The organism is Candidatus Hodarchaeum mangrovi, from assembly GCF_975850365.1.
On sequence record NZ_CDLCQJ010000101.1, the window covers coordinates 1 to 57,671 of the forward strand.

General features: G+C 32.0%; 53 protein-coding genes and 1 pseudogene. 26 read left to right on the forward strand and 28 right to left on the reverse strand.

All coding sequences use genetic code 11. The annotated features are described in order from the left end of the window. Together ACWVCY_RS10175 and ACWVCY_RS10180 are read right to left on the reverse strand one after the other, a co-directional pair. The coding region (locus tag ACWVCY_RS10175) for a beta-N-acetylhexosaminidase (protein ID WP_455142664.1) at nucleotides 1–1,418 on the reverse strand (1,418 nt) is incomplete at its 3' end. 641 nt (nucleotides 1,419–2,059) lie between these two features. Continuing rightward, nucleotides 2,060–2,482: a hypothetical protein gene (locus ACWVCY_RS10180; RefSeq protein ID WP_455142666.1), complete on the reverse strand. Its 423-nt coding sequence runs from the start codon at nucleotides 2,480–2,482 to the stop codon at nucleotides 2,060–2,062. A gap of 183 nt (nucleotides 2,483–2,665) precedes the next feature. Here ACWVCY_RS10180 and ACWVCY_RS10185 point away from each other — a divergent pair, with 183 nt between their 5' ends. The 5 genes from ACWVCY_RS10185 to ACWVCY_RS10205 all read left to right on the forward strand — a co-directional run bounded on the left by ACWVCY_RS10185 (nucleotide 2,666) and on the right by ACWVCY_RS10205 (nucleotide 7,775). Next, nucleotides 2,666–3,679 (forward strand): radical SAM protein, encoded by a 1,014-nt coding sequence (locus tag ACWVCY_RS10185; RefSeq protein ID WP_455142770.1) that lies wholly within the window; start codon nucleotides 2,666–2,668, stop codon nucleotides 3,677–3,679. 28 nt (nucleotides 3,680–3,707) lie between these two features. Beyond that, the gene (locus ACWVCY_RS10190) at nucleotides 3,708–5,009 is read left to right on the forward strand and encodes a class I SAM-dependent methyltransferase (protein WP_455142668.1); all 1,302 of its coding nucleotides are present in this window, start codon (nucleotides 3,708–3,710) and stop codon (nucleotides 5,007–5,009) included. Between the two features lie 26 nt (nucleotides 5,010–5,035). Next, nucleotides 5,036–5,227 (forward strand): nuclear transport factor 2 family protein, encoded by a 192-nt coding sequence (locus ACWVCY_RS10195; RefSeq protein ID WP_455142670.1) that lies wholly within the window; start codon nucleotides 5,036–5,038, stop codon nucleotides 5,225–5,227. 274 nt (nucleotides 5,228–5,501) lie between these two features. Further along, on the forward strand, nucleotides 5,502–6,092 hold the full coding sequence (locus tag ACWVCY_RS10200) for an MBL fold metallo-hydrolase (protein WP_455142672.1): 591 nt from the start codon (nucleotides 5,502–5,504) through the stop codon (nucleotides 6,090–6,092). Nucleotides 6,093–6,662: 570 nt separating this feature from the next. Further along, on the forward strand, nucleotides 6,663–7,775 hold the full coding sequence (locus tag ACWVCY_RS10205; RefSeq protein WP_455142674.1) for a DUF917 domain-containing protein: 1,113 nt from the start codon (nucleotides 6,663–6,665) through the stop codon (nucleotides 7,773–7,775). Nucleotides 7,776–8,008: 233 nt separating this feature from the next. Here the strand turns inward: ACWVCY_RS10205 and ACWVCY_RS10210 are convergent, their stop codons facing one another. Continuing rightward, nucleotides 8,009–9,289 (reverse strand): MFS transporter, encoded by a 1,281-nt coding sequence (locus tag ACWVCY_RS10210; protein WP_455142676.1) that lies wholly within the window; start codon nucleotides 9,287–9,289, stop codon nucleotides 8,009–8,011. A 76-nt stretch (nucleotides 9,290–9,365) separates the two neighbouring features. Here ACWVCY_RS10210 and ACWVCY_RS10215 point away from each other — a divergent pair, with 76 nt between their 5' ends. The 7 genes from ACWVCY_RS10215 to ACWVCY_RS10245 all read left to right on the forward strand — a co-directional run bounded on the left by ACWVCY_RS10215 (nucleotide 9,366) and on the right by ACWVCY_RS10245 (nucleotide 16,493). Next, nucleotides 9,366–10,235, forward strand: a complete 870-nt coding sequence (locus ACWVCY_RS10215; RefSeq protein ID WP_455142678.1) for a hypothetical protein — start codon at nucleotides 9,366–9,368, stop codon at nucleotides 10,233–10,235. Nucleotides 10,236–10,282: 47 nt separating this feature from the next. Then, nucleotides 10,283–11,455 carry a tetratricopeptide repeat protein gene (locus ACWVCY_RS10220; RefSeq protein WP_455142680.1) on the forward strand — a complete coding sequence of 391 codons (1,173 nt, stop codon included), beginning with the start codon at nucleotides 10,283–10,285 and terminating at the stop codon, nucleotides 11,453–11,455. Nucleotides 11,456–11,555: 100 nt separating this feature from the next. Beyond that, entirely contained in the window at nucleotides 11,556–12,515 is a 960-nt protein-coding gene (locus ACWVCY_RS10225; protein ID WP_455142682.1) for an ADP-ribosylation factor-like protein, read from the forward strand. A 44-nt stretch (nucleotides 12,516–12,559) separates the two neighbouring features. Beyond that, nucleotides 12,560–12,766, forward strand: a complete 207-nt coding sequence (locus tag ACWVCY_RS10230) for a hypothetical protein (RefSeq protein ID WP_455142684.1) — start codon at nucleotides 12,560–12,562, stop codon at nucleotides 12,764–12,766. A 178-nt stretch (nucleotides 12,767–12,944) separates the two neighbouring features. Next, entirely contained in the window at nucleotides 12,945–13,316 is a 372-nt protein-coding gene (locus ACWVCY_RS10235) for a response regulator (protein WP_455142686.1), read from the forward strand. A gap of 534 nt (nucleotides 13,317–13,850) precedes the next feature. After that, the gene (locus tag ACWVCY_RS10240; RefSeq protein WP_455142688.1) at nucleotides 13,851–14,798 is read left to right on the forward strand and encodes an RIO1 family regulatory kinase/ATPase domain-containing protein; all 948 of its coding nucleotides are present in this window, start codon (nucleotides 13,851–13,853) and stop codon (nucleotides 14,796–14,798) included. 648 nt (nucleotides 14,799–15,446) lie between these two features. Next, the gene (locus ACWVCY_RS10245) at nucleotides 15,447–16,493 is read left to right on the forward strand and encodes a hypothetical protein (RefSeq protein WP_455142690.1); all 1,047 of its coding nucleotides are present in this window, start codon (nucleotides 15,447–15,449) and stop codon (nucleotides 16,491–16,493) included. Nucleotides 16,494–16,579: 86 nt separating this feature from the next. On the opposite strand, the gene ACWVCY_RS10250 is transcribed toward ACWVCY_RS10245, so the two are convergent. The 10 genes from ACWVCY_RS10250 to ACWVCY_RS10295 all read right to left on the reverse strand — a co-directional run bounded on the left by ACWVCY_RS10250 (nucleotide 16,580) and on the right by ACWVCY_RS10295 (nucleotide 26,239). Then, nucleotides 16,580–16,912, reverse strand: coding sequence for a winged helix-turn-helix domain-containing protein (locus ACWVCY_RS10250; protein WP_455142692.1), 333 nt, complete (start codon nucleotides 16,910–16,912; stop codon nucleotides 16,580–16,582). Nucleotides 16,913–17,109: 197 nt separating this feature from the next. Next, complete coding sequence (locus ACWVCY_RS10255; RefSeq protein ID WP_455142694.1) at nucleotides 17,110–18,627, reverse strand: alpha/beta hydrolase; 1,518 nt, start codon at nucleotides 18,625–18,627, stop codon at nucleotides 17,110–17,112. A 270-nt stretch (nucleotides 18,628–18,897) separates the two neighbouring features. After that, on the reverse strand, nucleotides 18,898–19,386 hold the full coding sequence (locus ACWVCY_RS10260; RefSeq protein WP_455142696.1) for a DinB family protein: 489 nt from the start codon (nucleotides 19,384–19,386) through the stop codon (nucleotides 18,898–18,900). A 199-nt stretch (nucleotides 19,387–19,585) separates the two neighbouring features. Further along, entirely contained in the window at nucleotides 19,586–20,938 is a 1,353-nt protein-coding gene (locus ACWVCY_RS10265; protein ID WP_455142698.1) for a class I SAM-dependent methyltransferase, read from the reverse strand. Nucleotides 20,939–20,998: 60 nt separating this feature from the next. Further along, nucleotides 20,999–21,847 carry a M55 family metallopeptidase gene (locus tag ACWVCY_RS10270; RefSeq protein WP_455142700.1) on the reverse strand — a complete coding sequence of 283 codons (849 nt, stop codon included), beginning with the start codon at nucleotides 21,845–21,847 and terminating at the stop codon, nucleotides 20,999–21,001. 130 nt (nucleotides 21,848–21,977) lie between these two features. After that, a complete protein-coding gene (locus tag ACWVCY_RS10275) occupies nucleotides 21,978–22,670 on the reverse strand; it encodes an HAD family hydrolase (protein WP_455142701.1) in 693 nt (230 codons plus the stop codon). Nucleotides 22,671–22,746: 76 nt separating this feature from the next. After that, nucleotides 22,747–24,105: a Na+/H+ antiporter NhaA gene (gene nhaA, locus ACWVCY_RS10280; RefSeq protein WP_455142703.1), complete on the reverse strand. Its 1,359-nt coding sequence runs from the start codon at nucleotides 24,103–24,105 to the stop codon at nucleotides 22,747–22,749. A gap of 73 nt (nucleotides 24,106–24,178) precedes the next feature. Continuing rightward, entirely contained in the window at nucleotides 24,179–24,865 is a 687-nt protein-coding gene (locus tag ACWVCY_RS10285; RefSeq protein ID WP_455142705.1) for a cyclase family protein, read from the reverse strand. Nucleotides 24,866–24,958: 93 nt separating this feature from the next. Then, nucleotides 24,959–25,123: a hypothetical protein gene (locus ACWVCY_RS10290; RefSeq protein ID WP_455142707.1), complete on the reverse strand. Its 165-nt coding sequence runs from the start codon at nucleotides 25,121–25,123 to the stop codon at nucleotides 24,959–24,961. Nucleotides 25,124–25,189: 66 nt separating this feature from the next. Continuing rightward, nucleotides 25,190–26,239, reverse strand: coding sequence for a threonine aldolase family protein (locus ACWVCY_RS10295; RefSeq protein ID WP_455142709.1), 1,050 nt, complete (start codon nucleotides 26,237–26,239; stop codon nucleotides 25,190–25,192). A gap of 122 nt (nucleotides 26,240–26,361) precedes the next feature. Between ACWVCY_RS10295 and ACWVCY_RS10300 the strand changes: the two genes are divergently transcribed. Continuing rightward, nucleotides 26,362–26,964, forward strand: a complete 603-nt coding sequence (locus tag ACWVCY_RS10300; protein WP_455142711.1) for a histidine phosphatase family protein — start codon at nucleotides 26,362–26,364, stop codon at nucleotides 26,962–26,964. A gap of 10 nt (nucleotides 26,965–26,974) precedes the next feature. Here ACWVCY_RS10300 and ACWVCY_RS10305 read toward each other — a convergent pair whose 3' ends face one another. After that, nucleotides 26,975–27,436 (reverse strand): ferritin-like domain-containing protein, encoded by a 462-nt coding sequence (locus ACWVCY_RS10305; RefSeq protein ID WP_455142713.1) that lies wholly within the window; start codon nucleotides 27,434–27,436, stop codon nucleotides 26,975–26,977. A gap of 317 nt (nucleotides 27,437–27,753) precedes the next feature. Between ACWVCY_RS10305 and ACWVCY_RS10310 the strand changes: the two genes are divergently transcribed. The 3 genes from ACWVCY_RS10310 (at nucleotide 27,754) to ACWVCY_RS10320 (ending at nucleotide 29,703) form a co-directional block, all read left to right on the forward strand. Then, on the forward strand, nucleotides 27,754–28,515 hold the full coding sequence (locus ACWVCY_RS10310) for a hypothetical protein (protein ID WP_455142715.1): 762 nt from the start codon (nucleotides 27,754–27,756) through the stop codon (nucleotides 28,513–28,515). Between the two features lie 80 nt (nucleotides 28,516–28,595). Further along, nucleotides 28,596–29,186: a hypothetical protein gene (locus ACWVCY_RS10315; protein ID WP_455142717.1), complete on the forward strand. Its 591-nt coding sequence runs from the start codon at nucleotides 28,596–28,598 to the stop codon at nucleotides 29,184–29,186. Nucleotides 29,187–29,229: 43 nt separating this feature from the next. Then, entirely contained in the window at nucleotides 29,230–29,703 is a 474-nt protein-coding gene (locus tag ACWVCY_RS10320) for a pyridoxamine 5'-phosphate oxidase family protein (RefSeq protein ID WP_455142719.1), read from the forward strand. 11 nt (nucleotides 29,704–29,714) lie between these two features. Here the strand turns inward: ACWVCY_RS10320 and ACWVCY_RS10325 are convergent, their stop codons facing one another. Then, entirely contained in the window at nucleotides 29,715–30,284 is a 570-nt protein-coding gene (locus tag ACWVCY_RS10325) for a hypothetical protein (protein ID WP_455142721.1), read from the reverse strand. A 282-nt stretch (nucleotides 30,285–30,566) separates the two neighbouring features. Here ACWVCY_RS10325 and ACWVCY_RS10330 point away from each other — a divergent pair, with 282 nt between their 5' ends. Genes ACWVCY_RS10330 through ACWVCY_RS10345 form a run of 4 tightly spaced genes read left to right on the forward strand, consistent with a single transcriptional unit; the run spans nucleotide 30,567 to nucleotide 36,808 of the window. Further along, a complete protein-coding gene (locus ACWVCY_RS10330; protein WP_455142723.1) occupies nucleotides 30,567–35,396 on the forward strand; it encodes a hypothetical protein in 4,830 nt (1,609 codons plus the stop codon). Between the two features lie 4 nt (nucleotides 35,397–35,400). Next, on the forward strand, nucleotides 35,401–35,976 hold the full coding sequence (locus tag ACWVCY_RS10335; protein WP_455142725.1) for a Rab family GTPase: 576 nt from the start codon (nucleotides 35,401–35,403) through the stop codon (nucleotides 35,974–35,976). Nucleotides 35,977–36,027: 51 nt separating this feature from the next. Continuing rightward, nucleotides 36,028–36,225: a hypothetical protein gene (locus ACWVCY_RS10340; protein ID WP_455142727.1), complete on the forward strand. Its 198-nt coding sequence runs from the start codon at nucleotides 36,028–36,030 to the stop codon at nucleotides 36,223–36,225. 25 nt (nucleotides 36,226–36,250) lie between these two features. Then, nucleotides 36,251–36,808 carry a Rab family GTPase gene (locus ACWVCY_RS10345; RefSeq protein WP_455142729.1) on the forward strand — a complete coding sequence of 186 codons (558 nt, stop codon included), beginning with the start codon at nucleotides 36,251–36,253 and terminating at the stop codon, nucleotides 36,806–36,808. Here the strand turns inward: ACWVCY_RS10345 and ACWVCY_RS10350 are convergent. The 7 genes from ACWVCY_RS10350 to ACWVCY_RS10380 all read right to left on the reverse strand — a co-directional run bounded on the left by ACWVCY_RS10350 (nucleotide 36,805) and on the right by ACWVCY_RS10380 (nucleotide 45,768). After that, a complete protein-coding gene (locus tag ACWVCY_RS10350) occupies nucleotides 36,805–38,652 on the reverse strand; it encodes a PAS domain-containing sensor histidine kinase (RefSeq protein ID WP_455142731.1) in 1,848 nt (615 codons plus the stop codon). The genes ACWVCY_RS10345 and ACWVCY_RS10350 overlap by 4 nt on opposite strands. Before the next feature lie 271 nt (nucleotides 38,653–38,923). Then, on the reverse strand, nucleotides 38,924–40,165 hold the full coding sequence (locus ACWVCY_RS10355) for a 2-hydroxyacyl-CoA dehydratase subunit D (protein ID WP_455142733.1): 1,242 nt from the start codon (nucleotides 40,163–40,165) through the stop codon (nucleotides 38,924–38,926). A gap of 10 nt (nucleotides 40,166–40,175) precedes the next feature. Further along, on the reverse strand, nucleotides 40,176–41,285 hold the full coding sequence (locus ACWVCY_RS10360; protein WP_455142735.1) for a 2-hydroxyacyl-CoA dehydratase subunit D: 1,110 nt from the start codon (nucleotides 41,283–41,285) through the stop codon (nucleotides 40,176–40,178). A gap of 8 nt (nucleotides 41,286–41,293) precedes the next feature. Next, the gene (locus ACWVCY_RS10365; protein WP_455142737.1) at nucleotides 41,294–42,091 is read right to left on the reverse strand and encodes an SDR family NAD(P)-dependent oxidoreductase; all 798 of its coding nucleotides are present in this window, start codon (nucleotides 42,089–42,091) and stop codon (nucleotides 41,294–41,296) included. Continuing rightward, on the reverse strand, nucleotides 42,088–42,870 hold the full coding sequence (locus ACWVCY_RS10370) for an SDR family NAD(P)-dependent oxidoreductase (protein ID WP_455142739.1): 783 nt from the start codon (nucleotides 42,868–42,870) through the stop codon (nucleotides 42,088–42,090). Before ACWVCY_RS10370 ends, ACWVCY_RS10365 begins: the two co-directional genes overlap by 4 nt. A 136-nt stretch (nucleotides 42,871–43,006) precedes the next feature. Further along, on the reverse strand, nucleotides 43,007–44,104 hold the full coding sequence (locus ACWVCY_RS10375; RefSeq protein WP_455142741.1) for a hypothetical protein: 1,098 nt from the start codon (nucleotides 44,102–44,104) through the stop codon (nucleotides 43,007–43,009). Nucleotides 44,105–44,355: 251 nt separating this feature from the next. Then, nucleotides 44,356–45,768: a hypothetical protein gene (locus tag ACWVCY_RS10380; protein WP_455142743.1), complete on the reverse strand. Its 1,413-nt coding sequence runs from the start codon at nucleotides 45,766–45,768 to the stop codon at nucleotides 44,356–44,358. Between the two features lie 142 nt (nucleotides 45,769–45,910). Between ACWVCY_RS10380 and ACWVCY_RS10385 the strand changes: the two genes are divergently transcribed. The 3 genes from ACWVCY_RS10385 (at nucleotide 45,911) to ACWVCY_RS10395 (ending at nucleotide 49,092) form a co-directional block, all read left to right on the forward strand. Next, a complete protein-coding gene (locus ACWVCY_RS10385) occupies nucleotides 45,911–46,732 on the forward strand; it encodes a ZIP family metal transporter (protein WP_455142744.1) in 822 nt (273 codons plus the stop codon). 220 nt (nucleotides 46,733–46,952) lie between these two features. After that, nucleotides 46,953–47,909 (forward strand): UbiA family prenyltransferase, encoded by a 957-nt coding sequence (locus ACWVCY_RS10390; protein WP_455142746.1) that lies wholly within the window; start codon nucleotides 46,953–46,955, stop codon nucleotides 47,907–47,909. A gap of 274 nt (nucleotides 47,910–48,183) precedes the next feature. Then, nucleotides 48,184–49,092 (forward strand): hypothetical protein, encoded by a 909-nt coding sequence (locus tag ACWVCY_RS10395; protein WP_455142748.1) that lies wholly within the window; start codon nucleotides 48,184–48,186, stop codon nucleotides 49,090–49,092. On the opposite strand, the pseudogene ACWVCY_RS10400 reads toward ACWVCY_RS10395, so the two are convergent. From ACWVCY_RS10400 to ACWVCY_RS10420, 5 genes and pseudogenes are all read right to left on the reverse strand, one after another. After that, nucleotides 49,082–50,239: pseudogene (locus tag ACWVCY_RS10400) on the reverse strand (DNA methyltransferase); the annotation flags it as partial. The gene ACWVCY_RS10395 and the pseudogene ACWVCY_RS10400 sit on opposite strands and share 11 nt — an antisense overlap. Before the next feature lie 74 nt (nucleotides 50,240–50,313). Then, nucleotides 50,314–50,808 (reverse strand): hypothetical protein, encoded by a 495-nt coding sequence (locus ACWVCY_RS10405; RefSeq protein WP_455142750.1) that lies wholly within the window; start codon nucleotides 50,806–50,808, stop codon nucleotides 50,314–50,316. A 9-nt stretch (nucleotides 50,809–50,817) separates the two neighbouring features. Next, on the reverse strand, nucleotides 50,818–51,378 hold the full coding sequence (locus tag ACWVCY_RS10410; RefSeq protein WP_455142752.1) for a Rab family GTPase: 561 nt from the start codon (nucleotides 51,376–51,378) through the stop codon (nucleotides 50,818–50,820). Nucleotides 51,379–51,630: 252 nt separating this feature from the next. Further along, nucleotides 51,631–51,867 (reverse strand): hypothetical protein, encoded by a 237-nt coding sequence (locus ACWVCY_RS10415; RefSeq protein WP_455142754.1) that lies wholly within the window; start codon nucleotides 51,865–51,867, stop codon nucleotides 51,631–51,633. A gap of 77 nt (nucleotides 51,868–51,944) precedes the next feature. Beyond that, nucleotides 51,945–52,421, reverse strand: a complete 477-nt coding sequence (locus tag ACWVCY_RS10420; protein WP_455142756.1) for a hypothetical protein — start codon at nucleotides 52,419–52,421, stop codon at nucleotides 51,945–51,947. A 225-nt stretch (nucleotides 52,422–52,646) separates the two neighbouring features. Between ACWVCY_RS10420 and ACWVCY_RS10425 the strand changes: the two genes are divergently transcribed. Genes ACWVCY_RS10425 through ACWVCY_RS10435 form a run of 3 tightly spaced genes read left to right on the forward strand, consistent with a single transcriptional unit; the run spans nucleotide 52,647 to nucleotide 56,390 of the window. Continuing rightward, nucleotides 52,647–54,350, forward strand: coding sequence for an ABC transporter ATP-binding protein (locus tag ACWVCY_RS10425; protein ID WP_455142771.1), 1,704 nt, complete (start codon nucleotides 52,647–52,649; stop codon nucleotides 54,348–54,350). Then, nucleotides 54,351–56,201 carry an ABC transporter ATP-binding protein gene (locus tag ACWVCY_RS10430; protein WP_455142758.1) on the forward strand — a complete coding sequence of 617 codons (1,851 nt, stop codon included), beginning with the start codon at nucleotides 54,351–54,353 and terminating at the stop codon, nucleotides 56,199–56,201. A 3-nt stretch (nucleotides 56,202–56,204) separates the two neighbouring features. Continuing rightward, on the forward strand, nucleotides 56,205–56,390 hold the full coding sequence (locus tag ACWVCY_RS10435; RefSeq protein WP_455142760.1) for a hypothetical protein: 186 nt from the start codon (nucleotides 56,205–56,207) through the stop codon (nucleotides 56,388–56,390). A gap of 22 nt (nucleotides 56,391–56,412) precedes the next feature. On the opposite strand, the gene ACWVCY_RS10440 is transcribed toward ACWVCY_RS10435, so the two are convergent. Next, on the reverse strand, nucleotides 56,413–57,045 hold the full coding sequence (locus ACWVCY_RS10440) for a hypothetical protein (protein ID WP_455142761.1): 633 nt from the start codon (nucleotides 57,043–57,045) through the stop codon (nucleotides 56,413–56,415). Between the last annotated feature and the right edge of the window lie 626 nt (nucleotides 57,046–57,671).

Sequence of the window (57,671 nt, forward strand, 5' to 3'; positions counted from 1 at the left end):
GTCCATGCAGTTTCTGCAATTGCAGTCAATCTAGGAAAAACTTGCCAATCGAAACGATCTAAGTTAGGAACCCATTCAGTCCATAATGGTGCTTCAATACCTAGGACATTATTATGAAATTCTTTGGAAAGATTAGAGGGGATAGGGTCAAAGTGATATACTTTCCGTAATGGGGTCATGTAATATGGATAATCAAGGTAAGTATGAAAGAATTTTGAGACTATGAATTTTCTTCCTTTCTGGAGATGAGCTAATGTCAAATCATCTTTTCGTAGCCAATGTTGACCAATAATTTCTTGGTTAAGGTCTTCAAATCTTTCAGTTATAATTTCATTCCAACCAATAGGAATTTTACCTTTTTCCAACAAAAAACTTCCAATTCGATTGGTAAAATATTTTTGTAATGCTTCTTCATTCGCTAAATGCTCATCGATTAATCGTTTTTGACAATCTGGGCACTCTTTCCACCGATCTTTAGGTACTTCATCGCCTCCAAAATGAAAATACCTACTAGGGAACAGTTTTAATAATTCATTAAAAATTTGCTCGAGAAATTGAAAAGTAGATTCTTTACCCACACATAAGACATCTTTCTTAATTCCCCAAGTCGTAGCGACTTCAAATGGCCCACCAGTACAGCTATATTCAGGATAAGAGGCTAGGATTGCTGTTGAATGACCAGGTAGGTCAATCTCAGGAATAACATCTATAAAAAGTTGTGAGGCATAATCAACAATTTCGTGTATGTCTTCTTGGGTATAAAAACCTTGATGAGGAGGCCCCTTCTTTTTACCACGTATAAAACTGCGGTAACCTCCAATTTGAGACGATTTACGAAAAGATCCAATTTCGGTCAGCTTTGGGAATTTATTAATTTGAATGCGCCAGCCTTGATCCTCTGATAGATGCCAATGAAATTTATTTAGCTTGTGGAGAGCCATAAGATCAAGCATTCGCTTGACAGTAGTTTTCCCTTGGAAATGTCTCCCCTCATCTAACATAAAGCCTCGCCATCGAAAACGAGGGTAATCGACAATCTCAATCCCTTGAATTGGCCATACAGCAGTTTCTATTGGAGAAAGAGGGATAAGTTGCCTTAAAGTTTGGATAGCATAGTATAATCCCCTTTCATGGGCTCCCTGAATCAGAATTTTTTCTGTGTCAATTATTAAAGAGTACCCCTCTTTTCCTAAATTACTAAGCTTATCATTTAGCCTTAAATTTATACAATTAGAAGAATAAGTCTCTTTAGAAATCCTACATTCTAGCCCAATATCATCAACCAAAACTTTTTGGAGAATATTACCTGAAGCTTGTAATCTGGGGGAAATATCAATAAAGGTTTCCTTTGAAAGGAAAAAATTACCCTTATTAAGGGTGATCTTCACTGGATGAGGAATTACTGGGGGAATTTTCAATCTTATCATATCATATAATGGATTATATCCTATGCTTTGGATTTCCTCTAACTTTATTTAAAAAAAGATATAATTGGAATAGCTACTATTACGAGTTCTTAGCGGAATAAATTCTAGAATTTAATTCTTACTCTTTTCATTCATCTTTTTTTTCTATTCAAAAAATCAATAGAAATTTTTTGAGTATCTCTTGCATCAAATACACCATACTTTATACCAGATTGGTAAATTTTGGGAAGAGATGCATAATAAATGTAAAAAAGAAAAATAAATATTGAGAAATTAACGAAAAAAACTAAGATTCTTAGTCTTTTACTCAAGCCTGACCGTTTCTCCCCAGTAATTGAATAAATCGCGTTAATGATGTGAACAGAAAGAGGAATAGGTGCAAGAAATATAGCTATAGTCTCGCTTTCAAACGGATAAGTAGCGTTTCGTTTTTGAATGGCAATACTAACACTGTAGAATAAGGAAATTAAGAAGATTAAAGCTTGGCTTACCCAGTAGATTGGATTTAGTTTAGAGAGTCTTTCTCTTCTCTTAGAAGTTTTTATGTTAGAAATATCTGTCTGATTTAAACCAACTGACTTGGTTAAAAATTCAAGTTTTTTATCCTCTAAATTTTACACAATCCTATGATTTCACTTTCCTAATTCATTAGAATAAACTCCATACGCTACTGGAGGACCCTGATAAGGGACATAGATAATATTAAAAAAATGACCAACAGTGTAACCAATAAAAAATCCAAAAATGAATATAAGAAATGTAATAACAAGCAATCTAAGTAATAATTTGGGTTTATCTAATTTTGAAAAAATAATGGAATTGCAAAAGAGGATAGCTGATCCAAATGGATAATCAGGGTTCACTTCAATTATTCTATCTGGAACTATAGCATATCCACTCAAGAATGAAGAAACACCTATGATTGATTCAACTAATAAAAATGAATTTCTTGATATTTTTTTCCTTTTTTTCGCGTTCTGAATTTCATTGACATCATTGAGTGTCAAGCCAACATTATTTGCTATTTTTATCAATTCAGAATCAGATTTAGCCACAATATCATCCAGAGCTGTTTTTCTATAAGTTTTGTTGAAGAGTATTATTATATAATAGGATAATTATTTTTAAAATCTTGTATCTAAGAGAAGGATAATTTAAAAAAATACAAAGAAGTGTAAAACTAGAATATTCAAGTATTAAGTCAAAAATGATCATCTAGGGTTAAAGGAGAATTAAAACTGCAATCACTTCAATGTGCAGTATGGGAAATAACTCTTGAATGTAATCTGAAATGCTCTCATTGTGGATCCTCAGCAGGAAAAAAACGGAAAGGTGAGCTAACAACACTTGAAAGTATTGAGATATGCGAACAATTAGCCAATTTAAACTGTTCTACTATTGCTCTGATGGGAGGAGAACCTTTTTTAAAAGATGATTGGGAAAAAATCGCTCAATGTATAGTAGACCTAGGCATGAAACTGACTATAGTTTCCAATGGATTTATACTGAACCATTACCTGAATGAATTAATAAGATTACGACCAACAGTAGTAGGTATTAGTTTGGATGGACTCCGAAAAACCCATGATAAAATACGAGGCAAAAATGGATCTTTTGATCAGGCTGTAAAATCTATAAATCTACTAAGAAAAAATAATATCCAAACAACCATTATTACAACGGTCAGCAAAATAAATTTTAAAGAGCTTCCTAAAATACAGAAATTGATCTATAATAAGGGAGTTAATTGGCAAATTCAACTAGCATCTCCATTTGGAAACTTTGACAAGATTGATATGCTTTCCTATGAAGAATTTTATGCAGTTGGTTTATTAATCGCATCGTGGAGAGCAAAACATCATTTTCTGAATATGCCAGTAATAGGAACTCATTGTATTGGGTACCATTCAAAAATAATGGAGAATTTCATTTGGGATGGATGCACAGCAGGAAGAACGACAATGGGTATTACTTGTCAAGGTGATGTGGTAGGTTGTTTAGCAATGGGAAATGATCGTTTCATTGAAGGAAATCTGCGCGAAAAGAGTTTAGAAGAAATATGGCAAAACAAAAACGCATTTTCCTATAATAGGAAGTTTACAATGAATAAGTTAGGAGAATATTGCTCGAACTGTAGATTTGGAGAAAGTTGTAAAGGGGGTTGTAACTCAGTATCATTTAGTACAACAAATAAATGCCATAACGATCCATTTTGTTTTCATAGAATTGAAAAAGAGATCATAAATAAATAATGTAAGTTATCATATGAGTAGTGGAAAAATGGTTAATGAAGTTAATTTACATATTGGATGTGGAGAAAACTATTTTCCAAAGTCCCTAAACATTGACATAAATGAGAAATCAATTGCTGATATGGTTGCTCATGCTATTTTTCTACCAATAAAGGATGATAGTGTGGCTTCAATAAAATCGTACCATTTAATAGAACATTTTGACTGGGTAGATATACAATATTTGTTTAATGAATGGTACAGAGTATTAAAAGGGGGAGGAAAAGTAATTATTGAAGTTCCAGATATAGAAAAAGGGATAAAAGATCTTAAACAAAATAAAATATTGAAAAACCAAGTAAAGTGTATTCAATGGATGTTTGGAATAGATTCACTTGGGATGCATCACAAAGCTGGATTAACTTTTGATGTAATAAGGAATATACTTCAAGAGTTAGGATTCGAAGATATCATTAAAGAAAAACCAAAAACACATCTATATGGGAAAGGATTAAGGATATGTTGTATTAAGCCAGAAGAAGAGATTTTAGATCAAAAAATAATTCATCGATACTATAAAACTAGAATTTTTAGATTTATGTTGTTTAACCCCTCAAAAGAAAAAACTCTGTTAGAATTAAATCATTTAAATAAAATTTATGAATTGTTAAGATCTCTGGACAAGATAAAAGCTGAAAACCAATTAATAGAGGCAATTTTGGATTTATCAATTGCTAATCCAACCTTGGGACTAGAATTATTAGATGTATTAACAAATAGGGACATGATATCTCCAGAAAATATAAAAAAATGCGAAAATCTATTAATATACTTAGAAAAAATATCTTTTCAAAAGAAAATCATTAATTTATGGAAAAAAAAAGGAAAACAGCCAGGAAAATTCAATGAGGAGTTTCAAAGGTTCATTCAAAAGATTAAAAATAAATTAATTATAAATTTAAGAAATAACAATAATATTGAGAAAAATTTCTCTTATATATCGAAATTAGAAAACTCTAATCTACTATTTTTTGACAAATACTTTATTTTACAATCTGCAGTGGTAAATTTTAACTTAGGACTCCGTTATTTCACCAAAAAGGATTATACATTAGCTTTAATTAAATTAAGAGAGAGCTTACGATATAGTAAAGATAGTTTTCTGGTATATTGGAATATAGCACGATTATTGGCTATAAAGGATGATCCTCAAGTTGAAAAATTTTATAAAACTGCATATCATTTAATACAGGATAAAGGGAGGAAAATACTCCTTCTGAATGAAATGAAAGAAGTATTAATAGAGAAGAATGTTTTAAAATATAGAGATCCATATATGATAACTGATTAAAGCTAAACTATGGAAAGAATGAAAGATTGAACACCCGCGATCCTAAACTTACTGTTTTGTTGTTTAATGAAGCTATTAATAATCGTAACATTCAGGCTTTAGCAAATCTAATGACAGATGATCACAAATTTATTGATCGTAAGAATGAAGTAACCAGTCCTAAACAGGCAATGGTTCAAGGTTGGAAATATTTTTTCAAAAATTTCCCTGGATATTAGAACTATTTTTCAAGAATTGAATCTCAAAGTGAGACTGTAATAATTCCTGGATATGCTATATGGGAAAAGGGAGGAAAAAAAGATTATGCAATCTGGGTTGCAAAGGTTCAAAACGATTGTATAGCTGAATGGCGTATATATGAAGATAATGAAGAGATTCGTAAAAAATTTAATATCAAATAGTTTCGATTTCTATTAAACTAATAAAATCATTACTAAAAAAGATAATATGAAAAAACTTAGAAAAAATGCAAGAGAAAAAAGGGATTTTAAGATGGAAAAAATAGGGCAGGAAGCATATGTTCTCGACACAAGTGCTCACTCAGCTCTACTTACTTCCTCACGTTTAATTTTGGTTGATTCAGGAAGTGAGAATACTAAATTACAATTAAGAAGAGAAATAATGAAATGTGGCTATAAAGTTTCTGACATTCAACATATTATAATCACTCATGTCCATCAAGATCATATTGGGGGTTTGGCAATGATAAAAGAGGAAAGTGGAGCACGAACTGCCTCTCACATTCTAGAAGCTGAATCTATAACTAAAAAAACGCAGATTAAAATTAAAGATCGACTTGTTGATAGCCAAATTTATCAGGGCCTCCTTGTAATCCATACTCCAGGACATACAAAGGGTAATATTGCACTCTTAGACCAGGAAAACGGATTACTTGTTGCAGGAGATAGCTTTCGTTCTCAAGATAATCAATTTCTTCCAATGCCTGACCACTATAACCTTGATACAGAAGAACATAAGAAATCAATGAAGAAATTACTTGATTATTCATTTGATCATGTGATTGTCGGTCATGGACACCCTATACATTTCGAGGCTCATAAAATCCTTTTTAACTCGTTATAATGCTCCTTTACCTGAAAAATCGAAATCCTATTACCTATCTGTTACAATTTAGTCATTCGTTTAATGAATTCATGATTTAAGAATAAAAAGAAATTGAGGACAATAAGTCTTTATTTTCCACGCACATAAAAGACTTTATGAATAGTATTATCGTTAAAAGATTTTAAGGGCTTTTTGATGCAGGTAAATACGCGAATTTCTATGTTTCAGGAGGTCAGCATCTATGGGGGGAGGTTTTTGTACATCCAAAATATCCTAATTATATTAATTATTCTGCTTTTTTTACCTCAATTCTTTTTATTATATTTTTCTTGGCAATTAGCATATATTCTAGGAGGAATAATTAATTTAACCTTCATATTCGCAATTATTATAGACCTAATTGCGATTTCTCTGATTTGTATTAGTTATGGAGCTATTTTTTATTATTCTGAGGAAATAATTTATTCTAAATTTAATTAATTTAGAATTAAATTAATTAAAAGATTAATTAATTAAAAGATATACTACATAATGATTATGCTTAAAGAATGATATTTGTTTTTGATCTTTTAACTGTAGTGAAGACAAATGATAAGAGAGTTAACGAAACGAGAGGCGTATGATCTAGTAATTGGCGCAAAAATATTGGCAAATGGTGGAGGGGGTAACGAAAAACAGGCCCTAAATCTAATTGACGAGATATATAACATGCAGAGGAGTTTTAAGCTTGCATCGTTATCCTCCTTGAAAAAAAACGATTTATTGTGCATTATCGGATTAGTTGGAGGAGGAGTCTGTAAGGAGGAAAAAAATGTTGTAAAGGATTTACAAAGCATAATAAGAAATCCAATGACAACTGCAGTAAATATACTAGAAGATTATATAGGAACACATTTTACTGGATTTGTAGCTACTGAATTGGGCCCCAATAATTCCATAATTCCCCTTTATGTTGCTGCTTTAATGAACAGAATAGTTGTTGATGGTGATTGTTGTGGAAGGAGTAAACCGAAAATTTCTATTAGTACAACAACTGTAAAGGATATTCCAATTTTTCCTTTCAGTATTTGCAGTGAATTTGGTGATAAGATTATTGTGGAGGAGACTATTGATGACTCACGTGGTGAATTCATTGCGAGACTCATTTCACGATTTTCTAACGGCTCTATTGGAGTTGCACGATGTTCAATGACGGTACAGCAAGCTGAAGAAGCGATAATATCCTTTACATTATCTAAAGCGATTCAGCTTGGTAAAATTGTACGTGAAAGTCCACAAGACAAAAAAGATCCCATTCAAGCTATTTTAAAAACTATACCCGAGTCATTTCTAGTTTTTAAAGGAAAAATTATAAATTTTAAAAGAAATGAAGAGGGAGGATTCACATCTGGAATCATTGAATTAGAGAATGAAAATAATCATAGTTTCAAAGTTTTCTATCAAAATGAATACCTACTCACATGGTTTGATAAGGAACAGTTTATTTCATGTCCTGATAGTATACTGATTGTTGATAAAAAAACAGGTTTCGGATTGACTCCTTGGGAAGATGATTTTAAAATAAATCGAGAAGTAGTGGTGTTAGCTATAGATGCACCAAAGATATGGCAAACAAAAAGAGGATTGGAGATTTTTGGCCCACAGAATTTTCAAAAAGATTGGAAATTTTATAAACCAGCAAGCAAATTAGTCTCTAAATGATATTCATTAGATTAAATATCAATATTTTTAATCTAGTTAAGAATTCTTTGAACTATGATGAATCCAATTGTTACAACAATAAAAATTTGAATATAATTCAAAAAAAAATAACGAATATTTAAAAGATTTACAAAATAAATGTTTTTAGGATAATATCTGACAAAAATCATGAGTTCGAAAACTAAAAACGAGGTCAAACTAATTGTAAATGTTTTATCCATGATAAAAAAGATCTATTCTCTCAAGAATTTTCTATGTGTCTTTGGAGAAAAATCATAATAAAAGTTGAATACAATCTTAAAAAGCAAAATTAAGCTAAAACATAGAAATGCAACGATTGCTAAAAAAATAAATCCTTCTTTAAAACTAAAATTATCCACAAACCAACCAAAAATAGTAGGGGAAAGCGCTCCAGTAAGTGTTGCCCCAGTAAATAATGCCCCAAAAGCTTGCCCCATATCTATCCCACTTGTTACTTCTGAAATAATGGTAGGAAGTATGGATGCCCCTAAAAAGAAAAAAAAGGTCAGGTTAAAGTAAATAACTAGAACAGAAACTGGATCTGTTCGAAACAAAGCCAGTAATAGTAATAAGGAACTTGCAAGCCCAGTTGAGAGTAACATCATATTAATTCGTATAGCGACTCGTTCTTTCTTTAGGCAATTTCTCCTTTGAATACGTAAATTATTGATATACCCAGCTAAAAACGAAGCAAAGGATCCAAGCCCGAGAGCAATTGCAGTTAGAATTGAAGCATGTACTTTCTCAAAAGCGAATGCATCAGCAAAGATAACATTTGTAAAATAAGATAGGGTTCGAAAGACTGGGGCACGAGCAGCGGAAATGATAACTAAGACTATAACTAAAAATATCAATTGGGTTTTAATAAACTGTTTATCTGCGGTTAATTCTTTAGATTTATGGTTATTGATAAAATCATCTGTCATTTTATTGGAAGGGTAAAATTTGGCTAATGTCAAGCCTGAAAAAAATTGAATAAGTCCAAATGCTAAAAATGCTACTCTCCATCCCCCGAAATTAACTGCAATGAGCATCGCAACTAATGGTGTCAATGCAGATCCAAAATTTCCCGCTACTGCGTTAATACCCATATTTTTATCTTTATTAGGCATGCTATTTATAAGAGAGAAAGCTAATGGATGATATGTTGAAAGAGCGATCCCCAGAAGGATTGTCCCAATGGCTAGTTCTATGAAACTTTGAGCTATGCTCATTATAAATGCAAAAATAGCAATACCGATCAGTCCGAGCCAGATCATTGACTTACGCCATGTAGGCTTACGGTCACCGAGATAACCAACAACCGTGGATAAAAAGATCATCATAAACAAGGGAATTGTTCCAAGTAGTCCCTGTTCAGTATAAGTCAGAAGTATGTCACTTTGAAGGTAAATAAGAAGGTTAGGAGTTAGATAATTCCCTACATGATTCATAAAATGACCTATTGAGATCCAAAAGATGATATTTCGTTCTATCGCTGAATCTATTTCCATACCGAGTCAATGTGTTTTTTTCTTATTGCGTTTATATGCCATAGCATATAATGGTTTTGGGGATATGAAATAGCTTGTGGCAAAACTGTTTTTTAATAGTAAGTGTTTTAGTTGTAAAGCAGAAATTCTACACGAATTATTAGTCAGAGGACTCTATGTGATTATTCGGGAATTTTTAGCCATTCATGAATCGGGAATAGTACTTTTTCATAGAAAGTATGTTTCTTCAAAAAGCAAAACATCTACTGAACAACTACTTCTTCGATCTGGCTTGATCTCTGCACTTTATAATTACACGAGTGAAGTTGAACACGACGCTTTAGACTTTATTAAGATGGAAAAGGTCACATTATTTTTTAAAAAACGATTTCAATTATTATTCGTTCTGTTTCTAGAATCTTCTTTTCCAACTGTCTGGTGTGAAGCTGAGTTTGATGAATTACTTTCGAAATTCTTTGAACTATTTCCAGGAATCATTTTGAACCAAGATGTCATTGATGTTCGTTTATTTGAGGGATTTTTGCCTCATGCGGATTTGATTATTACTAATCTTTCCAAGAAACTTGAATTATTGATGTTTCTCATTGAAGATGAATTAATGACAGAGGATGAATATTCTCAAACTGAAAATCTTAATATTCTTGGAAATAAGGTGGGGATCCGCCTTTTAAATCGGAATCATGACATTTTTCAACATATTTTACTTCAAGGAGATGAAGCAATTCTAGAACATCTTGACCACATCATCGCTATGTTATTGGGGGACCATCATATTTCCCGAGAGAACACAACATTCTCTCTTGAATGTACTAAGTGTTTTTTGTGTCCTAAAGGTAATGTTTTGCAAGATTGTTTCTTCTCAGGACTTTTAAATACGATTATCAATCAGCTGGATAAAGATTTTCGTGTTCAAGTTCTAACATCTTCTGTTCTTGGAAAATTCTAAGTAAATCGAAAGAATAAGTTTATTTGTAGCAATACGAAGGGTCACTTATGGAAGCCTTCTCAGAATTAAGAGTACCAGAGCTCGATGTACATCTACCTCGTCTTTCACTTGCTCTTCATAAAGACCTTTTAGGTTGGTCCCTTCAACAGGCTTGGGAAACTCTGAACTTTCAGGAACTTGCCAACAGTTTAGAAGAATTCATTACTTCACACACACACTTTGACTCCGAACTTCCAGAATTATATTACATTCAAGCCAAACTATTGTTTATGGCAGGGGACTTATTGAAGTTAAATGAACTCTATTTCTTGACTATTAATAATGCCCCTCATTTAGGTGTAATATTATTTTATGCATTAGGCCTAGCCTTCCAAGGCCATACTAACGAAGCGTTAGAAATTATAAATAAAACAAATTTAAAAAGTCATTCCAATGATTTTATGCTTTTTGCTGAAGGCATGGGTCTCATTCTTTATATTTATTCTATTAAAAGGGATTATGCTCATATTAGCGTTATAAAAAACAAACTATTAAAATATTTAAATAAGAATAAAGTACCTGATGAAATTAAAGCCTATATTTTACCTTGGGCGGATATTCGTCATGCTTATTCATTACGTGCGAGTGGCCAGATCCAAAAGGCTCAAAGAATGCTTATTCATACTCTGGATGAATTGGAATTCTTCCCACACCGTTTTTTTCAAACAATGGCACTAACTGTGCTTGGTCAATGCTATCATAATAGGGGACGTATTTCCACCGCCTTGGATTATTATGATCAAGCTATCGACATAGCACAAACGACCAAAGCACAAACCCAATTATCAATTCTGTATAATCGGATTGGAATAGCATTTGTTTCCAAAAAGGAATATACTCTAGCAAACGATTATTTTAAAATAGCAATCAATTACGCTAATGAATCGGGAGCCCGTTGGTTGTTAATTGGACCATTAGTAAACAGAGTCCAATACAAATTAGCTCAAGGAAAGATTCAAGACGCTATATCAGATTACCATATGTTTGTAGAAGTAGCAGAAGGAACAGGTGATGACCAAGAACTTTGTTTTGCCCTTATGGCTCTTGCAGAACTTTACCAACAAATCGATGATTTACCAAAATATAAATTTTATTTAGAAAAAGGGGTTCAGCTAGGGCTTAAACTAGGTATTTTTCAACTCGCTCATAACGACAATTCCGATTTAGATGAATATAACTAATTATATAGCTCTTATTTTTTGTATTATTCCTATAATGACTTTCATGTGAAAGAAAAAAGATTTATGAAAACTCAATATTATCCCAAATTAGATGAAGAAGGTGAGTTTACAATCGTCTAAGCGAAGGATCCCAATCGCTATAGTAGGCCTTGAGAATGCCGGAAAAACTTCTTTTACCATCCGCCTAAAAACTGGAAAATTCCGATCAACCGTTATTCCTACACGAGGCATTGATATAGAAACATGGGAAGATGAAGAAGGAGCAGGATATTTCAATCTATTCGACTTGGGAGGCCACACTCATTTTCGAGAAATGTTTTGGAAAACTTATGTCCAACTTTCTAATGGGATCATCTTTATTATCGATTCTAGTGATAAAAATCGTCTAAAAGAATCTGCTAAATGGTTTTGGAATTGTATCGATTGGAATAAGACCGCTCCTTTGCTCATATTAGTAAATAAAGTCGATTTAATTCCCCATGCGGATATCTCGGAAATAATGGAAGTTTTTCAATTAGGTAATCTTAGTCAAAATCCAAATCGTCCTTATCAAATATTTGAGACCTCTATTAAAACTGGGATTAACTTAGATGATGCAATTGAATGGTTCTTTCAAAAAATTACTACTGAAATTAGTACAAAGCGGATTAAGCTTAAAGGAATGTATATTTATCTGCCAACAGGACTTTTAATTGCGTCTCATAGATTCAAGAGATTTGATGATGAGCTAGATGATGATTTAGTTCCTGGCTTTCTCGTTGCAGTCGATAATATCGCCTCTGGGGTAATTGGAACCCGAGATAGCCTTCAATCTATTAACTCAGCAAATAATTCTATCCTTATGGTTAAACGTTATGGATTACTATGTGCCATAGTGTCTGAAAAAGGCTCTGATCCCAAAATAACCCGTATTATTGCAGAATCTTTTTTAAACTATTTACAGGGTCAATTTAATACTGAAATAAAGCAATTTAAAGTTGATGGGAAAATTCACCTTCCTCAAGATTTCATCGTAAATTATTTAATGAAGGAATTTGCAGAAAACATAATCTTTGAATAAGAGCTCTTAAAGTTTATCAAATATATTCTAACGAGGTAATATTTTTGGAAAAACGCTGGATGATGATAATTGTCTTTTCAACTACAATTGTCCTAGGTTTAATGGTTTTTTTAGCTTTTTCGCTTGTTTTAAATAATGAAAATGGTATCATAGATTCCTCACCTGATTATCCCATTATTTCAGTATTTATACTATTTCTATTAATTATTTTTGCCGTTCTTATTCCTATTATGCGGTTTTTTCGGCGATAATAATAGGCAATAGGATATTTAATGGAGTAAATTCCCTTTTTAAATTATTAGATATTCCTGTGATTTGAGACATATCAAAAAAGTGATTGATCGAATTAGTCTGCCAATTTGAAAAGTTTTTTATTTTTAATATCTATTATCAACCTGAACTCTTTTCTATTAATATCTGGGACTTTTTATGGTTAACGTTTTCATAATTGATGATGATGAAAGCATTGTTTTTCTATTTCAAGAATTCCTTGGATTAAATGGACATAAAGTAATTGCAAAGGCCTTTGATGGAGAAGAAGCGATTCAAGTTTTTAAAAATCTATTAATTACATCCTTTTATCCGGATATTATATTAATAGATTACCGAATGCCAAAAAAAGATGGATTAGAGGTTACTAAAGAACTCCTTTCCCTTAAATCAGATCTGAAAATCATCTTCGTGAGTGCTGATAGTAGTATTAAAGAAAAGGCATTCAAAGCAGGTATTATTTCTTTTTTAGAGAAACCAACTGACTTAGAATTTTTAAACAATACAATAAAACAAGCTGTCTCAAAGTAGTTCTAGATACCATTATAAATAGACTTTTAATCATAGTCCAGTGGATTTTTTTAAGGTATTTATCTAGGTTTTAGCGCTTTGTAAGCAATTATAAAACTATGACAAGCTCAAAAGGAGGTGTAATTCATCAATGCTGGATTATAAAGATAATAGAAGAACAAAACGATGGACTTTGGTTTACATTGGTAGTTACACCTTAAATCAATTATTTTAAGCATTAAGTTAAACATCCTGTTTCTACCTTTTTGAAACCATAAAAGACTTCGCGTTGAAATTTCAGAGAATTTGTCTCTAGACTGATGATGTGAGCTTGTTTATGACATTTATCTCACAGTCTCTGCTATTTGGATAATAATACATGTTTTAGCACTGGAGACTCTATATAATTAACTAAGAACGATTCAAACCAAAAAATTTTTAAATTAAAGCATTAATTTTGTATTAAATTAAGATTATAATTGTATAATTCTTTAAAAATGTTATTAATGCACAAATTAACAGGTAGAAAGAATATAAAGGAAATTTAGATTAAAATTGAGTATTGATAAAAACCAGCGATTGGGTTATGATCGGTTCGGAAAACGAGAAAAGGACCGCGAAGAAGAAAAATTTCACAAGATAACGAAAAAACGTGAAATTCGTGAGATACGAATCGTTGAAGCCAAACAACAACTCTTAGCTATCCCAGAGATTTCTAAAATCCGCTCTATTATAGGAGCGGGAAAAGAAGCTACGGTTTTACTTGCAATTGATACACAGGAACAGTTTGTTTGCGCAAAAGTTTTTAGATTCTTCACTAGTACTATCAAAAAACGTTTAAAAGGAACAATTCATCTTTTTCCTGAAGATATGGCATCAATCGCAGCAAAACAAGAATATTGGAACCTTAAAGAAATGTATGAGAAAGGAATTCCTGTCCCGCAACCAATAAAGCTGAAAGATAATATCTTACTTATGAAATTCATTTCTGATAAAATTAATGAAGAAAAACCAGCCCCTCTAATACGGGATATTACTATAGCTGACCCTACAGAGACACTATATGATGCTGTGGATATTTTAGCAGATCTTTTTCTTAAAGCTCAATTTATTCATGGAGATTATAGTGAACATAATTTAATGGTCGGAGAGCAGTTGATTACGATGGATGTCTCCCAATCGGTTCAGTACAATCAAAAAACATTTATTAATACCCCAATTCGCATTAGAATAGACCGAGCAGTAGACCTTCTTAAAACAGACCTGATAAACCTTAATAAATATTTTCAAAGAAGGTATAAAGTATTTTTTAATACTGAAGAGGTCTTAGAATCCATAGTAAAAGAATTACCACCAAGACTCAAGAATTTTCTGGAAGAAAAAACTATGGAAATTTACCCAGGAGAAATGCTTTCTACTGAGGTTCTTAATGGAAAACAATCCTATCGTGATATGATGGTTTTTCAAAGGTCTAGAAGATCAAGACAAAAGCCAAAACACTAGGGGTGATCTTAACTCAATCAAAATAAAATAAATAATCTTCAATATTTACTTGAAAAACAAAATATGACTCCTCTTTTAAATGAGAACTCTCCTTATAACAATGATTATGCAGATATAACCAAATACATTAATAATGTTAATTTTAGGAGGATTATCATTCATACTCCTTTGTATTGGATTATTTTCTCTTTCCTTTTAATGCTATTCTTCCCCAGCTCTAGTAAAACCTTCCACTTATCTACATATATTCATATCTAGTGGTACGATTTTATTTTTATTATGTATTCTTTTATTTTTCATTGATTTTGGAACTTGGGGAAATTTTTTTATAGTAAAACAGATAGTAGTACCCCTTCAATTACTAAGTAATCTTTCTTTAACAATTTTTTTTGTTCATCCTGTTATTTTTGTTCTAAATCCTACTCTCGTTCCTTCAAAAAGTCTTTTTTTAATACTTGCTACATTTTATGCACTTTTATTTATCCCAATCTCTCTTTTATGGCAAAAATTTAATTATCGATTTAGTCTCGAATGGTTTATACGACAATATTCATAAGATTATTTCACTTTTATTATCATAAACATTTATATCCTCACTATGAGATAATAATTGAATAAAACTAAAGAAAAAGACACCGAGGTAGATTTGTGAAAGCTATTCAATTACCTATTAAAACTTTAAATTGGTTATTAGAAGAGAATAATCCTCCTATAAGAAATTTGACGAAAAAATTCATACAAGATAAGTCCCTTTCAAAGAATGAGATTGATGAAGTAAACGAATATCCACCTATCAAAAAGCTAATCTCATTGATTAAACCAAACGGAACTTGGAGTAACCAGAAAGATCCTTATAAGAAATATACAGGTGATTATTGGCAATTAATCTTTCTTTGTGATTTGAATGCGAACCCAAATGATCTAATCCATAATGCATGTATTAATATTCTATCCTATCAGCTCCCTGAAGGAGGATTTACCCATAAAATTGGTTCCAAATTTCAATTGATCTGTTTGACTGCGAATATAATTCGATCACTCATTCATTTTGGAATTAATGACGAAAGAACCCAAAAGGGAATTTCTTTCATAACCAATCACATCCTTGAAAATCAAGGTGCATTCTGTGCTCCTGATCCGTTATATACTATTTTACCCGATTGTCAGATGGCTCTTACAAAAGTCTTGGCAATGTATGCATCACTAAAGCATAACAATATGCATTCTAATATTCAACAGGCAATGAACATTATTGTGAAAAAAATATTAGATAACAAAATATTCAGATATATACCTAATGGTTCCAAAGAGTATTATAATTTAATTAAAGGAAAGAAAAGCGAGGAGATTAGAAGAATAAGACAAAAATTTTTATTAAATCCTGAAAAGCTAAAGAAAAAGGAAATTAAAAAGAGTTGGTTGAAATTCGGTTTTCCTCAATCTTATTCCTCAGATGCTCTAGAAACATTATACTGGCTTTCAATGAGCAAAGTTCTCTATCATAAAGAGTTTGAAGAGGCTCTTAACCATGTAATCAAGTCTATGGATCCCTCAGGCTACTGGATAAACCAGATTGCGTTTAGAAATCCAATGTTAGTTGAAATAGAACCCCAAAAGTCTCCCTCTAGATGGTTAACTTTCAGAGCATGTTTTGTGCTAAAGAATTACTGCGAACTGGTATTTCAGGACTCATAAATATCACTTGAATTAGGATATTTCTAAAAAATCTTCTCGGATCTCTCATTTGATTACTTATTTTTTGTTAATAACAGAGTGAAATTTTAAGGCCATTTAATGTTAAGTATAAATGATTTAGCTGTAGCTCGGTAATATTTGAGGACTATTCCATATTCATTTTTTACTTTTCGGGAAAGTAATGCTAAATCCTTGGCAATCAAATCATCAAGATGTGTTTTTATTGTCCTGGGATTAAGTTGAGTTTTTTCTTTTAAATCCATTATATTTAATTCTTTTTCACGTAATAAATAAAGTATTTCTTGCTTTTTTTCATGAAATAAAACTGGAATAACCGATGGGTCTCTTAATTCTTTCTTTTCAGGTATTACTACCTCTTTACCTGATTCCTTAGATTTATCATAAAAGGAATTGGTCATTCACAAATAATCCTTTTTACATTTCCTTAAGGGAAAAATATAATTCAATAATTCCTTCAATTGGAATTCATGTTGAGATAAATTTAAATTAGATAATAGAATGATATTCTGAACTCTTATTCATGATGGTAATTGCTGAAGCAATTATCATCTTTAGTCTTTTTCTCATTGCTATAAGGATGGATGGTTTCTTAGAATTACATTGATTTTCTTTTACGAGAAGCTATGAGAATCATTAGTGAACATAAAATAATTATGAAAGGTATATTCGTTATCTCTTGATCAGTTAATGCAGTTGTTGTTTTGGTTTGAAAACTTGTTTGTGTTTGTGAACTAGTAGGCATTGTTTCAGTTATCGGTTCAGAGAAGAAATATTCCAGCATATCATCTAAGATATGCCGCCAAGCACCAAAACTGTGACATTCTGGATTATAAACAGCTGTTGTAGACCATCCTTTTGCATTACAAATTGAAACCATATTTTTTGTATCCTCTACCATTGGCACCTTGAAATTATTATTATTTTCATATAAGCCAACTGAAAACCATGTTTTCAGATCCATAGAGATAGGGGTCTGTGCATATTTTGACATTATCCCAAATGTAGTTTCTCCTCTTGAATAACTCCCTGATTGTGAAGCTAATAGCTTAAATGTGTTAGAAAGTTCTAGGACAACATATGCTGAGGCTAGAGCACTGATTGAAAACCCCAAATGCAATCGAGCATATGGCGAAGGGTTTGTAGCATAATTTGCATCTATAAACGCTACTAAGCCATCTAAAAATGTTAAATATTCTGCATTACAATTATACCAGTTGATACGAGAATAAATGTCATTTGGATTATTGGGATCAGCATCTTTATGGTCTATAAAGATTGCTATTATAGGCTCGATTCTTTGATCTGCTATCATATTATCTAAAATGTCCGTGGCTGACATCAATTGAATATAATAAGAACCATCCCCGGTGTACATAGTGGGGTAGTTACCTAGCTGATCATAGTTTGGAGGAAGGTATACTTGTACAATCGGGTTGTTCCAAGGTGTTTGAAGAGTTGTGAGAGTACCATGTGGGATATCTGGTCTATGAATAATATCAAGTGGTTGTATAAACTTAGGCATTGCTAGTTCAGAAGCATTTTTACCAAAAGTATAAGGGGTCTGATTAGGATTACGGGGATCTATTCGCCATTCATCTTCTCCATTAATTATGAAGAAATAATCAATTCGAGTCGCAGGTTCAATAATAAATTCGAATGATGTGTGAGGAAACTGAAAAAAATTGCTAGAGAGTGCATAATAGAAAAAAGAAAAATTATCATCCAATTTGGTCATATTAATTGCATTATAGGCAGTAAAGTCTCCTAATATCGCACATGATTCAATTGATGTGGTTGAATTATAATAGATGAATACAACATGAGAATCATTTTGAATCGCTGGAAAACCACCACCATCAGTTTCTTGCCATGTAATATAGTAATCTATAACTGTAGCTTTTTCTGATTCCGTTGAATTGTGATATTGTACCAGAAAATCATAAAAACTAGAGAAAAATTGGTTGGTATTAAGTTCAGAAGTTTTTTTTACAATATTATCAACTTTATTGTCATTCTCAGTTTTTACTACTTGAATTAGGTTTGGAGTCATTATAATTGTATTTAAAGAGATTAAGAATGCAATTATCAGAAACAAGCAATTATATTTTGGCAAAAATTTCACCTAAAAAGAGAATTAATTTGAAAAAATATTAGTTTTTAGACAGAGGCAGATCTTTTGAATAAGATAAAAGTACTAATTAAACCAGAAAATTTCCATAGGGTGCTAAACTTTATCAAAACACTTAATTATTTTTTGAATTAATATTTTATAGTCTAAAAATAGTAAAATAATATTCCTTTTCTGAAGACAACAAATCTAAAGTATAGGATTTTTATATAATTCTCATGATCCGAACTTTTTGGTAAAAAAAATCATTATTTGTCATTTTTTCTTGAAATAGTTCTCGATTTGAACTGCATGACCCCCTTCATGTCCATCTCCCTTATATGTGTAGCTGAGTAATGATGGAATAGAGACTGGAATAGATGTGCCTTTCCAGACAAAATTTGTTTGATAATCCCATTCTGAGCTTGATAGGTCTTTAATTTTAGTAATTAATTCATCGAAGGATTCTTGCCATTCTTCCATAATTTCATCGATTGTCCATTGTCTTCTTTTTTGTGTTTCTAGCTTATTAAATTCTCTTTCGTTTAACTTCTCTTCATCAATAAACCATGGTTTCTCATCATTTGAAATACTGTCAATGGCATTGATAAGTTCAAAATTCCAAGCAGAGATGTGTGCCAAAATATCTTTTACAGTCCAGCTCCCTAGGTTTTCGTCCATCTGACTTCTTTTTAGTCTATTAACAACATTAAATAATTTTTTATGATTATCAATATAGAATTGGATACACTGTTGTTTATTCAAAATGAAATCCTATCCTTTTTATTGATTTAGCTTGGTCTAAATTTGATCATGTTAGAGACAACAAACACTAATCTAACATATGTTTTATCTGAATCAATAGTAGTTTCAGAAATATATCTACCGAGTAATCCATAAATAAGTTATCATAATAAATTAGTACTAGTAACACCATACAAATTTCGATTAAATAAGAAATTTTTCATAGAAGATACCCATACACAAATATTAACCCTCTCTGACCTATATCCCTTCCTTCATTGTAATCATCAGCATAGGAACAAGTCACACTCCACCCTGTTTCTGTAAAGAAGGAAGGAACATTCCTTTTTTCTAAACCCCATTTAAAATGCCGTGTAAAAGGGCCAAATACAAGACCAGCTAGAGCTGGAACACAAATATCCATAAAAATTTTACTTTTACAATGACTGATAGCAGCCATTTTTCTAAGCAAAGTGATTATTAGTTTTTGGTCTATATAATATACTAATCCTTCTAAAATCCAAAAAGTAGGAATTTCTAAAGAATATCCATTTTGTATCAAATAGGATTCCCAGCTTGGTTGTGATAGATCAATAGCAACTCTAGTTACCTTACATAATGGCTTTTTATTATGGAGGATCTTTTCTTTATATTTTATAATAGCATCAAGGTCGATTTCGAATACTATATGGTTATTTGTTTTCAGAGGTAAAAATCTATAAGCACGACTATCTAAACCAGCTCCTAAAAGGACGATCTGTGTCTCTTTTTGATTACACCAAGCAGTTAGCAAATTCTTTTCAATGAAATACGATCGTACTAGTGGATAATCACCTCTTTTAACTGTAAATTTATGTTTTTCAGCATAAGAAGAAAAATCACCTGCTAATTCTTTTGCAAAAGAATCAATAAATAAAGGAGCATCACTTTTAGACTCTTGTGCTCGATAATAGGCCATAAGACGAGCTGTAAATGGAATGTCTGTTTTAATTCCATCTTCTTCTCCATATAAATATTCATAATCTCCTATATCCATTGATTTTGAAATCTCCCTCCTTTTTCCTTCTTTTACTGTTTTTTTTAGTTCGTCATCCAAATGATTCTTTTTTAATTCGATTTCAGCTACCTCTTTCTCAATGATCTCTAGGAATGAAGGCAAAATATTGATCTTCCAGATGTACTGAGTTTCTACGGCTTTTTTATGCATAGATGATCCTGGATATTGCCATCCTTCTAATCCTTTTGACCCACAGTAAAGGAGCTGCAGAATAGCTTTAAGATATCCAACTATATGCCCTTCAACTTCCTCTAATGATAAATTCTTATCTTCTATATCTATTCCTGCTTCTAAAGGATCTCTTAATAAACGAGATGATATATATCCTACATCAATAGGATCTCGTAGTCCTTCTAATATTATTTTCTCAATAGAAGGTTTTATTTTTTTAATAAAATCTAAATAAACATCAAATCCATGTTCAGGATCCTTATTAAAGATTTCAACTATTTTTTCGACATCTGGTATAGTTTGTTTAATTAATCTACGAGTAAATGCTATGATATGTTTTTCCATCTTGATTAACCCGCAGGTATCTCTCTGAAAACCCTAGGCTTTTTTTCAACTCTTTTAAGGTTATTGAGTCCTTTCCATAATTCGTGTCAAACCAGAAGCAGCTAGAACCAAAAATTCAAATATTTTATAAGAGTCAATCACATTGTTAGCATTATAATTAACAGTTAATCCGTCAGTTCTTTCTATGAGAGGAAGCATCTCTGCAACATCTGCAAAATGACTTGCAAGAAATGAAATCACTGTATTGATGGGAGAATTCATTTTTAAAGGCTTGATTTGCTTTTCATTAAAATTATGAACTGATTTTTTTACTGCTTCTCTTAAATTTGATTCGATTTTAACCATGCTAGAGCTCCTAGCTGATAATCGTGTTATCGATTGCTTTAGAGTGACTGTTTCAACCCAAGGAGTGAATTTTTTTATGTCATCTGAAAGAAGTTTAGCATCACCTGCAACCAAGATTGTTGGGACATTATAGTCACCAGCTGCAAATGAATTAAGCAAAAACTCGCTTAATTCGATTCCATTCATTTCTAGGCGTCTAATAGTTGCTCCACTATATGTATGATCAAATGTAGAATGAGATGTACCAAATTTTGCATGATAGCCTAAAAATAAGGCAACGTCACATCCTTCAATCCCTGCAATCATTGCTGTTGGGCGAGGAAAACCACGAATGATGTCCACATACTCAGGTAATTCGTCTATATGAAGATTAACCATTGGTCCATGACTATCAGCAACAACAATCTCATTGAACCCAGCTTTATTTAGCTCATCAATCACGGTTAATGTGATTCGTGTGGCAATTTTTCTTGTTTCGTTATACATAACTCCCTTTAAACTTAAATGCCCTGGGATGACAACAAAAGGCATGCCCTCTAAGTCAACAGAAATAAATGCTTTCATATTTATCATTCCTAATTTAAATCTATTTTTATTTGAATATTGTACAATTTGATGAAATGCAATTTAAAGGATTTTTTCGGAATTTCAAATCCTGAATAATCTATCTACTGATGAAGAATAGCCAATAGATCTATTTTTCAATGAATCTTAGAAGCTGATTAAGGTTTGTGATAATTCTTATTTTATTTTCCTCAAAAACTTGGCCTGTACGATCTATTAATACACCATGCATCCCTGAATTAAAAGCACCAAGAGCATCAATCTCTAATTGATCACCAACATATACTAGCTCTTCAAGTGAGAGATTTAATTCATTTGCACATTTTTTAAAGAGATTGGGATTAGGTTTTCTTAGACCAACCTCCCCAGAAATAATTATAGATCGGAAAAAGGATTCTATATTAGTTACTGCTAATTTTTGTCTTTGTTGAAATCCTTCACCATCAGAGACAATCCCTAGAGGGAACTTTTCAAGCATTGTAAGACATGGCAAGACATCCTCATACAATATCCAATTCTCCTCATATTTAACAAGATATTGGGTGAATATTTCCATTGCTTGATCAGATGAAAGAGTTTGATCCCATTTATTAAAGACACTTTGAACCCGCAAGATTCGTTGTTGCTCAAATGTAATGTTTCCATCCAAATATTCATTCATGTATTGATCTGTTTTAGTTTTCCAAATTAAAAAAAATTCATCAAAGGTTGATTGAGGGATTTTAGACTTCACCAATGAATAGATATCTTCAAGAGCTCTTTTAATTGCCTGCTCATGGTTTAATAAAGTACCATCGATATCAAAGATGATTCCTTTAATCATATCTAGTTCCTCATTCTTTATTTAATGAAAAAGAAATGTCGCGCTTTTTTCAACGTTTATAATAATCTCTGTATGTTCATTGACATTCAAACTCTTCTAAATCTATTTCAATTGGTTCAATTCGACTTAATATGATAATTCCGAGAATTGCAGCTGCAAAAGATGCAATCAAAGTAGTGAATTTCTGCATTGTTAAAAGAACAGTATCTATTATTGCAAGACTTCCTATAAATAAAGCCATTGTAAATCCAATTCCTGCAAGCATTGCCACACCGATTATATGCTGCCAAGTTATTCCCGTCGGTAAGGAGGTAATCCTCAGTCTCACTGCAATCCATGTGGCTACACTTATTCCAAGTGGTTTGCCAATAACCAATCCAAAGAATATACCAAGTTCTAGTGGATGGATAGTTAATGGAACTTCTTCTAGCAAAACCCCAGCATTAGCTAAAATAAAGATAGGGATAATGGCATAAGCAACCCAATAATGTAAACTACGTTCAAATCTTTGAAGAGGAGCTTCAACCTTTTGACACGCAGTTTCAAGTGCCTTAATTGCGTTTTGCTGCTTTTGATTTAAAAGAACTCCCGAGCCACATTTCCCTGATGATTGAAATTCCTCAATCATGAGCTGACTTTCTACAACAAATCTATCAGCGTTAATTTTATTTTTTGCAGGAACTGCGAAAGCAAGTAGAACCCCTGCTATTGTTGCATGAATGCCAGATTGGAGAATAACGAACCAAAGGGCGATTCCACCTAGGAGATAAAGGAGGGGATTATATTGATTAAGTCTGTTAAATAGAATAAGAATGAGAAAAATAACAAAAGCTAGTATAAGATTGAACCAGTTAATATTTGAAGAATAAAAGATGGCAATAACTATCACAGCCCCAATGTCGTCAATTATTGCAACTCCTGTTATAAAAACTTTTAAAGGGAAAGGAGCTCGTTTTCCCAAAAGAGCAAGGATCCCTAAGGTGAAAGCAATGTCTGTAGCCATTGGAATTCCCCATCCTGAGATACTTTCAGGAGAGCTGAAGTTAAAGAATATATAAATTGTTGCAGGGACGATCATTCCCCCTAAGGCTGCTATGATCGGTAATGAAGCCTTTCTTAAAGTGTTCAATTCTCCTGTTATTATCTCTCGTTTGATTTCTAAACCTATCACAAAGAAAAAAATTGCCATTAATCCATCATTTATCCATAAAGAAAATTTCTTACTGAGTCCAAAATCACCAAATCTAATTGTTACATTTGTTGTCCAAAACTCATTATATGTTTCAAATAGGATGAAATTTGTCAGTATCAAGGCACTTAAGGTACAAAAAATTAAAATCAATCCGCTAAATTGTTCTGTTTTCATAAAGACTTTAATTGGTCTTATAATACGATCAGATAAATTTTCTTCTGTCATTTTGGTTTTAGTTGCCATAAATTTCTCCTTCATTTTGTACTTTCATTTTTATTTTAAAGATGTTCAGTGAAAAAATTTGTGAAAAGCAGATTTACAAATTTAAGCTCACTTTGGAAGTATCTTCTAAAGGTTGAAACAGAACTGCTCGAACTGGCGCGCCTTCAGCTCCTTCTAGTTTCAAAGGGAATCCAAAAAATAAGTACCGGTTAGGAACTATTTGATGTAAATCTAGGCTTTCATAAATAAAAATTTCCTTCTTTAATAATAACTTATGGATGTTACTATCTCCAATGCTTAAACAATCTATTCCTATTGCTTTAATTTTCTTTTCTATCAAAAATTCTGCGCCATTTTTAGTCAAAAAAAGTTCTTTATGTTCCGAGACAATAGATGGAAAAAGAGAATTTTTAGTTTTTATTAATATTATATCATTTGGTTTAATATCATATTGTTCAAGGTGATGAGAACTTATCCCCTCCCCAACAGGGCTCTCTACCATCTCAATGACTAAAGACATTCCTTGAAATTTTGACAAGGGAATATCGGTAATTTTTTTCCCCGTTTCAAAAAAATGAAATGGAACATCTACATGGGTTCCTGTATGAACCCCCATTGAAATACTAGAGAGATTTACTTCATTTTGAGGCAGTTTAAGATGAAATTCCTGTTTAAAGGGGGGATCTCCTGGATATAAACCTATTTGCTCATTAATTGTCTGTGTAATGTCTAGAGGGAACATAAGAACGAGAAAAAATTCAATCAATTTATCTTCTTTCATTCAACTAACTCTATTCTCAGGATTGAAAATTTGAATTCGAAGTAGTCCTTGAGAAAATTTAGTGGTACTAAGGAACTCATTTTTTTGAGTTTTTTAGAGGTCTCTTTGAAGTGCGTTACTAACCAAGATTGAAAGACTTAATCCAAAAAAGAGAGAAATATCACCAAATTGGGATGAAGGGTTTAAAATCAATAGAATAAATCCAGAAAATAACATGAGGAGACTAATAAGTATCCCAGCTGTTTTTATTTGACTCATAACAAGATTTTTTTCTATAACTTCTTCTCTTAATATTTTAGATAAAGGTAGATGAAGTAAATAGTTCTATAATGTTTGAATGATATCAGAAATAATATGGCTTACTTTGATTACATCCTCCGAATTGATGCCGTAATGTGTAACAAAGCGAATTTGATTGTCTATATTTAAGGCTAATACACCATTTTCTGCCAGTTGGTTCATTATTTGACTCATTGGAGTTTTTCTTGGAAAATTCACAAGGAGTATATTTGTATCAGGGATCTCAACTTGAAATACATCTTGTTGCTCGTTTAAAAGCCTTGCGAGTAATTGTGCATTCGTATGATCCTCTTTTAATCTATCAATCCATGGCTTTTCTAAGGCTACTAATCCAAAAATCGCTATAATCCCTGCTTGTCTCATCCCACCACCTAACATTTTTCTAAATTTACGTGCTTTACTAATAAATTTCCTTGATCCTACAAGCATTGATCCTATAGGGCAAGATAAACCTTTACTAAAGCAAAACATTAAACTATCAATATATTGAGAAAAGTCAGTAATAGGACGATTTAAAGCTAATGCAGCATTGAATATTCGAGCACCATCCATATGAAACTTCAAAAAATGAGCATCAGAAAACTCTCTAAGTAGTTTTAAGGTTTCTGGAGTAATTGTTTTCCCTCCATACCAATTATGAGTATTTTCAATAGCTATTAAGGTAGTGGGTGGCTGATGAATATCTTCTCGATCCCGTATCAACTTTTTCAAAGCCTCAACATCTGGGATCCCATGATTACTTTGATATAACCATGGGGATAGTCCTGCAATCCGAGATGCACTCCCAACTTCATAAAGTGCCATATGACTTCGTGTTTCAAATAACACTTCATCACCAGGAGTAGTTTGAGCAAGTAATGATAAAAGATTGGCTTGAGTCCCTGAAGTACACAATAAAGCAGCCTCTTTTTCAAAAATTTTTGCGGATTTTTCTTCTAGTGCATTTACCGTTGGATCTTCCTGATAAACATCATCACCAAGTTGGTCATTCGTCATAGTTTTGATCATTTCCCACATTTGGGGACTTGGTTTGGTTACTGTATCAGATCGTAAATCTATTATTGCTTTTTTCAATACAAAACCTTCCTTATTCTAAAATCCTTATCAGGCGATTGAGAATTAATAATAAATTATCTTTTTTATATTGAGTTATAAAAGTAATTTAGACAATAGAATTTTAAAAGGATTCTTTTACTATGCGTTTACTATTAACAAGACATGGAGAAAGCGAAGCAAATCGTAATCAAATATATCAAGGACACATGGATTCACCTTTATCTGAAGAAGGCAGAAAACAAACGTTTGATTTAGTGAAGAGGTTAATGTATGAAAAAGTTCAATTCTCTAAAATATATGCTTCTGATTTAACTCGTGCTTCTGAAACTGCAAAAATTATTAATGCAACTTTTCATATGCCCATTGTATTTACCTCTAATTTAAGGGAACTTGATTTAGGCATTTTTGCTGGGAAAAATATTTCCGAATTGAAGGTTAATGGAAAAGATCCCTTACAGGAATTTTTTAAAAATCCTCACATGATAATTCCAAAGGGGGAATCGCTTAATCACATGAAGCTGAGAATAAAATCATTTCTTGATATGATTAAATCTTTAAATACCTTTAATACATCTTTATTAATAGTAGCTCATGGAGGGGTTCTTTTTCATATAATAAAGCAGTTAAATATCCCCTTTGAACCCCCTAAAGGTACTTGGTTTGAAAATTGTAAACTCCAAGAACTCGAACAAAGCCACGATGGCATTTGGAGGATCATTCGCTATAATGAAAATAAATTTTAATTGGTTAACCTTAAAATTCAGGTTTAATATCGTCCCAAATTATCTGGAAAACATCTTCGTCCTTTAGAGTTACATCCTGTATAATAAATTGATAAATCTTCAAAAGTAATTCATGATGACGAATCTCATCATTGAGTATTGTTTTTATTAATAATTTCTCCTTCTCATTTTCCAGCTGTTCCCACATTTCCTGATATGTATCAATTGCTTTCTTCTCAAGCTGTAAATGATGATCTATTTTCTTCTTTAATTCGTCTCTAATCTCTTCAGATATCATCTTAATCCCGCTTGTTTCCGAGTTTAAAGCAATTAGGGCATTAAGGATTGAAATATGCTTCTTGGAATCCATAGTAATACTTTTTATCAATTCTGTAATTACTTTATTTTCTACTACTGTCAGTGAAACAGTAGCCGCTTTCATAATACTTTCTTCAAGTATAATTTGATTTTGATAGAATTCCAGTTTTTCCAATTTTATCACTCCATTCATTATTTTGTTAATCATCTACTCCAATTTAGTGATGATTTTCATGAAAATTTTCCTAATTTATTTTCTTAAATCATAAAAATACTATCTTTTTGCATAATAACGCTTTTAAATGTTTATTCTTAATATTTTAGATGTCTTGATAAAAATGTCGCTTTTATTACTCCTTTTTTTCTATTTGGAATGATATTTAAACTAGCAAAGTGATAAAACAATTGGTATATATATATATGCAATTATTTTGTTATATTAAAAACATGTGTTTTGCATGTGATAGGAAAAAATTTTACTAAGGACTCCTAATGTTCCGTCTTGATATAATAACCAAAGCAGGTATACTAGTTTTCTCTCATTCATTCATTAATCCTTTAAGACTTGAAGAGAACAGCGATCAAGATATGCAGGCAAGTTTAATCACAGCTGTCTTAAATACTCTAAAGGAGACCCAAGGGGAAACAATCACCGCCATACACCAAGTTGGATATAAATTACTTCTTTATGAAGGAATCCTTACCTTTGGTATCTTAACGATTTCTGGTGAGGATGAATCAAAGCTGCATAATTTTCTTCGGAGCATTGTTTTAAAATTTGAATTAATGTTTACCTACGAATTACATATAGAATCAGTGATCAATCGTACTACTTTCGAATCATTTAGGAAAATCATTAAGAATATGTATGAAGATATGATTGGGGTAGAATTTAATACATTGCATAAACTCTTAGAAATATTAAAATATTCTAATATATCCAACCTTGTTGTCTTTGAAACAAATTTTTTTCACCCCATTTTAACCAGTATAGTTGATCATTCGATTGATTTTCCTTTAGATAAAATTATTCGTATTTTTCGTGAGATTGACAATCTGAGTCTGAGTGAAAAAAAGGATAATGTAACTTGTTCTTTTGATTTGCAATCAATTATAATTCATGGTTTGAAGATTCGACAACATTGGATTGCCTGCTTTTCTAGTCCAAATCATGTAAGCAAATTCATTATTCACAATGAAATTGAAGAAATTAAGAACTCATTGCTTTTTCCCGAAGCATTGTCAGTTAGTTAACCATTCAACTAGCTTTATATGAAGGAAGATTTACATTTAATTAAAGTAAAAGTAATATTTGATATGAGGGACAAACTGTTTTGGATGAATTTTATACTTCATCAAAAGACTTAACAATAAAGATTGCTATTCTTAGTCATCCAGATAATAAAGTCACCCTCTTACTTGAAAATTTAGTCAATACTTACCCTAAAAAAAGTACTTATCAATATTTTTCTTCCATTTCTGTTAATATTGCTGGTTTACGGTTAGATGAGCTCGATTCTTTCACTAATCGGAAAGTAAAATTATTTTTAATCCAACCAGTTAGCAATCTCTTCACTGACAAGTTAAATAGACGATATTATGAAACATACGGGGCAGTTATCTTCTTTTCTAAAAATAATCATGATGAATTTGTCGCTGCAAAAGCCTTTTATGAAAATTTCAGGAAACTAGCCTCAAGTGAAACTCATCCTGTAGCTTTTGTTGAAGTTCTAGATGGAACTGAAGAATCCATCTCTAAAATTTTAACTGAACCTGAAATTATAGAGGATGCTCCATATAACTTCTATTATGCTATTAATATGCAAGATTACAAAGGATTTAGACAGATCTTGGAATTTATCACTAGGCAATTCCTAACAGGTCAAGAAGTTTTGAGAATTATTTCGATGCCCGATACCGCTTAAGTAAATTTAGGTTTTTTCTGTTCAAGTCAAATGAGGAGTTATAATGCGTGCTATTCGAAGAAAAGAAAAAGAAATAGATGTAATTGAATGTAAAAAGATAATCAAAAAATGTAAGTATATAACCCTCGCAATGAGTAAAAATAATGTGCCATATTTAGTAACAATTACTCATGGATATGATAGTGACCAAAATTTTATTTATTTTCATTGTGCAAATGAAGGAAAAAAGCTAGATTATATCAGAGAAAATAATAACGTTTGGGGACAAGCCTTATTAGACCACGGTTATCAACAAGGAAAATGCAATCATTATTATGAATCAGTTCACTTTAAAGGAGAAGTAGAAATACTCCAGGATTTTCCAGAAAAAAAATTAGCTTTGGAAGCTTTGATTGACAGTTTAGAAGAAGATCCAAAAATTGTTAAAAAACAACAATTAACACAACAGTCGATAGAGAATGTTACCATTGGTAAGATCAAAATAACTAAACTAAGTGGTAAGAGATCAATTGGTTAATGTAATGTTTTCTATTTTTTTTTCATCCTCTCTTTAACTTCAGCAATAATATTATCTATCTCATCAGTCTTCTCCTTTCTTTCAATTGTCCTCTTTGATTCATTATTTAAGATAGCTTTTTCTTGTGTAGAAAGAGCACCTGCTTCAGAACCTTTAATCTCCAAGTCTCTCCCAAGGATTTTTGATAATTTCTTTAAAATTAAATTCCTTATTGGGAAGGAATGAATTTTCTTTTTATTAAAAATATCATTCACAAAAGACTGAAATTTGGCTTCTTTTTGTGATGAATTTGATAAAATCTTTACTAATTCGTCCATATTAAGCTGGATTATTTCTAAAAATTCTATTACAACTTCTATATCTAATATTTTGCCTAATAGCTCTCTTTTTTTTTCTATAACTTGTCTACTTGTATCATAATGCGATTTATTTAATTCTTCAACAAATTCTCTCTCTAATTCTTCTTGTTTAATCTTTAACTTTTGTAATTCTCTATTGTATGATTCAAGAAATACATTCAGTGATTTGGGGAATTCTGTTATCGAAATCTTTTTTCTTGAAAAGAAGCTAAAAGAACTCATCTTGCAGAACATTGCTCCTGATTAACTTAAATAATTTAACTTATAGGTTGTTTAATATGGTTTTCTAGTATTCCTTTAAAAATATTGGAAAACTATTGTCTCTGCTCGGACATTAGAGGGGGATGGGAGTTTATTCCTCACAAACTGAAGTGATTTATTACTTTATCTCTTTAGCATTGTAATTACCATAAGGATTTATTAAGCTAGTAAGAAAAAAATCTTTAGGTAAGATTTTTAATTTATCCTTCCAAAATAAATATTAATTCCGTTGGGGCTGTTTCTGTGAGACTATTATTTCATTTGAAATATTGGGTTTTCAAAGATCTCTTTAATTTCACTTTGATTATCAGTTTGGTCATCCTTCCATCCTTTAATTATAATATCCTATTTCCATCTCTAAATTTCATTGAAGGACAGAATGAAGAACTTTCAAACCAAAGCTCTGCTATTGATGTTAACTCGTTGAATACCGATCCAAATTTCATTTTACACTCATTTCAAACCCCAAAAATCCTTTTTATTATTGAAGATAAAAATAATCCACATCCACAGCTGGATATACCATTCTACAATTATATGACAGTGAACCTAAGCTTTTCAGTTTCTTATCATGATGATCAAAATCAAACTTACCCTTCTGAGATTGATGCTATTGTAATATCTCAAACAATCATTGATGAAGGAGTTGTCAACAATCTTAATGCTAGTACGATTCCAATATTAACAATGGAACCAGGTACACAAAATGAATTTCAATTAGGATCAAATTGGGGGATTGTTACTTCAGTAAATTCATTTTATGGGATAAATTCCTCTCACTATATAACTAATGGCTTACCAGATCAATCATCAGTTCAAATTTATAATACAACTGGGAATTTTGGATATTTACTTGGTTTTAATGCTGTTCCTATTGGTTGTCAAGTTAATGATTTAGCAAAACCTTCATCTTTAGCAAATCATAAGTGGTTTCGTTCATTAATTACTTTAGAAAAGGGAGAAAATGACTGGTTATTAAAACCTGCCCCTGAACGAAGAGTATTTTGGGGTGCACACCAAGGAAATCTATTGAATCAGGCAGGATGGAATCTCTGGGAAAGGTCGTTAAAATGGATTTTATATGATGATGATCCTGGAAGCGCTTCAATTACAGTAAATGTTAAGGATAAATCTTCAAAAAACGTAGAAAATGCTAAAGTAACATTAATTAATTCAACTGATTATTCAAATTATTGGACTCTTAATACTACTGTTACTGGCACCGTAACTTTTACAGATATACCTTTTGATGATTATAACATTATAGTTGAATATCAAAAATCAATAAATGATTCACTAACAATGTTACCAATTGTCTCTGAACGTACTTTTCAACGAACTGCAAGTTTCACCTATAGTATTCAGATCCCTTTGTATTTGGACAATGAACCACCACAGATATTAAATACATGGTTCAATTCATCAGAATATTCGTTTTATGCAGATATCACTGATATTATCGCAATTTCAGAAGCCTTACTTAACATTACAGTAATAAATAAAACTTCACCCTATGATATTATCATAAATACTAATTTTTCAATGGTTCTTAAAACAGGTATTACTTATTTTAATGATACTGCCTTAGATACTCTAGATGGTACAAATGTAAAAATTTACTACAATATCATTGCTACGGATGAGGCAGGAAATACACGTGTTTCAACAGTTGAAATATTTGATTTAGAAGACCCCAATCCTCCTCAAATTCATTCTTATGGAGCAAACGATTTTAAAAACGGAACTATCTTATTCTGGGCTAATGTTACTGACGATGGTGAGGTTGAGTCTGTTACTTTACGAATAAATAATACTTTTCTAAGTATGTTCAAAAATCAATCTAATTATTGGATAGTAAAGAAGAATTTTAATTACGATCTCGTTCTTAACTATACGATTTGGTCTGCCATTGATACATTAGGAAATGAGAACGGGTCAAAATTGCTTACTATTGATCCTTTATCTCAATTAATGCAAGTTGGGGATAATCAAGCACCTCAAATTTGGGAGATCATGAGTACATTTACTTCTCATGTGGAAGGTTTTGTAGATTTCTCTGCACGAGTACAGGATTGGAACATTTATCAGTCTCAAGTTAACGTCAGTCAAGTAAAAATTATTTTCGAAATAAATGGAGAAAATGTAACTTATTCCATGTTGAATCCTGGTGGTGGAATTTTTTATTCCTTTTCCTACCTATTTAATTACAATGATTCAGTAGCCTTCTGGATTCAAGCGACCGATCTAGCAGGTAATCTGAATCAAGGAAGTAAACATGGTCCTTATCCTATTTCTGATAATACTATACCCTATGGTATTTATTGGGCAAAGGAATGGGGGAATGGAACTGTAGATTTTTATTCCCAAGTGGTTGACTGGCCAGAAAATCAAACGAGTTCTATTTTAAATTATACTACAAATTATCCTTTTTCTTGGATCAGTCTACCGATGGATAAAATCAATAGTACCTTTTTCCATAAAAGAATAGATACTTTTGAATATTCTGAAAATAATATTTGGTTTATAATTTCTGCAACAGACACTTCTAATAACAAATATCTACCATCCCTAGATGAAGCCAAGAGTATCATATTAACGGATGTGGTTAATCCTTCCATTTATTCTTCAAAAATTCACAATTCTACAAGTATCGATTGTCAAATTATTCTCGAGCTTCGAGCTATAGATTCATTCGGACTTCCATATCCCTATACTTTAAACAATACATATTACTTAAACTATTCAGTCAATGGGAACCCGATGATCTCAGTAATTATGTCATATGTCGATTATGGTCATTTTTCTTATACTTTAAACTTCTCATATTTAGATAATGTCTATTTATATGCTTGGGTTAATGATTTTTCTGGAAATCAAGGGTCTTGGTCAAAAAATATTACTATATTAGACTTTTCTGCTCCCAAAATTACAAATTATAATGGAACTGTTGATCAAACGGGGATATTTAAATTATGGGTAGAGATATTAGAGAATGGTAGTGGATTGGTAAATCAAAGAATTATTCTTTATGTAAGTAGCTCTATTTTCTATGAAACTTTAGTGAATAATGGAACGAAAAATATCTATGTTTATGAAAGAGGGGGATTTACACCACAAATGACCTTTGTTTTCTTTGAAATTGAAGCTTCAGACCTAGCAAACAATATCTATATAACACCATATTCAAGAGCTCCTATTGAAGACAAAATTCCTCCCCATTATGATGATTTTAGTATTATTCCTCAACAATCTTATCTTAACCGAACTCATGTGAATCTTGATTTCTGGATTGAGGCTTTTGATTCATTTGGAATATTAACGTCAGTTTTTGTAAACATTAGTTATGAAGGCCATTATTCTAACTATACTCTTCTTAAATTTGGAGATCTTTATAAAACTTCGTCTAGTATAATAAGAAACGCAAATACCTCTTACTCCTTTGAGCTCGTTATTGTTGATGGCGTAGGGTTAACCAATCGAACAGGTTGGGTGGATTTCGTCACTTTACCATTTAACCAAGCTATTATTACAGATTTTGGAATCGAATATTCACCAACAGAAACTAATCAAATTAGAATTTGGACTATTGTTAATAATTCAAAGGATGACGTAAACCTTTACCTTAATGCATCAAAAAACGACCAGATAATAGTATCGCATGAATTAATGATATTCAATGATTCTCATTATTATTTTGAGCTGAATAATGTAAGCTATCAAAGCAATATTACATATGAAATAGTAGTTGTAGATAACGGTGTTAGAAATGAATATTATTTGCCTAATATAATTGAAGATATAATAGTGGTCGAAGATAAATGGGCTCCCAAATTCATTGGATTCGATTACGATCCAAATTATGGCAATAATTCTATATTAATATGGGCTAGAGTCTTTGAAGATGGAGCAGGGATTGAAAACATCACAATTGTATATGATTTTACCTCTGGTGGTAGTGGAGGAAATCTCCAAGACTGGAAGATAGATAGTTTGACTCAAATCAACCAATCGTATTATACAATCGTCATTCCAATTACAGGTTCGGGTAAATTTCAATTTAAGTTAATTGCATATGATAAAGCAGGAAATAAAAACCCTCAAAGTTACTTTACAACATATCCTATTCCAAATATTGAAAGTGGAATTGATCCGCTATTACTCTTAATTGTCTTCGCTTTAACAGCCTTTATCTTTATTAGCGCAATCGTAGCTGGAAATATCTACCGGAGAAAGAAACAAGCTCAAGAATCAAAATTAAAAGAGTTAAAGACAAAATTAAATATTCCACTAAATATTTACACACTTCTTGTAACTAGCGCTGCAGGAATTCCAATTTTTGATATGACAAATGTTCTTTATCAACGAGACGAATCCTTAAACACCACACTTTCAGGTGTTTCGGTTAGCATCGATACTTTTCTTGATTCTTTTCAGGCTGATTTTATAGATCAATTTCAACAAGTTCCTCAGCATGAACGGAGCGAATTTGTTCGAATTAGTGTCATCGAACAAGCTCAAGTAAAGATCTTAATTGGTGCAAGTCAAAATTATAGAATGTTTATTTTCTTCAAGGAGAAACCATCAGCTTTTGCAAGGAATATTGCCTCTAAGATTATCAGGGAAATTGAGGAAAAATTACCTCTTAAGGATTTGGGGATAATTGATGATAGCCTATTGAAACCTCAAATTAAAAGAATTATAAATTCTCATCTCCCCTTAACCCTTTTAACACCCTTTTCAATTGATCCAGCAAAAATTAAATTTTATGAAGCTAAAATCAAAGCTCATGAAACGTCACCTATATCCATGAAGGCATTGAATCTATTAAAAAGAATAATTGTCACCCGTACTTCGCCAAATCTCCTAAAATCAGAGAATAAAACTCAATTAACCTTTTACGATAAAAATTTAGCAAATCTTCAAATTTTAATGGGAGTAGAATTTTTATACTCTGAAGTAATTGTTATTTGTAAAAAGGCTCTAAATGCTTCTGAAGAGCTCATGTATGAAGCTCTCTGGATAGGAGCTTCCCCTTTAGTTAACTTACTTCACGAACCTAAATTTGGTGTTTAAATCTTTGACAATTATTGTAAAGATTGTACTTCTAGGAGATGGTTCTGTTGGTAAGACTACTTTACGTGAACGATTCATGGGTAGGGGATTTACAACCAGTTATTTACCTACTTTAGGAGCAGAATTTGTCTCAAAGGTCCTTCCAATCACCAGACCAACCAAAACAATATCATTGCGTTTTCAGATATGGGATTTGGCAGGGCAACCAACCTTTAAACAAATCAGAAAATTATATTATCGTGATTCGGTAGGATTAATTCTTGTTTTCGACATTACTCGTCCAGAGTCTCTTTACAATTTAAAAACGTGGTTAAGTGAAGCAATAACTTATTCAGGGTCTAAAAAATTATCTGTTGTCATTTTGGGTAATAAGATTGATCTGAGAGAATTAGACTGGGTAAAAGCCGAGGAAATTACTCAAACTTTAAATGAAATCAATAAATTTGACACTTTAGATTCTCCTGCTATCTTTTATCAAACATCTGCCAAAACAGGGGAGAATGTGAATTTAGCATTCGAAACTATAGGAAAAAAAATTCTCGATAGGTATGAACAGCTAAATTATTTTGATGAAGTATGAAGATTTTTAAACAAGAAGGTGTGTACAAAATTAAGTTGGATGAATTTTACAATGCAATCCTCAGACTTGAGTTACAAAGGAAAAACATGCGAAAGTTGTGCTTACTTAACAGAAAAGGCTCCGATTTATTATAAAGAGCATATTACTGAAAAAGAAGCCGGTTTATGTCGATTATATATATTAAAGGACCATTTTGCTATTATGTTGAAGAATGAAATTGCTTGTCCAGAATTTATTTCCAAAGAATAGAAGATCTTATGAATAGGAGAATATTATGGCTATATTGGCTAAAGTTTTACTTTTAGGAGATGGTGCAGTTGGTAAAACGGCCTTAAGAGATTCTTTTCTTGGACGAAGTTTTTCAACCAATTATATACCAACATTGGGTGCAGATTTCATCGCAAAAACCATTACACTTGAGGGGAGAGAACTCAGATTTCAAATATGGGATTTAGCTGGACAACCAGCATTTCGTGATGTTAGGAAGCTTTATTATCGTAATACAGCTGGAGCATTCCTAGTTTTTGATTTAACACGTTTGGAGACATTAACAAACATATCTACATGGTTGACTGAACTTGCGATTAATGCTAATACTCCTAAGGTTTCAATCGTAGTGATTGGAAATAAATTAGATCTATTAGAAAAAGAAATTGACCTTGAAAATGAAATTGAATCAATTTTGGAGACCATAAAATTAAAACATCTAGCAAACATTGATACACATATAACATACATCGAAACATCAGCTAAAACAGGCAAAAATGTCCCTGATGCGTTTTTTAAATTGGGAGAAGGGATTTTACAACTATATGTGAATGAAAATTTTTAACTTGTTTCAACCACTGGTAGACGAATTAGAAACGTTGCACCTTGATCTAATCCCTCACTACTTACTTTTAATTCTCCCTGATGTTCCGTTATTATGATACGAGACAGATATAATCCTATTCCAGTCCCAGTGATTTTTTTTGAATATTTCGATGGAAATGTTACGAATGGTTCAAAAATAGTTTCTAGCTGATCAGGAGCTATTCCTGCACCGTTATCATTAATAGAAATTTCCACCGAATCTTTATATTTATAGCACTTAAATTTAATTTCTCTTTTCTTCTCATCAGTATGATTGATAGCATTTTCTATAAGATTATTCAAAACTTGAGTAATTCTGTCCTGATCAATCTTTACGAAAATTGGAAAGGTTTCATCACAGGTATAGATAAATTGAGGTCCTAAAATGTCTTGATGTGGTCTTATAGCTTCTTCAAGGTATTCCTTGATACTTATGATTTCGAAGTTAAGAGTAAAAATTCCACGTTCAATTTTGGTTAATTCACTTACTCCTGAGACTAATCTATTCAATCTCTCAATATTCTTTTGAATTATCTGAAAGCTTTTAGATCTTTCTTCTTCTGAGAGGGTAAATAAGCGCTTTCCTAAGAGATCGATATATCCTTTAATAATAGAGAGAGGTGTACGAAGTTCATGACTAGCTAAACTAATGAACTCAGCTCTCCGCTGTTCTAAATCTCTTCGTGCTTCTTCAGTACGTTTTTCAGCAGTAATATCGCTTATTACTCCAAAAGATCCAATAATTCGATTTTCTGAATCCAATAAAGAAGAAGCTGCAACACGTGTAATCACCTCATCGCCGTTTTTATGGACAAACACAAGTTCATAAGCACCAGCAGACTTTTCGTGACGTTCTTTATTTACTCTAATAAAAGTACTAATTGAATCTTGAGAAATAAAGTTGATTACGTTCATACCAATCATTTCATCTTGGGAGTAACCCAACATTTTCTCTATTGCAGGATTGACATAAATTGTGATGTTATTAATATCAGTAAGCCAGATTCCCTCACTCATTTTAGTAATTAGTTTACGGTAACGCTCCTCACTCTCGACTAATTTATTTTCTGCAAGAATTCGCTCTGAAACATCAGATAATGTCACAACAAGATGATTAGGTTCAGTTTGAAACGCATTTACTTCAAAAACTCCTTTAATTCTTTCGTCTTTATAGGTGATAATTTGATTTCGCCATGGTTTTCCATTTGCTGCCACTTTTAGAAAAGCATCATGAGCTTCTTCGCTAATTTTGGGGAACAGATCTTCAATACCTTTTCCAATATAGAGATCTGTTTCTATTCTTAAAATATTATCAGCGGCTAAATTTGCTCCAGTGAAGATTAAAGTTTTATCATCTGGTAATAATTCGAATAATAACATTCCTAAAGGTGAGGAGGCCCAGATATTCCGGTACCGTTCTTCTGAAAGAAATAATTCAGCTTCTGCTCTCTTTTTAGCTGTTATATCTCGACTCACTCCACGGTACCCTTCAAATTTATCCTCATGAAGTATAGGTACTGCACTTGTTTCTAATACAATTTTATCTCCATGCTTATGATTAAAATCAGCTTCAAGATTATCAATAGGTTGAGTTAATGATATATGTTTGTCAATCCTATCCATAATTGTTTTCATATTATCATGCATTAAAAAAAAACTGAATTGTTGGCCTACTATTTCTTCAGGGAGATATCCAAGGATTTTTTCTACTTGAGGACTTGAATAAGTAAATTCCCCAATTTTATTAATTTCCCAGACCCAGTCATTGATTGTTTCAACTAATGATCGAAATCTTTCCTCAATATTTTTAGTTGTTTTAGTCATAAAAATACGGTATCCTATACATATTTTCCCTGGGAATCATCTAGTATAAATTAAATTCTCCTAGTCTTATTTCTTTTTCATCATTAATTATCATTTTCTTTGATAATTATATTTATTTACATTTTGATCTCTTATCAAAGCTATCATCGAATTATTCATTATAATAATTCTTGCAATATACTTTTGATTGACCCTAGAATATTCTTTGTTATGATTCTAAAAAATCCAATCAATTTTCAGGAGATCAACCTTTCAAAATGATAATCAAGTGTTATTTTGAAATTATTTCAAGTAGAGCTTCAATTCGAGTCATTGCTTGTTCCTCAGAGAAACTCCTTGCATCACACATATCTCCTTCAATTAAAGTCCCTGGTATCCCTGTCAATTCAGTAACCTCTCTTTTAGTTACTGGTTGACCAATTGAATATCGCTTACATGATCTCATACTATGATAAAGTATCCCATCACAGGAATAATCTTTAGCAAGTGAACTGATAAGATCAATTTTATGCTGAAGGGTTTTATTTAAGTATATATTTGAATACATAATCGCCACATCTTTCAATAATTCACCAGTCTCTTGAAATTCCATAGACCATGCATGTGTATAAGTATCCACTGGGAATACTACTCCTTTCTCAGCTAAAGTATTAAAAAAATCATATAAATTAAACCAGATAGGGATATTATCGAATAAGAGTCTATATCGCTCCTCCACAGTGATAGCACCGAGATTCTGATTAATTCGATCTTTAATTTCTTCCAATGCATTCTCGTACAAGGCTATAATCTCAAATGTTCCTCTTTGAGACACTATGGGAGCCATAAGAAGAAAACGATCGGCACAATTTAAAGGACTAGGTTTTTTCTTCCCTTGAACAAGAATTTCACTCCATAGCTCGATTCCTCTTTTAGAATTTTGCATAACTTCAGTAAGCTTTTCTTCATCGAATTTTTTATTAACCTGATTCTCTATAAACTTCATATATTCATCTAATTGAACCATAATATATTCTAAATAGTGTGAGGGAATTTCATCACTATTTAGTGGAGGGGTGTCAAATAAAAAAAGTGGAACATTAAAAATACGTGATAGTTCTTGATACCATTTTAAAACAGTGCCACAAATATTATTCCCAGCAACTAAAAAGTCTGGTTTTGCTAATCCACCTGTTCCATCTATTTCATGAAGAGGTGTAGGAGGAAGTGTAGAAAAAATGCTACCAAATGATGTTCTAGCATAAGCACAAAGATCAGCTGAAAAACCATGTTTTTCTGCAACTTGACATAATCGAGTTGAATCCTTAGCTGCTCCTGCTATGGCTCCATACTGTTCAGGATATAAAGGTAGGATATCCATAGCATAGAGAAATTCAACTGGTGCTCCTGAGGTAATCCAAGCAATTTTTTTTATTTCATAAGGGTTTTTTGACTGTAAATAATAAAGCGCTTGATTATTCTTAACTTCTTGTAAACAATTTAATCGACGATACACAGGTTCTTTTTCTGGCATTAAATACACCTTAAGATAATAATTCAAGAAAAGCAGCTAATCTTGTGTGAATCTGTTCACGATTTGAAAGATCTGGAGTGGTTTCAATTATTAAAGAAGGAATTTCTATCTCTCTAAGCTTATTTTGGAGATGTACAAATTCAAAAGCTTCTGGATCACACCATTTTGTATTTAGAAGAATCACTCCATCAATCTGATTGTCTTTAATTAATTTCTTCAGATACTCCATTCTTTTATGCATGTCTAATGCTGTTGGATCAGGAATTCTTTCCATATATGCTTGAGTTAATCCTTCTAAGAATTTTCCAGTAGGAACAACAAAATTGAAGTTTCTGGTCCCAAAACTAAGATCATCTGCTACAATATGATTGAAACCTTGAATTTTCCAAATATCAAAATTATCAACTCCCATTCCTCCAGTAACTAATAATCGTGGAGATTTGGGAATTTTTGATGAATCTATGTCTCTCAAGCTCTGTAGATATTCTTCTAAAAGACTTAAAACTTCTTCAATTGGTAAAATATCACCTAAATAAAGTAATTTTGCCATATCAAGATACAAAATTTCTCTTTGTGAAACTAATGATGCCAGTTTTTGAAAATATACCCTTTTTTGGTTATATAACTTTATACTTTCAACTAGCTTGAGCTCATGTTGTGAATCTACAAATTTTGAATGTAGTGAATTGATTAGATTTTCAAATTCAGTTTGAAGGTAACTTCTAGCTGCCTTAGTAGATGTTAAAACTGGAAAGGTTAGATTATATATCCATTGTTTTGGAAAAACTTTTCTCCAGAGATCTGAAACGTTCTGTAATGAATCGCACGTACCTGCTGAGAAAATAATACCATCTAATGTCCTAAAACCACCATTTAATGCTAGATCCATAATTTGACGAAGCCAAGAACATCCAAAAGCTTGTATATATTGCTCTGATGCACCAGTCTTTGTGATTCCCATTGACACAATTCTTATAGGATGTAACCCTAAAGCATGGATTATTTCTACTGGAACACGGTTAGTAAAATAACCAATGAGTTTTTTTCCATCAGTCTCTAATCTTTCCAAAGCTTCTGTATAATTATTATAAAGGATGGAATGTTTTTCTCCATTTATCATTTGTATCACTATTTTATCGATAATCCACCATCTAATACTAAATATTGACCAGTTATTCCAGCAGAGGCTTCACTTGCTAGATAACAAATTGCTGCTTTAAGATCAGAGGGATTAATAAATCTTTGAAGAGGGATAGTCTCAAGTAAAGCTTCTCTTACAGGACTTCCTTCGACTGTGAACATCTGAGACATTGAATCAATTCCTTCAAAGAAGCTTGGAACTATGCTATTTACTCGAATCTGTGGAGCCCATTCTACTGCTAATTGCCGTGTTAATCCCAATAATGCAGCTTTACTTGCTGTATAACCTATTTGAGGGATTATTGCTGTCCCTTGTAACGCGAGAAGAGAACTTATTAAAATGATCTTTCCACCATTTGGATTAGGTTTGATTAATTCACGAGAAAAATCACGAATGATCAAAAAACTTCCAGTAAGATTGGTATCAATGACCTTAGACCATGTTTGCAGTGTTTGTTCATTTGTTGGTGCAGCCCATGTTACACCCGCGTTACATATCAAAATATCCAAATATTTAATAATATTTTTGAGTTCTTTAACAATATGTTTAACCTGTTCTTCAATACTTATGTCACAAGTAAATCCTTTTATCTTAGCATCGGGAAACTTCTCTTTCAATCGTTTTTCTTCATCCTCAATTGATCCATGACGCCCTCTTCCACAAAAGAATATTGAACTTACTCCTGCTTCCAATAAACCTTCATTAATACTTCTTCCTAGACCTTTAGCACCTCCTGTCACAAAAGCAGTCTTTCCTGATAAACTAAATAAATCTAAAACCTTCATTGACTCATCAATCCTCCATCGACAGGAATTACCACCCCTGTAATATAGGATGAAGCATTACTTGCTAAAAATACAACGACTCCTTTAAGCTCCCATTGTTCTCCCAATCTACCCATAGGATTTTGATTTTCAAGTGTTTTTCTCATGGGGCTTTCCTTGTCTGTAAAATACCGTGACATATAAGAGGGAAACCAAGATGGTGCAATAGCATTCACCCGAATTCCATTAGAAGCATATTCAATGGCTAGTTGTTTAGTTATTCCAATAACTCCAGCTTTTGATGAATTATATGCTACAACACCATATTCTCCTCCTTTATAACCAGCAACACTAGATATATTAATAATAGAGCCACCTAATCCACTTGGTAACATAAGACTTGTTATCACTTCACGACACATTAAAAAAGTCCCAGTCAAGTTAATATCAATGACCATTTTCCATTTTTCTAAGGATAAACTTTCACTAGGATGTCCCCAAGAAACTCCAGCATTATTTACAAGAATATCAATATTTATTGACATTTCAGTTAGGGATTTTACTAATTTTTGTACATTTTCTTCATTACTTACATCGCAATTTAAAGCAATAACCTCAGGTCCTATTTGGGCAAGCTTGTTTGAAGCAGCTTCTAAAGACCCATGACGACCTCTTCCACAAATTATTACTTTAGCTCCTGCTTCCAATAAACCTTCAGCCATTGAATATCCTATCCCAGAGGCACCCCCAGTCACTAATCCAGTTTTATCGTTCAAAGAAAACAGTTGAGATATATTCATGAATTATCTTCTTCCTTATCAGATAGCAAATAATTATTACAAGAGATTTTAAATCACTTATGGACAATTGAATTTTATACTAAATAATAGTCTTATTTGAATTAGAGAGAATTTATTCAATTCCTCTATACATGTTTTATCTGTAAGGTTTTTGAAAATTTAATAAAAGTTTACCCCAGATTCTCATTACTCTTTCATCCCTATTTAAATCTGTTAGCGTTTCATCATCCCCTACAAACGTATCTAGTAGCATAGCAGCACTCAAAGTGTTTAGTCGTGATTCATGATACTGAAGAAGCTCTTCTATTAAGAGTTTTTTTATTCCAGGAGACATATCTTTTAATATAGCAAATGGGGTCGAAAGAAATTTACGCTGAAAATCTTTGACAAGAAGTAAATCTGAAGTAAACCCAGTATCAATAGCCATAAAGTAATTTTTTCCAAAAATAAATCGCAATTTATGAATATAGGTCGTACCAAATGAAATATATTTGGGCTTTGAATCAAATAATGACTGAATGAATCCAACAATCGCGGAGAAAAATCCAGCCCAAATACCCTGATTTGTCAAGTTATAAGAAAAAGGAATTTCAAAACCATCAAGATTCGCAATTATTGCCCATCCCTGTGTCTGAATTAGGCTAGTGCGTTCTGCATGCTTTCTTAGATAATAATGAAGAAGTAATAATTCCTGAAAAGATAAAATACTAAAATTACTACCCGCAATACCAACTATATTGTCTAAAAGATTGTTATCTAGATATCTCTCATTAATATCAAGAATAATGTCTCTAAAGTGTTGTTCTATTGCCTCTTTGGTTTCTTTATCGGCATCAGTTACTAGATTGCTATATAAAATGGAAGCCTGACCAACCATCACTGCTCTCATAATTTGTTTGATATCTTCAGGCAGGCCTCCTTCAGCATCAATCAATAATAATGTAACTGCGGGATCTGATATAATTAGAAAAAATTTTTCTTCCAAGGAGACAATGAAGATTTCAGAGGATTTTAACCCTGAATGAGCTGGTCGGTCAAAATTAATTGATGCAATACCTTCAGTTCCAAAAAGTTCTTTTCCTAATTTTCCCAATCCCATCAAAAAATTTGAAACGACCTCTAAAAACTCATGACTAGGATTCCCATAAGACCATTTCACTTCTGTTCCTTCAATAAATAAGGCCCAGTGTTCTTGAACCCTCGCAGTTACTCTTTGCATTTCCTCACAGCTCATTGTTCTTTCTTAATTCATTTATTTTTTTTGAAAGCGTGTCTAATTTGAAAGATATTGAAATTAACATTTCTTAAATTAACTCGAAACCTTTTCGTATTAAATAATTTCAGGAAATTTAGAATGACTTCTTCCCTTTAAAATTTATACATATTAACTAAAGAAAATATAAAGTAAATATAGGAGTTGATGCAAGTTATTACTATTAAAAGCTTTTTGACAAACTAAAAAAGGGGGACAGATAGAAGATCTTCTTAAAAAGATGGTTGAGGAATCTTTCTACGAGCACCTCTTTTCTCAAGATCTACGATCACTTGATTAAATTCTCCTTTAAGTTCAGCTGGAAGTCGAGAAGGATGTTTAAATCCTGATTCACGATCTAAAGCATATGCGTATAAGAAAGTTTTGAAAGCAGTTCCCATAGGATAAGTTACAATAGACATAGGAATTGTTGAAAATATAATAGCAACTATTCCGATAACAAATGCACCTTCTACTGTGGAAAAGATTAAATATCCTACATAGGCTCCAGTGGCGCCCCATAACACAAAATTAATGATGTTAAAAAAGAACATTGCTAATCCAAAACCTGTTTCGCCAACCATGAGATCCAACCAATTATTCCAAACAATTTTAGCTGAATCGCGAATTGAATCTCTTACACCCTTCTTTTTAACTACAATTGCAGGTAGTGTGAAGTAAGTAAAGAATCTATATAGACCTATAATTATACTTACTATTACTGATGTAATTAGAAATAAAAAGACTGTAAATATCTGTTCATTCCGTCTTTTTCCTGTAGTAGTAGCTGATCGCCGTGCTCCACGTCCAAGGACTCTCGTAATCATTTCTAAAGTTGCCCTGATGATACCAAACCAAAGTAAAGGAGATAAAACCTGTCGTACATCATTCCATGCAGTTTTTAAACTGGGATCTTCTTTTCGATACCAATCAAATGCGTAAGAAACAATAAATCCACCAATGATATAATATAACCCAAAATAAACTATTAAATAAATATATTCAATAAAAAGACCTACAAATGAACCTAATTCAGATAATTCTACTGATCCCTCAGTAAATACTCCCCAACTATCATATATTTCTAGAAAACTGAAACCCATAATCATCCCAGCAAATATTGTAAAGAGAGCGACTATAATAGGAGCAATCAACAATGCTTTTTCTTCAAGAACTAAGCGAGCAGCAAACTCAACAAATTTTCCAGCTCTTCGCAATCTACGTTGGTTCCATATAGCAAATAATAAAAGGAGAACCCCAAAAATGAGAACTACATAACCAACAAGAGCAATGGGAGCTAATAAAGAAATAATTATTCCAATCCATATCATTACCCCAGGAATTAGAAATGACATGAATAATACAACAGGAGTAGCTAAATGACGCATTAATTGTAGTATAATCCATCCTAAAATAAGACACAATACAAAAAAAATCACTAATGCCAATAGTAGGTATGGTATACCTTGTGAAAGAAAAGGAATAATAGTTCCTAGTACTATTAAGATTGAATCAAATTCTGCAGGATATTTAATGATTATAAGATCATAAATGGAATAGATTCCAAATCCATAAAGAACTAGTACCAAAAGCAGAAATAAAAATAGAGAAAACTTTCCATGATTTGCAGTTTTAGTTTTTGACATAATTTTGAACCTCATCCTCTATTATTTATTGGTCTTTTTATGTTGTTTCGCATCAAAGAGAATTTAAGCTGTTAAAGGTGAATTTTCATAATAAGCATTTAATCAAATACTCCATCAAATTTTTAATCTGTTGGTTCATTCAATGGCTAATACAATTGAAATAATTTTTTTAGGTGCAATGGCCTCTTTAGGAGCTGGCTTAGCAACAACGATTGGAGCTACTCCCGTATTATCTGGTAGAGAAGTTTCTGATAAGAATCTAGACATCATGCTAGGGTTTGCAGCAGGAGTAATGTTAGCAGCTTCAGCTTTTAGTTTATTAGTTCCTGCTCTGAATATGAATCCAGTATTCACAGTATGGGAGCTAGAACCTGTGGTTTTAACAGTTTTAGGATTCTTTATGGGAGCATTTTTCATACATATAATCGATCGTTGGGCTCCTCATCAACATTTTATCCACGGACCAGATAAATCTGTTGTATCTATCAAAGAAGGATCAAAAAAGATGTCTAAGAGATTAGCAGCAACTTGGTTATTTGTCATAGCGATTACTATTCATAATTTTCCAGAGGGTTTAGCAGTAGGAGTGGCATTTGGTGCAGAAAATATCTCCACTGGTTTTATAGTAGCATTAGCTATTGGATTACAAAATATACCTGAAGGAACCGCAGTAGCTTTACCTCTTCTACGTGAAGGATATTCTAAATTCGATGTTATTAAGATAACATTAGCTACAGGATTAGTGGAACCACTTGGAGGTCTCCTAGGTGTAGCTGCTGTTTCTTTTGTTGGTGGTATTTTGGGTTTTGGGATGGCTTTTGCTGCAGGAGCGATGATATTTGTTGTTTCAGATGAAATAATACCTGAAAGTCATAGAAAAGGGCATGAACGTGCTGCTACATTTGGGGTTATATTAGGCTTTATCATAATGATGTTTTTAGACAATTTCATTGTCGGAGCATAAAACTACCAATAGAAAATAAAATTGATTATTGAATGTTATAAAATAATTCAAAAATAGCATTAGGTGTAAAAAGTCTAGGATTATTTTTCAACCTATCTAAATTAATACTTTGTTCTATTATTTCCCAGTGATTTTTTAAATTTATATTTAATTCACTGAGCTTTGTTTTAAGATTTAGATCTTTCAGTTTCCAACATAATCAAGGAGAATTATCAGCTCGATGCAAGCATTTTACAATAGAATTGTGACATTTATTGTTTTAAACAGATTATTAATAGGTGTTCTCTTTGGAGTACCCTTTATGCTATTTGGTTTTTTCACAGAATTAGCTATAATGGGATGGGAAGGGTCAGTATTAGCGGATTCTTGGATACGCTTATTATCAGCCCTTGGAGTATCCGTGTTTCTACTACCGTATATTTGGATGAGTAATGATTACTATGATGCACCCTTTGATCGACTTGATGAAAAAAAACGAGAACTTAATTATTTCTGTAAAACAAATATCCAGAAAAAACCGATATTGGCTTTTTCATTACTTTTAACACCAATTATCATAAGTTTGGTTTTTAGTTTCATAAATGGAATTGAAAGTGTTTTTTTATGGGGTATTATTCTAATAGTAGGCCATTTTTACAATGCCCCTCCTATTAGATTTAAAGAGCGTCTCTTTTTTGATTTCTTCACCCATGGATTATATGCATCAGGACTATTTTTTCTCTTAGGAGGAGTTGTTTTAACCTCGATTTCCCAATTACTTCAGCAACCGATTTTTTTACTTTTATTCGTTTTTTCAATAATAGATGGATCTTGGATTCAATTTAGTGCACAGCTAAAGGATTATGAAATTGATAAAATTGGCAAACAAAAGACAACTAGCATTTTAATTGGTAAAAACTCAAGTCTCATTCTTCTACAAGGTTTAGTATGCAGTATGCTTCTCATACTACCATTATATTTGATTATCAATACTACTTTGAGAAAATTTTTTCCAGATTATCTAATCTTATTTGCGTTAATTATTTCAATTATTTCTATAATACTCTATATAAAACAGTTATACATGGTACGAGAAGATTTTATGAAGATACGCAAAATGTCTGGATGGGTAAGAAGACATTTTGTGTATAGTTTTGGAATCATTGCTGTACTGTTCATTAATTGCCCTTTTGGGTGAATTGTCTTTATATTTTGTCAGGAATTCATGATCCTGTTACTCTACCTCCAGAAACTCTAGATGAGAGTCAATAATCACCACATTTAATCCAGTGTACTCTTTAATAATGATCTCCTAAGATTGCAAGATTTAACGTATTAATGAAATAATTTTACCACATAGAAAATCTAAATAAACATTCACAAACTTTAGGGTTAAATGAGTAATTTAAATTCATTTATTTCAACCAGAGTCTCAAGTTCGAGATTAAAGATGCAATCTGAAGGGTTTAAATATGGTAATTATCTATAAAACTTTTGAACCAGATCAAGGGCTCGAAGAAATTCAGGCTAGATTATACACCAAAGCAACTGGCATTAATGTTACTGGTGAGGAAATAAAAAAGAGAATTATAAAAGAGAGAATTAATCCCAATTTTCTTCGTTATGCATTCTCAAAAGAAGGAGAACCTTTGGCGTATATTCAGGCTCGAAAGGAAAGAAGTCATATTTACGCGATTGGTTATCCTTGGGCGACTCCAAATTGTCCTTCAGATGTACAAGACAAGTTATTTGATGATCTGAGAAATTATCTCCTTGAAAAAAATCCAGATGAACTTAGATATTGGATTCATCACTCCTGGAAACGCGTTGAATCGTTTTTTCTTAAAAAGGGCTTTAGAAAAGCTTTTAGTGGTTTTAGGTATGAGTTTGATGTTACAGAACTCTCTAAGCGGGATGTATCACTTCCTGGTTTTACCTCACGCCTTGCAACTATTCAAGATCTAGAATTATTAATCAAGCTTGCACGAGAAGATGAGGAATTGGGGAAGGTACCTGAATTAACTGAAGAAGCTTTAAGATCTTATTTCACTGATAAAGTCCTGAAAGATGGTCATTGTATAGTGATCTCTAATGAAAAAGGAGAAATTATTAATGCAAGTGCCCCATTAAGAGATTTCCCTAATCCTGAACCTGATAATAAATATATGATTTTACGATTCACTGCAACGCGTCCTGGTTATCATGAGACATGGAAATTACTATTAGTTGAAATCGCTAAGGAGTGTATTAAAGCGGGGTGGATTAATCTTCCTTTAGGTGTTAATATTAGTGAAAAAAGTCTTCATGGACCAATTTTTGAAACTTTAAATCCACGAAAAATTCCTGGATATAATTTGTTTACCTTTACGGTTAAGAAATAACCTGATGTCTTTTTTTACACTTTTGAAAAACTAGACAATAATGATGATGAACATTTGAAACATAGGAATAAGGATACCCCCATATACCCATAAATTTCTGATCCTGCAACCAAATAAATTCTTGTTTTAACTTGACATTAGGAAGCTCACGTAATTTTAGAGCAAATTCCCAAGCCAAAGGACACATTTTTCCATCTACTTGACGAATATTTTGAAGAATAACGACTATATAACCACAATCCTTTATTATTTTACAAAAATTGATAAATAGAGAAATTAATTGACCTAAATATTGATTATACTGTGGAATATTCCCTAAGTCACGTGAATCAGTACCATAGGTCTCATCATAGCCGTTTTCAACTCGTTGTTTAAGAGTTGATTTTACACCACCCCTCGATTCAGCTAAGATATTCCAATAAGGGGGTGATGTAAGTAATAAATCTGCTAAGGGAAATTCCTGTTCAAAAAAAATCTTCTTACAGTTATGTGAGTCATCATTTGCTAAATAATAAGTATTGGATCCATTTTCTATGTTTTCAATACGCTTTTTAGCATAATTAGCATATTTACTATTTAATTCAATCCCCCAACAGTTTCGATTTAACTCCTTTGCAGCAGCAAGTGTACTTCCTATTCCCATAAAGGGATCGAATACCCATCCATCTTTTTTAGTAAAAAATTTGATGAAATGTTTTGCTAATTCAGGCGGAAAACTTGCGGGATGATCCTTGATCTCATATGGAAGATCTGAAGGTTTTCCATCAACAATCATCCAGCTTTTTGTGTGTCTTAACCATTCCTTTCCTGTTAGATCATTTAACTGATTTTTTTCAGAGTATTTTCCTTTGAATTCAATATTGTATTCCAGATTTCGTGTTATACGACCTAAAGTGCGAAAAATTCGGGCAGTTTCAATGAAATTCCCTTGAAGAAAATATTCTTCAGCAGTTTTTAGTAATTTTTTAATATCAAACTGAGTCTTTTTAATCAGTTCAGACGAATTAGTCCTATTTGGAGAAATTTTGATTATTTTCTCCAAAACTGTAGCATTTAATGTCCAAGAACTTTCTTTAGGAGTAGTTCCTTCTTCTTTAGAATTTTTCATTATGATTTTAATCTTTGCATAATGATTCTTATAACTCTCATGATCACTATTGAAAAATGAGAAATAATAACTTTACTTAAAAGAATATAGTGTTTTAAGAGGAGAAAGGTTTCCTAAAGTCTTTGGATAGAGTTATTTGTTTTTATTAACAAATTATTATTCTCTGACAAGATTCCTTTATCAATCAAATGATTAATTGCTTCTTCTAATTTAAGATTGTCTGGAGGAGAATTTCCATTAGAAATTGCTTTTATTGTAGCATTCATTACAATTGCTGCTTTATTCTCGAATTTACCTTGAAAAGCACCTAGAACCATCGATTCATATTCATCAAAATCACCTATAGGTTTTATTATTTCAACTTCTTTTTCTTCATCATCCGAATCAACATTTATTTTTGTTTTATTCTTTAAGATTAATAAGTCCCCTTTCGATTCAATTGTGCCTTCTGATATTAACTCGTCAATTACCTCATTAATCTTATCTTTTGAAGGGAGTTTTTCCCCTCTTTGTGCTTTCTCTACCACAAATTGCATAATAAATGCTTGACGTTTTTCCATTTTGCTAGGAAAAGTATTTAATAATTGTTCCTTTAATTTTTTAGTCAATTTGCACACCTATTCTATATTCAGCTGACTTCGTTTCATCCTAGCCTTTAAAATCGTCTGAGACAATATTTCAACTGCTTCATGAACATTAGTTCCCATTCGAGCTGAAGTAGGAAGATATGGAATTTCAAATGGAATATTCGGATTACTATCAAGAAACTCTTGTAATAATTCTTTATTGTATACTGCTGGTAAATCGCATTTATTTCCTAATACGATAAATGGTACTTCAGATCCTGCATTGGTATGAAGTTCTTCACGCCATAATTTTAAGTTCTCCATAGATAGGGGTCTGGTAACATCAAAAACCATAATACAGGCTCTTGAACCCTTGTAGAAAGGCCCCCGAACTAAATCAAATCGTCGTTGTCCAGCTAAATCCCAGAATTGGTATCGAAAAAGCTGGCCACTTGCACTTGTATATGGATATGTAGCAATATTTGCTCCAATGGTCAACAAATAAGTGGAATGAAACTCTCGTCCTAGTAAATATTCAATAATACTGGTCTTTCCTACAGCTCCATCTCCAATTATTGTTATCTTGTAGTATTGACCAATATGAGGTTCCATTGTTATGCTTCACAACAACCTATTAGTTCCAATTATTTGAGAGCTCTAGAAGAAAACCAATCCTCATTTCTTATATTCATTTGCAATTAAATTTCAAAACTAAATCTATTTCAAATAACCCAAAGCGGTAATTTCCTAGATTTTCTCTTCTTTTGTGAAAAAAACGTTTTAACGCTATTCAATCCTCTACAAGGAATTGTGAATGCTTCAAATTAATGATTACGGAATAGAATATATTCATTTAACACTAATTTATCCTTCTTCATAATCTGGGGTTTCAAGCTTATAAAAAACACCTGTTCCTTTCAATGTTTCGTGAATTTTAATTGATAATTCCAAGATATCATGAACAGTAATATCTCTTCCCCAATCATATTCTAAATCATATTTACCTGTTATAGGTTTGAATCCTAGTCCAGTTAATCGTTGCATTACTAATAAAGGATTTTCTCCACTTGATGAATGAAAAAGGATTAGAAAAGTTTTCATAATTATCTATTTCTGAGTGATGATCTTAAAAAATATTCTATTTTAATTTAGATAAAAAATCAAATTTCTATAAAATGCTAGGGTGTTGAAAATTCACATGAATAAAAGCTAAAAGGTCTTGGATAAGGAAAAACAGGACGAATAAGTATCTTAAATGATCTAGGAGTGTCTTTTAATATGAAATCAACTTTTGATTTTTCTCTACCTTTTAATTCAATCGTTTGCAAGTATTTTTCATCATGAAATACTTGAATTGAATTCTGAGTTTCTTCTGCTTTTATAGATAGACTGATTTTAAGTAATTCATACTGTAAATTGCCAGAAACTTTGATTTCAATGTATGAATAGTTCCAATAATCCTTCTCAAGAAGGTTTGAATTTTCATAATTTAATCTACCCATAAGGACTACTTTATTCTCATTCCATTGATCAGTTATTGAATACTCCTGACCATAGGAATACCCTCCATATGTAATTAACATTGCTGTAAACATATTTCCCATTATACAAGGAAATTGGGGAGAAATTGTTAATCTTGGTTCATCATTTAGCATAACAATCAAAAAAAGGAAAGATAAAGTTAAATTTATTTTCTTTTTTCGTAAGTAATCCCTTTTGTAAACAACTTATTTTAGTCAGATTGATAAATAATAATTAAATCTGGTGGACAAGAGCTGATAGAGAGTCATCATATAGATAAAACGTTTCTTCATCCACGTTATTACCGGAATTTTCTGACATGGATACTTGGACATTTATTATCTCATAAACAGTTATTTATTTTAGGATATTTTCTGCTTTTTATAGGAACAAGCTTAGGGATCATCATTCCATTAATACTACGCTATTATTTTGATGAAGCAATCTATTCAGGAAGAATAAATGTTATTTTACTTGTTTGTTTTGTCTTTCTTGGCATTTATCTTTTCAATTTCGTATCTCAAGCCTTTGGTGCTTACATCAATGCACGTTTCAGTGAAAAGGTAGTGAGGGACGTTCAGGTTGAATTTTTTCAGTCAATTCATTCGAAATCCATGGCTTTTCATGACTCTGCTCGGATTGGAGAACTCCTTGCTATGGCAACATCAGACTCACGTCAATTATCTTGGATGTTGATTAGTATTCTAATGTTTGCTTTGGCGATCTTTACAACCTTCGCTAGTCTATTAGCAATGTTCACATTAAATATTCAGCTTTTTTTCATCTTTCTAGGCTTTATTCCATTTATTCTCTTTAGTATGTTCACTTATGGCAAATCATTAGGCCCTGTGTCAATTAAAAGGCAAGAACTATTTGCAAAATGGCAAGCAACACTCCAAGAAAATCTAGCAGGTATTAGGGTTTTACGTACCTTATCAAATCGAAATCAAGAATTCAAAAAATATGATGAGGATTTAAAAGCTGTACGAGAAGTTTTAACTGAACGAGGGATAAAATCAGCTCGTTATTATCCAATTTTGATTTTATATATCGCTTTAGGGATCGACTTTATTATCGGGGGTTATTTAGTCTTTTTAGGAGAAATTACACCAGGAACTTTAATTGCATTCAATAGTTTGATCCTTCTCCTTCAAGGTCCTAGTGAATTTATCCGATTTACTGTATTTCTAGGGTCAATGGGATTTGCAGGTGGAAACCGTGTATTTTCAGTTATTTCTAAACAGCAACAATTAGTTGATGGTAAAATAGACTTGGAAAAAGTTCATGGTGATATTGAATTCAAAAATGTTACTTTTCGGTATAATCCAGAAGGCCCTGATGTTTTAAAAAACATCAATTTAAAAATTCAATCTGGTCAGATGGTAGCTATCATTGGACATACTGGGTGTGGAAAAACTACCCTCTCAAAACTTGTTCAAAGGCTTTATGACCCTGTTGAAGGAGATATCTTGGTTGATGGTAAAAATATTAAGAATTTTCCTATTGATCAATATCGAAGACAAATTGGTGTCATTGAGCAGGATATTTTTCTTTTTTCAGCTTCAATTCGAGAAAATATCCTTTATGGATGTGGAAAACTCCATCCTGAATTAGAGAAGAGAATGATTGAAGTAGCTAAATTAGCACAGATTCATGACTTTATTTCTACCTTACCAAATCAATATAATACTGTTATAGGAGAGCGAGGGGTCACATTATCGGGAGGACAAAGACAAAGATTAGCTCTTGCTCGAGCTTTTATGATAGATCCTCCTATTTTAATTTTAGATGATTCAACTAGCGCAGTTGATTCAAAAACGGAAGTTAAAATTCAAAACGCAATAAATAATCTTTTATATGCTCGGACAACCTTGATTATAACCCATAGACTCTCTACAATAAGAAAAGCTGATTTAGTAGTTTTAATGAAAGGAGGAGAAATTGAAGATATAGGTACTCATGACGAATTATACCTACGGAATGAAGAATATGCAAGTATTTTCAAGCAGTTTGAAGATCTTCCAGCTATTCCAACAGAACTATTAGTAGAGGAGGAGATTTAATTGGCTTGGCACATAATGGGAGCATTACGCTCAGAGAAATATGACAAAAAATATTCAGAAAAGGAAATATCAAAACGGCTAGCTCCATACATGCTAAAATATAAGAAATTATTGGCATTAATTACTACTTTTTCCCTTTTAGGAGCTCTAACATCTATTATAGCTCCTCTAGTTATGGGAATAGGATTTGATGAACTATTCAAAGGAGTGGAGAGTCAATCTCTTGATTTAATCATTCTTATTTCCATTACATACTTCTTACTCCTTACTTTCGAATGGATTTTCAATTACTTCTCTCAAATAAATAGTTCAATTCTTCAGGCAAATGTTACATATGATCTTCGTCGCAAATTATTTGAACGTATTAATCAACATGAATTAGCTTTTTTTGATGCAAATAAAACAGGAAAAATAATGTCTCGAGTCAGTGGAGATACATTTCAGCTCGGGGGAGTCTTAACTTCTATTATGGATCTTGGCTCAGTCATTCTACGAGCAGGGTTAATTCTCACAACAATGTTTTTTCTAGATTGGCAATTAACACTATTTTCGTTATTGATCTTTCCTTTTCTTTTTCTGATTGTTTTTGTATTTCGTAGAGTATTCAGACAATATTCTTTACTCCAGATGCGAGCTGAAGCGACATTAAATGCCTTTGTTGAGGAACAGATAAGTGGAATTCAGATTACTAAATCCTTTGGTCAAGAACAAAACGTTTTACAAAGTTTTGAAGAACTTCAGAACACCAAAGTTAAGGTAAATATTAAACAAGCGACTCTTTTCAGAGCTGTTGGACCTTTATTTGATTTAATTGCTGCAATAGGATTAACACTTATATTATTTGGAGGAGGTATTACAATAACCCAAACTCCTTCTTTGTTAACTCCAGGTCTTCTTTATTTATTTATCACATATCTTCGACAACTTTTTCAACCTTTGATTGCACTATCTACTTTTTATGCTTCTTTACAAGGAGGATTTGCTTCTGGAGAAAGGATTTTTTCATTAATGGATGTACCAGTTGAATTAAATGAAGGTCATCTAATATGTCCTCCTTTAAACGGTGAAATAGAGTTTAAAGACATTAATTTTGGATATAATTTAACCACTTCAGTTCTAAAAGACTTTAATCTTCACATACCATCAGGTCAAACATTAGCGATTGTAGGCGAAACAGGAGCTGGGAAAAGTACTATAACATCTTTGTTAGCCCGGTTTTATGAATACAATTCTGGGGAAATTATTTTAAATGGAAATCTTTGTCTTAAAGATTTAGATGCAGATTCATTAAGAAATCAATTAGGCTATGTACTTCAAGAACCATTCCTGTTTTCTGGAACCATTAGAGATAATTTACTCCTTGGATCTCCATCAGCTACTGAAAATGATCTACAATGGGCCATTAAAACCGTCAATGCTGACTCTTTCATCAGTATGCTCCCCAAAGGATTAGATACACCGATAAAAGAACGAGGACGAGGACTATCTCAAGGACAAAAGCAGTTACTCTCTTTAGCACGAATATTACTCAAAGATCCTAAGATATTATTATTAGATGAAGCAACAGCGTCAGTAGATGCATATACTGAACATATGATTCAAAAAGCATTGGAGATTGTATTCAAAGATAGAACAACAATTGTGATTGCGCATCGATTATCAACTATCTTAAAAGCAGATCGAATTATAGTCCTAGATAAGGGCCAGATTATTGATTCTGGTACTCACCAAGAGCTAATCAATAAGCCAGGAGCATACCGAGATCTATATTATACCTATTATGCTCACCAAGGTGCTCTTGAGGAATTAAAATTAAAACAGAAAGAAATACACATACTAGTGGAGGATTAATTTATGACTCAGATGTTAAAATGTAAAGAATGTGATGAAACACAACCTATTCCATTACATTGTGGGAAAGCAATGCATATTGAGAAATATGAAGGAAAAGAAATGCTAATTTGTTGGATGGGGGCTAATTGTGGAATCAAGGAATTACCAATTCATCACGGTAAGCCAATGATGATAGTAGATATATGAAAACATATTCATTATATTATTTCTAATCCTTGAATTGTTTAGAGATGTCTTTATAAACTTTTTCAAGTTTTTTATCTGTTTCTACAACAATTTTCAGGTATTTTTCTATCTTTTTTATTTTCTTATCAACTTCGCTGAATTTTTTTTCAACGTTCTTCTGATGAGAATTAATTTTTTTGAGATGATCCTCTATTGATTTGAATTGCTTTTCAATGTCACCGATAGGAACAGTAATTCCTGATTCATCTTTGATAGTCATAACAGAAAGCTTAGGAGGAGTTGGAGGAGGCATTTGCTCTATCTCTTGTTCCATGCTCAAAGGAGGAAATTGTTTTGGCATTACTTGGGATTGGGGTTTAGAAATTATTGGCTGTGAAGCACTAGGTGGAGGAGATGAATAAGATGGTTTTACTGGAGGAGGTTTACTAGGTGGAGGAGGAGTATAAGGTATTGGTGATTGAGGAGGAGGTTTTGGAATTTCTAGAGGTTCAGAAGAACGAAGAAGAGGACTGGGCGAAGTTTCATGACCTTTTATTGGTGGTGGAGGTTCTTTAAAAGATTCCTGAAGATCTAAAGGAATAATCGGCTTTATCTCATTAGCTTCACGATCTGTTAAAGCTTGCTGAGCCCCGCAATGAGGACAGGGAAAGTCCATTACATAATTCCGACATTTTTTACAGACTGGACTCATGGTTATTACATAATTCACCTTATTAATAAACAATTTTTTTCTGGATTTTATTATTTATTTTTATATTCAATATTTTTAACAAAGCTTGAACACAATTTTTCCGACAATATCCTATTTACTGGATAAAACGAAAATAAAATACTTATTAATATAGTAAAAAATGAGTAGGGGAACTATTAATATATACAAAAACTATCTGATACCTCTTCACTCCATTGAAACTGAAAATGCTTTCGAAGGTAGCTACATATTCTATGTCAAGAATCTTTTCACTATATCTTCTTTGATTCCACGTTCCAAGGCATTCTTAGTTTTTTCTCCAAATATTACTCCTCCTCCTAAGGGTTTGTAAAATCTCATTTTCTCTTCAGGATCGTAACCTTCAGAAACAAGGATTGAGTTATATTTTTCATCATAAATAGATGTATATAAATGACTCTAATTGAGTTATTTTTTTAAAATTCTCTCCAGGAAGAAAGAAGAAAATAATCAATGAATTTCTTTTGACACTGGTAATCTTAAAAGAATATCTAATGACGAACTTAGCCCTTTCCTTTCTGCTTCAACTTTATTTTGTAAAACCTATTATA

Excerpts from the sequence above, each read along its gene's own strand:
- ACWVCY_RS10190 (WP_455142668.1), top strand. The coding sequence starts at position 3,708 with ATGGTTAATGAAGTTAATTTACATATTGGATGTGGAGAAAACTATTTT.
- ACWVCY_RS10200 (WP_455142672.1), top strand. The coding sequence starts at position 5,502 with ATGGAAAAAATAGGGCAGGAAGCATATGTTCTCGACACAAGTGCTCAC.
- ACWVCY_RS10205 (WP_455142674.1), top strand. The coding sequence starts at position 6,663 with ATGATAAGAGAGTTAACGAAACGAGAGGCGTATGATCTAGTAATTGGC.
- ACWVCY_RS10210 (WP_455142676.1), bottom strand. The coding sequence starts at position 9,289 with ATGGAAATAGATTCAGCGATAGAACGAAATATCATCTTTTGGATCTCA.
- ACWVCY_RS10220 (WP_455142680.1), top strand. The coding sequence starts at position 10,283 with ATGGAAGCCTTCTCAGAATTAAGAGTACCAGAGCTCGATGTACATCTA.
- ACWVCY_RS10235 (WP_455142686.1), top strand. The coding sequence starts at position 12,945 with ATGGTTAACGTTTTCATAATTGATGATGATGAAAGCATTGTTTTTCTA.
- ACWVCY_RS10250 (WP_455142692.1), bottom strand. The coding sequence starts at position 16,912 with ATGACCAATTCCTTTTATGATAAATCTAAGGAATCAGGTAAAGAGGTA.
- ACWVCY_RS10265 (WP_455142698.1), bottom strand. The coding sequence starts at position 20,938 with ATGGAAAAACATATCATAGCATTTACTCGTAGATTAATTAAACAAACT.
- ACWVCY_RS10270 (WP_455142700.1), bottom strand. The coding sequence starts at position 21,847 with ATGAAAGCATTTATTTCTGTTGACTTAGAGGGCATGCCTTTTGTTGTC.
- ACWVCY_RS10275 (WP_455142701.1), bottom strand. The coding sequence starts at position 22,670 with ATGATTAAAGGAATCATCTTTGATATCGATGGTACTTTATTAAACCAT.
- nhaA (WP_455142703.1), bottom strand. The coding sequence starts at position 24,105 with ATGGCAACTAAAACCAAAATGACAGAAGAAAATTTATCTGATCGTATT.
- ACWVCY_RS10285 (WP_455142705.1), bottom strand. The coding sequence starts at position 24,865 with ATGAAAGAAGATAAATTGATTGAATTTTTTCTCGTTCTTATGTTCCCT.
- ACWVCY_RS10290 (WP_455142707.1), bottom strand. The coding sequence starts at position 25,123 with ATGAGTCAAATAAAAACAGCTGGGATACTTATTAGTCTCCTCATGTTA.
- ACWVCY_RS10300 (WP_455142711.1), top strand. The coding sequence starts at position 26,362 with ATGCGTTTACTATTAACAAGACATGGAGAAAGCGAAGCAAATCGTAAT.
- ACWVCY_RS10310 (WP_455142715.1), top strand. The coding sequence starts at position 27,754 with ATGTTCCGTCTTGATATAATAACCAAAGCAGGTATACTAGTTTTCTCT.
- ACWVCY_RS10320 (WP_455142719.1), top strand. The coding sequence starts at position 29,230 with ATGCGTGCTATTCGAAGAAAAGAAAAAGAAATAGATGTAATTGAATGT.
- ACWVCY_RS10325 (WP_455142721.1), bottom strand. The coding sequence starts at position 30,284 with ATGAGTTCTTTTAGCTTCTTTTCAAGAAAAAAGATTTCGATAACAGAA.
- ACWVCY_RS10340 (WP_455142727.1), top strand. The coding sequence starts at position 36,028 with ATGCAATCCTCAGACTTGAGTTACAAAGGAAAAACATGCGAAAGTTGT.
- ACWVCY_RS10345 (WP_455142729.1), top strand. The coding sequence starts at position 36,251 with ATGGCTATATTGGCTAAAGTTTTACTTTTAGGAGATGGTGCAGTTGGT.
- ACWVCY_RS10350 (WP_455142731.1), bottom strand. The coding sequence starts at position 38,652 with ATGACTAAAACAACTAAAAATATTGAGGAAAGATTTCGATCATTAGTT.
- ACWVCY_RS10355 (WP_455142733.1), bottom strand. The coding sequence starts at position 40,165 with ATGCCAGAAAAAGAACCTGTGTATCGTCGATTAAATTGTTTACAAGAA.
- ACWVCY_RS10360 (WP_455142735.1), bottom strand. The coding sequence starts at position 41,285 with ATGATAAATGGAGAAAAACATTCCATCCTTTATAATAATTATACAGAA.
- ACWVCY_RS10365 (WP_455142737.1), bottom strand. The coding sequence starts at position 42,091 with ATGAAGGTTTTAGATTTATTTAGTTTATCAGGAAAGACTGCTTTTGTG.
- ACWVCY_RS10370 (WP_455142739.1), bottom strand. The coding sequence starts at position 42,870 with ATGAATATATCTCAACTGTTTTCTTTGAACGATAAAACTGGATTAGTG.
- ACWVCY_RS10375 (WP_455142741.1), bottom strand. The coding sequence starts at position 44,104 with ATGAGCTGTGAGGAAATGCAAAGAGTAACTGCGAGGGTTCAAGAACAC.
- ACWVCY_RS10380 (WP_455142743.1), bottom strand. The coding sequence starts at position 45,768 with ATGTCAAAAACTAAAACTGCAAATCATGGAAAGTTTTCTCTATTTTTA.
- ACWVCY_RS10385 (WP_455142744.1), top strand. The coding sequence starts at position 45,911 with ATGGCTAATACAATTGAAATAATTTTTTTAGGTGCAATGGCCTCTTTA.
- ACWVCY_RS10390 (WP_455142746.1), top strand. The coding sequence starts at position 46,953 with ATGCAAGCATTTTACAATAGAATTGTGACATTTATTGTTTTAAACAGA.
- ACWVCY_RS10395 (WP_455142748.1), top strand. The coding sequence starts at position 48,184 with ATGGTAATTATCTATAAAACTTTTGAACCAGATCAAGGGCTCGAAGAA.
- ACWVCY_RS10410 (WP_455142752.1), bottom strand. The coding sequence starts at position 51,378 with ATGGAACCTCATATTGGTCAATACTACAAGATAACAATAATTGGAGAT.
- ACWVCY_RS10415 (WP_455142754.1), bottom strand. The coding sequence starts at position 51,867 with ATGAAAACTTTTCTAATCCTTTTTCATTCATCAAGTGGAGAAAATCCT.
- ACWVCY_RS10420 (WP_455142756.1), bottom strand. The coding sequence starts at position 52,421 with ATGCTAAATGATGAACCAAGATTAACAATTTCTCCCCAATTTCCTTGT.
- ACWVCY_RS10435 (WP_455142760.1), top strand. The coding sequence starts at position 56,205 with ATGACTCAGATGTTAAAATGTAAAGAATGTGATGAAACACAACCTATT.
- ACWVCY_RS10440 (WP_455142761.1), bottom strand. The coding sequence starts at position 57,045 with ATGGACTTTCCCTGTCCTCATTGCGGGGCTCAGCAAGCTTTAACAGAT.